At 67.4% G+C, this 42,893-nt stretch carries 50 protein-coding genes, 1 tRNA gene and 2 pseudogenes; 32 read left to right on the top strand and 21 right to left on the bottom strand.

Annotation, left to right across the window (positions count from 1 at the left end; all coding sequences use genetic code 11):
- Positions 1-47: 47 nt before the first annotated feature.
- A pseudogene (locus A9X03_RS29595) lies at positions 48-224 on the bottom strand (hypothetical protein); the annotation flags it as partial.
- Positions 225-528: 304 nt separating this feature from the next.
- Positions 529-717, bottom strand: a complete 189-nt coding sequence (locus A9X03_RS28965; protein ID WP_068259251.1) for a hypothetical protein — start codon at positions 715-717, stop codon at positions 529-531.
- A gap of 89 nt (positions 718-806) precedes the next feature.
- Here A9X03_RS28965 and A9X03_RS00980 point away from each other — a divergent pair, with 89 nt between their 5' ends.
- Both A9X03_RS00980 and A9X03_RS28960 read left to right on the top strand, forming a co-directional pair.
- Positions 807-1,994: an aldose epimerase family protein gene (locus tag A9X03_RS00980; RefSeq protein ID WP_067756975.1), complete on the top strand. Its 1,188-nt coding sequence runs from the start codon at positions 807-809 to the stop codon at positions 1,992-1,994.
- A gap of 378 nt (positions 1,995-2,372) precedes the next feature.
- The gene (locus A9X03_RS28960) at positions 2,373-2,606 is read left to right on the top strand and encodes a hypothetical protein (protein WP_067756971.1); all 234 of its coding nucleotides are present in this window, start codon (positions 2,373-2,375) and stop codon (positions 2,604-2,606) included.
- Here the strand turns inward: A9X03_RS28960 and A9X03_RS00970 are convergent.
- Both A9X03_RS00970 and A9X03_RS00965 read right to left on the bottom strand, forming a co-directional pair.
- Positions 2,603-3,364, bottom strand: a complete 762-nt coding sequence (locus tag A9X03_RS00970; protein ID WP_067756967.1) for a C39 family peptidase — start codon at positions 3,362-3,364, stop codon at positions 2,603-2,605. The genes A9X03_RS28960 and A9X03_RS00970 overlap by 4 nt on opposite strands.
- A 92-nt stretch (positions 3,365-3,456) precedes the next feature.
- Positions 3,457-4,152, bottom strand: a complete 696-nt coding sequence (locus A9X03_RS00965; protein ID WP_156670164.1) for an N-acetylmuramoyl-L-alanine amidase — start codon at positions 4,150-4,152, stop codon at positions 3,457-3,459.
- A gap of 169 nt (positions 4,153-4,321) precedes the next feature.
- Here A9X03_RS00965 and A9X03_RS00960 point away from each other — a divergent pair, with 169 nt between their 5' ends.
- On the top strand, positions 4,322-4,792 hold the full coding sequence (locus A9X03_RS00960) for a CAP domain-containing protein (RefSeq protein ID WP_197499074.1): 471 nt from the start codon (positions 4,322-4,324) through the stop codon (positions 4,790-4,792).
- A gap of 162 nt (positions 4,793-4,954) precedes the next feature.
- Positions 4,955-6,538: a serine hydrolase gene (locus A9X03_RS00955; RefSeq protein WP_067756961.1), complete on the top strand. Its 1,584-nt coding sequence runs from the start codon at positions 4,955-4,957 to the stop codon at positions 6,536-6,538.
- Here A9X03_RS00955 and A9X03_RS00950 read toward each other — a convergent pair.
- Positions 6,535-7,323, bottom strand: coding sequence for a M15 family metallopeptidase (locus tag A9X03_RS00950; protein ID WP_369807433.1), 789 nt, complete (start codon positions 7,321-7,323; stop codon positions 6,535-6,537). The two genes, A9X03_RS00955 and A9X03_RS00950, sit on opposite strands and share 4 nt — an antisense overlap.
- 74 nt (positions 7,324-7,397) lie before the next feature.
- Here A9X03_RS00950 and A9X03_RS00945 point away from each other — a divergent pair, with 74 nt between their 5' ends.
- A complete protein-coding gene (locus tag A9X03_RS00945; RefSeq protein ID WP_067756958.1) occupies positions 7,398-7,718 on the top strand; it encodes a hypothetical protein in 321 nt (106 codons plus the stop codon).
- Positions 7,719-7,723: 5 nt separating this feature from the next.
- Here A9X03_RS00945 and A9X03_RS00940 read toward each other — a convergent pair whose 3' ends face one another.
- On the bottom strand, positions 7,724-8,617 hold the full coding sequence (locus A9X03_RS00940; RefSeq protein WP_068259248.1) for a universal stress protein: 894 nt from the start codon (positions 8,615-8,617) through the stop codon (positions 7,724-7,726).
- 223 nt (positions 8,618-8,840) lie between these two features.
- Here A9X03_RS00940 and A9X03_RS00935 point away from each other — a divergent pair, with 223 nt between their 5' ends.
- Positions 8,841-9,572, top strand: coding sequence for a class I SAM-dependent methyltransferase (locus A9X03_RS00935; protein ID WP_067756952.1), 732 nt, complete (start codon positions 8,841-8,843; stop codon positions 9,570-9,572).
- 14 nt (positions 9,573-9,586) lie between these two features.
- On the opposite strand, the gene A9X03_RS00930 is transcribed toward A9X03_RS00935, so the two are convergent.
- Positions 9,587-10,786 (bottom strand): glycosyltransferase, encoded by a 1,200-nt coding sequence (locus tag A9X03_RS00930; protein ID WP_067756949.1) that lies wholly within the window; start codon positions 10,784-10,786, stop codon positions 9,587-9,589.
- A 274-nt stretch (positions 10,787-11,060) separates the two neighbouring features.
- Here A9X03_RS00930 and A9X03_RS00925 point away from each other — a divergent pair, with 274 nt between their 5' ends.
- A complete protein-coding gene (locus A9X03_RS00925; RefSeq protein ID WP_156670163.1) occupies positions 11,061-11,396 on the top strand; it encodes a hypothetical protein in 336 nt (111 codons plus the stop codon).
- A gap of 10 nt (positions 11,397-11,406) precedes the next feature.
- On the opposite strand, the gene A9X03_RS00920 is transcribed toward A9X03_RS00925, so the two are convergent.
- From A9X03_RS00920 to A9X03_RS00910, 3 genes are all read right to left on the bottom strand, one after another.
- Complete coding sequence (locus A9X03_RS00920) at positions 11,407-11,757, bottom strand: DUF732 domain-containing protein (protein ID WP_067756946.1); 351 nt, start codon at positions 11,755-11,757, stop codon at positions 11,407-11,409.
- Between the two features lie 4 nt (positions 11,758-11,761).
- The gene (locus A9X03_RS00915) at positions 11,762-11,917 is read right to left on the bottom strand and encodes a hypothetical protein (protein ID WP_197499077.1); all 156 of its coding nucleotides are present in this window, start codon (positions 11,915-11,917) and stop codon (positions 11,762-11,764) included.
- Positions 11,918-12,077: 160 nt separating this feature from the next.
- Complete coding sequence (locus tag A9X03_RS00910; protein WP_082974396.1) at positions 12,078-13,856, bottom strand: NAD-binding protein; 1,779 nt, start codon at positions 13,854-13,856, stop codon at positions 12,078-12,080.
- A gap of 292 nt (positions 13,857-14,148) precedes the next feature.
- On the opposite strand from A9X03_RS00910, the gene glnA reads away from it, so the two are divergent.
- On the top strand, positions 14,149-15,585 hold the full coding sequence (gene glnA / locus A9X03_RS00905; RefSeq protein WP_067756944.1) for a type I glutamate--ammonia ligase: 1,437 nt from the start codon (positions 14,149-14,151) through the stop codon (positions 15,583-15,585).
- Positions 15,586-15,641: 56 nt separating this feature from the next.
- Positions 15,642-16,571: a DMT family transporter gene (locus A9X03_RS00900; RefSeq protein WP_067756943.1), complete on the top strand. Its 930-nt coding sequence runs from the start codon at positions 15,642-15,644 to the stop codon at positions 16,569-16,571.
- Here the strand turns inward: A9X03_RS00900 and A9X03_RS00895 are convergent.
- Positions 16,566-17,420: a phytanoyl-CoA dioxygenase family protein gene (locus tag A9X03_RS00895; RefSeq protein ID WP_067756940.1), complete on the bottom strand. Its 855-nt coding sequence runs from the start codon at positions 17,418-17,420 to the stop codon at positions 16,566-16,568. The two genes, A9X03_RS00900 and A9X03_RS00895, sit on opposite strands and share 6 nt — an antisense overlap.
- A gap of 49 nt (positions 17,421-17,469) precedes the next feature.
- Complete coding sequence (locus tag A9X03_RS00890; protein WP_068259245.1) at positions 17,470-18,927, bottom strand: phospholipase D-like domain-containing protein; 1,458 nt, start codon at positions 18,925-18,927, stop codon at positions 17,470-17,472.
- Positions 18,928-19,071: 144 nt separating this feature from the next.
- Between A9X03_RS00890 and A9X03_RS00885 the strand changes: the two genes are divergently transcribed.
- From A9X03_RS00885 to A9X03_RS00865, 5 genes are all read left to right on the top strand, one after another.
- Positions 19,072-19,455: a DUF732 domain-containing protein gene (locus A9X03_RS00885; RefSeq protein ID WP_082950194.1), complete on the top strand. Its 384-nt coding sequence runs from the start codon at positions 19,072-19,074 to the stop codon at positions 19,453-19,455.
- A 61-nt stretch (positions 19,456-19,516) separates the two neighbouring features.
- A complete protein-coding gene (locus A9X03_RS00880) occupies positions 19,517-19,936 on the top strand; it encodes a YkvA family protein (RefSeq protein ID WP_067756931.1) in 420 nt (139 codons plus the stop codon).
- Positions 19,937-19,959: 23 nt separating this feature from the next.
- Positions 19,960-20,190, top strand: a complete 231-nt coding sequence (locus tag A9X03_RS00875) for a hypothetical protein (protein ID WP_067756928.1) — start codon at positions 19,960-19,962, stop codon at positions 20,188-20,190.
- A gap of 56 nt (positions 20,191-20,246) precedes the next feature.
- On the top strand, positions 20,247-20,642 hold the full coding sequence (locus tag A9X03_RS00870; RefSeq protein WP_067756925.1) for a DUF4267 domain-containing protein: 396 nt from the start codon (positions 20,247-20,249) through the stop codon (positions 20,640-20,642).
- 58 nt (positions 20,643-20,700) lie between these two features.
- Positions 20,701-21,528, top strand: a complete 828-nt coding sequence (locus A9X03_RS00865; RefSeq protein WP_067756922.1) for an LLM class F420-dependent oxidoreductase — start codon at positions 20,701-20,703, stop codon at positions 21,526-21,528.
- Between the two features lie 2 nt (positions 21,529-21,530).
- On the opposite strand, the gene A9X03_RS00860 is transcribed toward A9X03_RS00865, so the two are convergent.
- Complete coding sequence (locus A9X03_RS00860; RefSeq protein ID WP_197499076.1) at positions 21,531-22,973, bottom strand: YdiU family protein; 1,443 nt, start codon at positions 22,971-22,973, stop codon at positions 21,531-21,533.
- A gap of 38 nt (positions 22,974-23,011) precedes the next feature.
- Positions 23,012-23,581: a hemerythrin domain-containing protein gene (locus A9X03_RS00855; protein ID WP_067756915.1), complete on the bottom strand. Its 570-nt coding sequence runs from the start codon at positions 23,579-23,581 to the stop codon at positions 23,012-23,014.
- A gap of 320 nt (positions 23,582-23,901) precedes the next feature.
- On the opposite strand from A9X03_RS00855, the pseudogene A9X03_RS00850 reads away from it, so the two are divergent.
- From A9X03_RS00850 to A9X03_RS00840, 3 genes and pseudogenes are all read left to right on the top strand, one after another.
- Positions 23,902-24,863, top strand: a pseudogene (locus A9X03_RS00850) (ferritin-like domain-containing protein).
- 151 nt (positions 24,864-25,014) lie between these two features.
- Entirely contained in the window at positions 25,015-25,938 is a 924-nt protein-coding gene (locus A9X03_RS00845; RefSeq protein WP_067756909.1) for a CoA ester lyase, read from the top strand.
- Positions 25,939-25,957: 19 nt separating this feature from the next.
- Entirely contained in the window at positions 25,958-26,653 is a 696-nt protein-coding gene (locus A9X03_RS00840; protein WP_068259242.1) for a DsbA family protein, read from the top strand.
- Between the two features lie 7 nt (positions 26,654-26,660).
- On the opposite strand, the gene A9X03_RS00835 is transcribed toward A9X03_RS00840, so the two are convergent.
- On the bottom strand, positions 26,661-27,935 hold the full coding sequence (locus A9X03_RS00835; RefSeq protein ID WP_068259238.1) for an HNH endonuclease signature motif containing protein: 1,275 nt from the start codon (positions 27,933-27,935) through the stop codon (positions 26,661-26,663).
- Positions 27,936-27,987: 52 nt separating this feature from the next.
- Between A9X03_RS00835 and A9X03_RS00830 the strand changes: the two genes are divergently transcribed.
- From A9X03_RS00830 to A9X03_RS00820, 3 genes are read left to right on the top strand one after another with little or no spacing between them, the layout of a single operon-like run.
- Positions 27,988-28,344 (top strand): DUF488 domain-containing protein, encoded by a 357-nt coding sequence (locus A9X03_RS00830; RefSeq protein ID WP_068259261.1) that lies wholly within the window; start codon positions 27,988-27,990, stop codon positions 28,342-28,344.
- A 20-nt stretch (positions 28,345-28,364) separates the two neighbouring features.
- Positions 28,365-29,240, top strand: a complete 876-nt coding sequence (locus A9X03_RS00825; protein WP_068259236.1) for an LLM class F420-dependent oxidoreductase — start codon at positions 28,365-28,367, stop codon at positions 29,238-29,240.
- Positions 29,237-29,854, top strand: coding sequence for a GNAT family N-acetyltransferase (locus A9X03_RS00820; protein WP_082969789.1), 618 nt, complete (start codon positions 29,237-29,239; stop codon positions 29,852-29,854). Before A9X03_RS00825 ends, A9X03_RS00820 begins: the two co-directional genes overlap by 4 nt.
- A 1-nt stretch (position 29,855) precedes the next feature.
- Here the strand turns inward: A9X03_RS00820 and crcB (A9X03_RS00815) are convergent, their stop codons facing one another.
- Together crcB (A9X03_RS00815) and crcB (A9X03_RS00810) are read right to left on the bottom strand one after the other, a co-directional pair.
- Positions 29,856-30,239, bottom strand: coding sequence for a fluoride efflux transporter CrcB (gene crcB / locus A9X03_RS00815; RefSeq protein ID WP_067756893.1), 384 nt, complete (start codon positions 30,237-30,239; stop codon positions 29,856-29,858).
- On the bottom strand, positions 30,236-30,631 hold the full coding sequence (crcB, locus tag A9X03_RS00810; RefSeq protein WP_068015389.1) for a fluoride efflux transporter CrcB: 396 nt from the start codon (positions 30,629-30,631) through the stop codon (positions 30,236-30,238). The genes crcB (A9X03_RS00815) and crcB (A9X03_RS00810) overlap by 4 nt, the downstream gene beginning before the upstream one ends.
- A 103-nt stretch (positions 30,632-30,734) precedes the next feature.
- Between crcB (A9X03_RS00810) and pgm the strand changes: the two genes are divergently transcribed.
- The 3 genes from pgm to A9X03_RS00795 all read left to right on the top strand — a co-directional run bounded on the left by pgm (position 30,735) and on the right by A9X03_RS00795 (position 33,712).
- Positions 30,735-32,363, top strand: coding sequence for a phosphoglucomutase (alpha-D-glucose-1,6-bisphosphate-dependent) (gene pgm, locus A9X03_RS00805; protein ID WP_067756887.1), 1,629 nt, complete (start codon positions 30,735-30,737; stop codon positions 32,361-32,363).
- Positions 32,364-32,434: 71 nt separating this feature from the next.
- Positions 32,435-33,586, top strand: coding sequence for an MFS transporter (locus A9X03_RS00800; protein ID WP_369830984.1), 1,152 nt, complete (start codon positions 32,435-32,437; stop codon positions 33,584-33,586).
- A 53-nt stretch (positions 33,587-33,639) separates the two neighbouring features.
- Positions 33,640-33,712, top strand: a tRNA-Ala gene (locus A9X03_RS00795).
- A gap of 83 nt (positions 33,713-33,795) precedes the next feature.
- Here A9X03_RS00795 and A9X03_RS00790 read toward each other — a convergent pair.
- The gene (locus tag A9X03_RS00790; protein ID WP_067756884.1) at positions 33,796-34,278 is read right to left on the bottom strand and encodes a MarR family winged helix-turn-helix transcriptional regulator; all 483 of its coding nucleotides are present in this window, start codon (positions 34,276-34,278) and stop codon (positions 33,796-33,798) included.
- A gap of 99 nt (positions 34,279-34,377) precedes the next feature.
- Here A9X03_RS00790 and A9X03_RS00785 point away from each other — a divergent pair, with 99 nt between their 5' ends.
- Positions 34,378-35,001, top strand: coding sequence for an NADPH-dependent F420 reductase (locus A9X03_RS00785; protein WP_068259230.1), 624 nt, complete (start codon positions 34,378-34,380; stop codon positions 34,999-35,001).
- Positions 35,002-35,084: 83 nt separating this feature from the next.
- Complete coding sequence (locus tag A9X03_RS00780; protein ID WP_068259227.1) at positions 35,085-35,984, top strand: TIGR03619 family F420-dependent LLM class oxidoreductase; 900 nt, start codon at positions 35,085-35,087, stop codon at positions 35,982-35,984.
- Positions 35,985-36,021: 37 nt separating this feature from the next.
- Here the strand turns inward: A9X03_RS00780 and A9X03_RS00775 are convergent, their stop codons facing one another.
- Positions 36,022-36,825 (bottom strand): DUF1906 domain-containing protein, encoded by an 804-nt coding sequence (locus A9X03_RS00775; protein ID WP_068259224.1) that lies wholly within the window; start codon positions 36,823-36,825, stop codon positions 36,022-36,024.
- 277 nt (positions 36,826-37,102) lie between these two features.
- On the opposite strand from A9X03_RS00775, the gene A9X03_RS00770 reads away from it, so the two are divergent.
- From A9X03_RS00770 to A9X03_RS00760, 3 genes are read left to right on the top strand one after another with little or no spacing between them, the layout of a single operon-like run.
- A complete protein-coding gene (locus tag A9X03_RS00770; protein ID WP_067756872.1) occupies positions 37,103-38,065 on the top strand; it encodes a metal-dependent hydrolase in 963 nt (320 codons plus the stop codon).
- Positions 38,065-38,253 (top strand): ferredoxin, encoded by a 189-nt coding sequence (locus A9X03_RS00765; RefSeq protein WP_068259257.1) that lies wholly within the window; start codon positions 38,065-38,067, stop codon positions 38,251-38,253. Before A9X03_RS00770 ends, A9X03_RS00765 begins: the two co-directional genes overlap by 1 nt.
- Positions 38,254-38,257: 4 nt before the next feature.
- Positions 38,258-39,481: an NAD(P)/FAD-dependent oxidoreductase gene (locus tag A9X03_RS00760; RefSeq protein ID WP_068259222.1), complete on the top strand. Its 1,224-nt coding sequence runs from the start codon at positions 38,258-38,260 to the stop codon at positions 39,479-39,481.
- Positions 39,482-39,567: 86 nt separating this feature from the next.
- On the opposite strand, the gene A9X03_RS00755 is transcribed toward A9X03_RS00760, so the two are convergent.
- Complete coding sequence (locus A9X03_RS00755; RefSeq protein ID WP_068259220.1) at positions 39,568-40,509, bottom strand: NADP-dependent oxidoreductase; 942 nt, start codon at positions 40,507-40,509, stop codon at positions 39,568-39,570.
- 138 nt (positions 40,510-40,647) lie between these two features.
- Between A9X03_RS00755 and A9X03_RS00750 the strand changes: the two genes are divergently transcribed.
- The gene (locus tag A9X03_RS00750) at positions 40,648-41,145 is read left to right on the top strand and encodes a MarR family winged helix-turn-helix transcriptional regulator (protein ID WP_067783968.1); all 498 of its coding nucleotides are present in this window, start codon (positions 40,648-40,650) and stop codon (positions 41,143-41,145) included.
- Between the two features lie 4 nt (positions 41,146-41,149).
- Here the strand turns inward: A9X03_RS00750 and A9X03_RS00745 are convergent, their stop codons facing one another.
- Positions 41,150-41,479: a hypothetical protein gene (locus A9X03_RS00745; protein ID WP_156746434.1), complete on the bottom strand. Its 330-nt coding sequence runs from the start codon at positions 41,477-41,479 to the stop codon at positions 41,150-41,152.
- A 225-nt stretch (positions 41,480-41,704) separates the two neighbouring features.
- Here A9X03_RS00745 and A9X03_RS00740 point away from each other — a divergent pair, with 225 nt between their 5' ends.
- The 3 genes from A9X03_RS00740 to A9X03_RS00730 form a co-directional block, all read left to right on the top strand.
- On the top strand, positions 41,705-41,899 hold the full coding sequence (locus A9X03_RS00740) for a long chain fatty acid-CoA synthetase Faa4p (RefSeq protein ID WP_068259254.1): 195 nt from the start codon (positions 41,705-41,707) through the stop codon (positions 41,897-41,899).
- Positions 41,900-41,984: 85 nt separating this feature from the next.
- Positions 41,985-42,230, top strand: a complete 246-nt coding sequence (locus tag A9X03_RS00735) for a hypothetical protein (RefSeq protein ID WP_067783972.1) — start codon at positions 41,985-41,987, stop codon at positions 42,228-42,230.
- Positions 42,231-42,244: 14 nt separating this feature from the next.
- On the top strand, positions 42,245-42,893 hold a 649-nt coding region (locus A9X03_RS00730; protein WP_067783973.1), incomplete at its 3' end, for an SDR family NAD(P)-dependent oxidoreductase.

The raw sequence follows: 42,893 nt of genomic DNA, 5'->3' as shown, positions 1-42,893 counted from the left end.
GTGATCAACGCGCGGCAACGAACGTATCTTCCCGGTCCGCGCTGCGATCAGATCACGAAATTCAGGTGCTCGACGACCTGGGCGGCCACGTCCTCGTCACCGCCGAGGTCGACGGATTGCGCCCGGGCGCGGCACATGGGCCGGCCGCCGGCCAGCCGGGTGAACTGCAGGCCGTCCAGCCGGATCGCCACCGTCGGCTCCTGGCCGCCGAAGTCGTCGAGCACCTGAATTTCGTGATCTGATCGCAGCGCGGACCGGGAAGATACGTTCGTTGCCGCGCGTTGATCACGGCGTACTATTGATTGTCCTGCCGAAAATCGGCGGGGATGCGAGGGGCTGAACGGTTTCGACTTCGCGCATCGAATCAAGGGAAGCGTGCCGGTGCAGGCAAGAGACCACCGTAAGCGTCGTTGCAACCAATTAAGCGCCGATTCACATCAGCGCGACTACGCTCTCGCTGCCTAAGCGACAGCTAGTCCGTCAGACCGGGAAAGCCCTCGACCCGGAGCCTGGCGTCAGCTAGAGGGATCAACCGATGAGTCCGGTGCGATCGGGGACCTCGATCGACTGAATGATGCCGCCGTAGGTCAGGATTCGCACGCGCATGCCGTGTCCGCTGGTGAGCGTATAGCGGCGCACGGGCGCCTCACCCACCTGACCGAACGGCTCGCTGGTTATCGACGGCGGCCCTGCGGGTTCGATTCCCGGCAGCTCCACCAAATGGATCGCCGCTTGGCGGTCCTTTCGTTTGACTGGACAGAACGCTTCGCCCGGTTACTCCGAATGGACGAAGGCGAGGGGCGCCCATGCGCGGTAAGCGACCGTTTCAGCTGATCTCCGTCCTCGCTGTCGCGGGCTTGGCCGCCTGTGTCAATACGACGACAAACACCGCCACGGACCGCGGCAACGCACCCGCAGGGCCGCCGTCGATAACCAGCGAGCCGTTCGGTCAGGTGGGTGAGGCGCCCGTGCGCCGCTATACGCTCACCAGCGGACACGGCATGCGCGTGCGAATCCTGACCTACGGCGGCATCATTCAGTCGATCGAGGTCCCCGATCGCACCGGACTCATCGGCAATGTGGTGTTGGGTTTTCCGACCCTGGACGGTTACCTGAACAACACCGGATCCGCCAAGACCTATTTCGGCGCGCTCGTCGGCCGCTACGGCAACCGGATCGCCAAGGCGGCATTCTCGTTGAACGGCAACGAGTATCACCTGCCGATCAACAACAACGGCAACAGCCTGCACGGTGGCACCGCGGGCTTCGATACCAAGGTGTGGCAGGCAAGCCGGCGCGACGGCGGCGACAGCGTTGGCCTGGAACTCCAATATGTCAGTCCCGCAGGCGAAATGGGGTACCCCGGGACGCTGACGGTCACCGTCACCTACACCCTGAACCGGCAGAACGAACTACGCATCGACTACCACGCGACCACCGATGCGCCGACCGTGATCAACCTGACCAATCACAGCTACTTCAACCTGGCGGGCGAGGACACGCGCGACGTGTACGACCAGAAGGTCACCATCCATGCCGACAACTACACGCCGACCGACGCCACACAGATCCCGACGGGCCAGATCGTCCCGGTGAAGGGCACGCCGTTCGATTTCACCTCACCGACCGCGATCGGAGCGCGTATCACCGCGAACGACCCACAGCTGCTGATGGCGCACGGCTACGACCACAACTGGGTGATCAACCGGGGCGACAAAGCAGGCCTGGTGGAAGCGGCCAGGGCGGAGGATGCGCAGACAGGGCGCACGCTGACCGTCTCCACGACCGAGCCCGGGGTGCAGTTCTACACCTCCAACTTCCTTGACGGTGCGTTCACCGGCACCAGCGGGCATATCTACCGGCAGGGTGCGGGATTCACGATGGAGACCCAGCACTTCCCTGATTCGCCGAACCACCCGAACTTTCCGACGACCACGCTCAACCCCGGCCAGACCTACGATTCGACGACTGTTTTCGCCTTCGGCACGCAATGAGCCGTGGGGCCGGCGCCCGTATCTGCGGTGAGACTGGCTCGATTCTCGAACACCTCCACAGAGAATGTCCTGCTCACGGCGGTAATTTGCGTTGCGCCAGGGGTGAGCGGCTTTAATCGTGATGAACTCTCGCAGCTATAACGAGGAGCTTTTCATGACCTATCGCCGCCTTGCCTTGGTACTGGGCGCGGTGGCGGCGGCGGCCGCCGTCATTCCCGTCGCGGCCCACGGTGCGCCGCCGACGAAGTGCCTGACCAACACCCAGACGGGCAAGCAGGTCTACGTGCCTTGCGATCTGCTCAACGCCGGCGCCAATTTCCCGCCGGGGCAGCGCTGCCCACCGCCCATCGAGCAGTACCCGAAGGATGTGGCGGACTGGTGCGGCGAAGGTCCCGGCCTGGCGAGTACCACGCCCACGACTCCCACGAGTCCGACGACTCCGACAACGCCTACGACTCCGACAACGCCCACGACGACGAGCTCCGGGCGGCCCACGAGTTCCACCAGCCCGACGAGCCGCGCGACCCCGACCACGACCGCGACGGCTCCCATCACCGCGCCGAACGCCATGAAAACGGCGGGCCCGGGCGATACACAGTGACGAATCCCTAGCCGGGCGGCGCGGTCACGACGATCGATTCCTGTCCGATCTTCCAGGCCGTCATGAACGTGCCGATGCTGACCTTGGTGTTGGCGTGATCGGCGTAGGGGTCGTTGAGGTGGACGACATCCTTGACGGTGTCGATGCCGGTGACCACCAGCAAATGATCGGCCGACGTGCGCTGGTCGTTGGAGTTCAAGATGGTTCCGGAGTTGACCCACGCGATGACCTTGCGGTTCGCGCCCAGGTACTGCTCCAGCGACGACAGGCCCACCTCTTCGGGGTGCTTGTCATAGGTCATGTGCGACTTGATGCCGTAGTGCTCGAGCAGCACCACCGTGTCGGCCATGTCGATGCCACCGTTCGGGCCGTCGTGAGCCGGGTCGCCGGTGGGGGCGTAAATGGGGCCGTCGCGGATCGACGAGGGCGTGTGCTGTGCCAGCTTGATGATCTGTTGCTCGGTCGGGGAGTGCCCGGTGACCTCCCCAACCACGTCCGCCACCGAAGCCAGCCCGCAGTTGTCCTCATACGACTGCTGCTGCCAGAACTCGGCGGCGGCGTCCGGGTCGCCGTACACGCCGCTGGCAATCGCTCGGGTGCTGGGCGGGCTGGCCTGCGTCCGGCCGCCGTCGACGGTAGCTGAGGTAGCGGTTGCGCGTATCGACGGTGACGCCCCACTGCACGCCGATAGGGTCGATATGCTGGCCATACCGATGCAGGCGGCCGCCAGGGCCGCGGGCGCCGCGGCCACGATCCGAGAGTCGAACATGTTGCCTCGCAAAGGCCGGTCGAACTACCGATTGGTCAGCAACGTAGCATCCCTAGCAAACCCGCGCAGCGCAATTGAAGCGCCGACGAACCTCAGTTCCCCGCTTCGATCGCCGCGACTCTTGCCGCCGCGTCGGGTCCGCAGAACCGCTGCAGGTCCACCCCGCCCGCGGCCAGCAGATCGTCGATGCGGTGTTTCAGGTCGCCCGAAGTCAGGTGCGCATACAGGTTGGCGCCCGGGCACGACGTCGACGCCAGGTCCCGATGGCCCGCCAATGTGGTGGTCGCGACGCGAAACGTCTGGGCGGCCCACGCGAATGCCCGAGCCGCTCCCAGGAGCTGCGCCTCGGGGACCGCCTCTTGATCGAAGTCGCCCTCGCAGAGGACGAGGAAATGGCCCGTCGTGTCGTAATCCGTCGCCGTGTCGCCCGCGAGCTCGGTGCTCCGCAATTCGTAGATGTTGCCGTTGCGGTCGACGCCGACGTGGTAGGCGATGTCGATCCATCCGTGCTGATCCTGGTGGTAGCGCTGGTCCTGGCGCAGGTGGTTGGGGGCGTTGCGGTTGTCACCGAGGGCCACGGCCTCGTGGTGCAGGGTCATCCGGGTGATGGTGTGACGCCTGCCCCCGGGGCGGGCCGGCCGGGCGCCCCAGGCGTCCCGGCACAGCAACAGGGCCGAACTCCCAGCGGTCAGGCGGACGTCTGCCGTCGACGTCGGACCCGTCGGTGTGGTCTTCGAGCGCGGCCCGACCACGGCCGCCGCCCCGAGGCCGCCGGCCAGTCCCAGCATCTGGCGGCGGCTGACAACGGCCGGCCGGCTTGACGCGGGCTCACACACGCCTCACCACGATACGGGGGTCGACGTCGCGAAACGGACCGATCGCGGGGACCTCCCATGGTCACGAGACGGTAACGCTTGCTTCCCGCGGCCCGAAAGACACGGTGTGGCAAGAGGCAACATGACGAGGAAAGTCAAGGTTGTCGCAGTGTTCTCGCTCGGCGCCTTGGTCGCAACGGCTCCCGGGACCGTTGACATCGCCGCCCGCGCAGACGCATCAGGGTGGGCGTTGTACAGCGGCGTGAACCGGCTTCGCCAATCCTGCGGGCCGATCGGCCAGGACCCACGCCTGACCGATGCGGCGCAGCGGCACGCCAACGACATGCTTACCAACGGGGTCAACGGCCACATCGGCTCGGACGGCTCTTCACCGCAGACGCGCATCACGGATGCGGGCTACCGCACCCCCTACAGCGGTGAGGTCGTCTTCTGGGGTACCGGGTCCGCCGCGAACATCAACCAAGCGCTCGACCTGTGGATGCAAAGCCCGCCGCACCGGGCGATCATTTTGAACTGCGCTTACACCGCGGCCGGCTTCGCCACCGCCTCGGACGGCAACAAGATGACGGTCGTCGGCGACTTCGCCGCCTGAAATGCGCGCCGCGCTGCGCGTCAATGCCTGAGAGTTGTTGGTTACAAGGCGAATTCGTGGCGACAAACCGCGTAATAACCATCCAGGCAAATCCGGATGGCTCGGCGAGAAACCGCACTAGGCTTTGGCCGTAGGAGGAGAAGCAGGTCGGGAGGCGTGCCGATGGGACGGGCCAGCACGGTTGGCAACAGCTCGCTCGACCGCTGGCGCCTACGTCGGCGGACGGCCATCGCCGTTGCGGGCGTCGCGCTCGTGGTCGTGGCGGCGTGCGGGCGTGGTCAAGCCTCGCACCCGGCGGCCGGCGATTCCTGGCAGCTCACGCACGCCCCGACCGCGAAGCCGCCCGGTTCCCCGGCCGCACAGCCCCCCGGTTCCCCGGCCGCAAAGCCGCCCGGACCGGAGTTCGCACCCCTTTCCAAACTGATCAACGACGCTATTGCGGCCAACAGGCTGCCCGGCGCGGTGGTCCTGATCGGCCACGGCGGCGCCGTTGCGTTCGATCAGGCTTTCGGATCGCGCAAGCTCGCGGGCGAGCCGGGGTTGGATGGGTCGCCCGCACCGGCCGAGCCGATGACCGAGGACACGATCTTCGATCTGGCGTCGTTGACCAAGAGCCTCGCGACGGCGACCGCGGTGATGCAACTCTACGAACAAGGCAAGGTTCAGTTCGACGATCCCGTGCAGCGCTATCTGCCGGAGTTCAACCCGGCCAACGACCCACGGCGCGCAAACGTGACGGTTCGAATGTTGCTGACGCACACGTCGGGTGAGACGGGCGACGTCGAACTCAAGGATCCATGGGGACTGGCCACACCCGACAAGACCGAAGGCGTTCATCGTGCGCTCACGACGCCGCTCGAGTCGAGCCCCGGCGGGTCTTTCCGCTACTCCGATATCAATTTCATCCTGCTTGGCGCGCTCGTCGAGAAAGTCACGGGCGAGGCGGAAGACGTCTACGTCCAGGAACACGTATTCGCGCCGCTTGGCCTGCGGGACACCCGCTATCTCCCGTTGGACAAGGCATGCGGTCCACACGCGGTCAGGGGAGCCGCGGTCGGGTGGGCCGCCGCGTCGACGGCAGGCGAGGGGCAGCCGTGTCCCGCGGGCAGCTGGGACACGGACATCCTGCCGCGCATCGCACCCACGGCGCGGGACGAAGAAGGCCGGGCCGATCCGGCCAAGAATCCCGACCTCGACCGTCTGCTGCGCGGCACCGTGCAGGACACGACCGCCCGCCGCATGGGCGGGGTGGCCGGGCACGCCGGCGTCTTTTCCACGGCGCACGATGTCGGCGTCTACGCGCAGGCGCTGCTCGATCGGCTTGCGGGCCGGCCGAGCGAATTCCCGCTCCAACAACAGACTTTGGAGTTGATGACGACCCCGCAGCAGCCGGGACACACCGACCAACAGGTCAAGGCGGCGGACGACGCCGCGCGGGCGGCAGCCGCGAAGAGGTCGAAGACCGCGCATCCGCTGCTTGCCGCCCGCTATCCGGCGATCGCGGGACAGAATCTGCTCGGTCTCGGCTGGGATATCGATACGCCGCTGTCCATGCCCCGCGGAGCGGTTTTTCCCGTCGGGAGTTTCGGACACACGGGCTTCACCGGAACCTCGGTGTGGCTCGACCCGGCCTCGGACACCTACGTCGTTCTGCTCACCAACTCGATTCATACGCGCGGCAGCCCACCGATCTCGGACATCAGGGGTGAGGTGGCAACCGCCGCGGCCCAGGCCCTGGGCCTCTAGGGCCGCTCGAAGTGTTGGTAGTCAAGGGGCGCCGCCCATTCGCCGCCCCAGCGCCAGCCATGATCTGTGAAGGCGCGCACCGCCGGATCGCCAGGGTGTAAGAGTCCCGGGTCGGTGCGGCTGCGGTCCAGGTAAGCCGCCGCGTTCTGCGGTTCGAAATACCCGCTGGCGTACAGGCACGGATTGACGAGCGTATTGATATCGATCGCCCGGCCGTAGGCGTGTGGCGACCATTCGTTGGTTCCGGGGATGAGGCGGCAATTGAACGCCGACGTGTTGTCGTCCTCCATCGACAACTCGTCATTGGCGTCCTGGTAGTGGTCGACGGTGCGGATCTTCTCGATGGGATAGCCCAGACGGAAAAGCTGCTCGAAGATCACGACGACCTCCGGCGCCAAGTCCTGATGCACGATCAGCTGGCCGCGGTGCGTCTGGCCGTCGAAACCGACGTAGTCGACGTCGACCCGTCGCAGCTGTTCCGGCTCGACGGGGCAACCCGGCCGCCACGTCGCACCGAGTTCGGCCGCGGTGACCGTTTCCACGGTCGCAGCGGCGGCGGCCGGCGGCGGGTTGGCCGGCGGCGTGGCCGCCGCCGATGACGATGACAGGGCGGCCGCAGACGGAGACGGTGCGGCCGCGCGCGGCGGCGCCGCGGCCGTGCATTGCACCAGCACCAGACCCGCCGCGAGCATTCCGGCCGCGGCGGCAAACCGGCGCCCGAAGCGCGTCAACCCCGATGCAGTGTTCACCGCCTGCTTCTTCCGACCCTCCGAGCCCGCCGTCACCTTACGCCGAGTGTGCGCCACGGTGCGTGCAAGATTTCTGTGTTCGGTTGAACGGCGCGAGGTTATATTCGAGCATGCGCTTCATCCGTGTGGCTGCGGCGGTCGGCATGGCCATCGCCGTATCGCTCGTCGCGCCGGTCGTATTGGTAGTGGCGTCTGCTCACGCTGACAATGGCATCGAGGGCTACGCACGTTGCGTCGGAGGCGGCGTGCAACCCCCGCCGCCCGGGGTGCGTCCGGAGAACTGGTTTCCCAGCGTTCACGTGATCGAGACGGATGTGGATGGGGCCGTGCCGCCGGCCCAAATCGTCGAGAGATTAGTGGATATGGGAGTCAACCGGCCCGACGCGGTGCGGCAGGTGCAGTGTTTTCTGGCCTACGAACCGCGTGGGTGACGAGCTCAGGGCTGACGCGCAACGATGACAGGGATCTTCGCCCTGTTGACCACCGCCGACCCAACCGAGCCGAGCAACATGCCGGCGAATCCGCCACGGCCGTGGCTGCCGACCACGATCAGTTGCGCCAGTTCGGAAGCCTCGATCAGCCAGTGGGCCGGGTCACCGATTTCGATTCTGCGACGAATCGCCACGTTGGGATAGCGTTCGTGCCAACCCGCTAGCCGTTCGGCGAGCGCCTCCTCCTCCTCGGACAGCTGGGCGTCCCACTTGGAATCTTGAAAAGCGTTGTTGGAGTTGAACACTCGCGGATCGGCCCAGGCATGGAAAGCGATCAAGGCGACGCCTCGTCGCGACGCTTCTTCGAACGCGATCGCGGTCGCGGCTTCCGACGCCGATGATCCGTCGATGCCCACGAGCACGGGTGCCCGGTCGACATTGCTGAGCGGCGGTTCCCCGTCGTGGATCACCGCGACCGGGCAGTGCGCGTTGTAGACCAATCCCGAACTCACCGAGCCAAGGACGCTGAGAACCACCACGCCGCGATACCCCCGATAGCCGACGACGACCATCTCCACCTCTCTGGAGAGGGCGACGAGCGTGGCGATGGCGGTCGAATAGATCACCTCGCCGTGGACTTGAATGGGACCGAGTTCACCGGCGCTCTCCTCGGCGACCCGCATTGCCGACGTGATCACTTCGCGCGCCCGGTGCTGCTGCCAGTGCCCCACCGGCGCGCCTGACTGGAGCCACCCCGGCATCGGATCGTCGACGACATGGACCAGGGCCAGTGGCACGTTGCGCAACGCGGCAGTCAGAGCCGCCCACCGCACGGCACCCAGTGCCGCCGCCGAGCCGTCGACGCCTACCAAGATCGCGTTAGGTGGGGGTTGCCACATTCCAGCTCGTTTCTGATCGGCCGCGTGCCCACAGGCAGGATCATCCAGCACCGCCTGATTTGTCAGGGCCGAAGCGATGCAAGGACTAAGGACCAAGGGCATCGATTGAAGCGACCATTGCACTCTGACCTACGCGGCGGTCGCCGCGACACCGTCGGGTCAGCAAGTTGGCCGGAGTACATCCGGCCATGCCGCTCGAGGCCGCCTGGGGAAAGATGGGCACATGACCGATGCCGCCTGGAGCCTCTATGCCGAGGAAGTCGACAACGTCGACGGCTGGTTCTTCGAGGCCGATGTCAAGCTCTTCACCAAGCTGCTCGCGTCGCAGACGGCGGAAAACATCAAGGGGGACATGCTCGAGATCGGCGCATACCAGGGCAAGTCCGCCATCCTGATGGGTTACGGTCTGCGCGACGATGAAGAACTGGTGATCTGCGACTTGTTCGAGGCCGTAATGGATCACGCGGACATGTCGCTGACCCCACGCCAGCAGTATTCGGGCCTGGAGCAGCAGCAGTTCCTCGCCAATTGGGATCGGTTTCACGTTCGCCGGCCGACGCTCGAAGTCTGCGAGTCATCGGAGCTCGACCTCGGAGAACGGGCACTGCGCTTCGTCCACATCGACGGCTGTCACAGCTACCGGTGCGTCGCGAACGACATCGCCCTCGCCGTGACCCACACGGCAAACCGGGGCGTGATCGCGATAGACGACTATCGAGGTGTCGAGACTCCCGGCGTCGCCGCGGCGGTCTGGCAGGCGGTTGGCAACGGCTGTTTGTTCCCGTTCGCGGCGACCTACATGAAGATCTACGCCTGCACGTCGGCCGCTGATCAGGGTTTCTGGTCGGAGCGAGTCCGAGATTGTGCCGACATCTGTGCCTTCCCCGATTTCGGGTTGCCGTCGTATCGCAGCGTTTCGGAGAGCCAGATCGAACCCTCGGCCGCCACTTCCTGACGGGCGCGCGTGGATCAGTCCGCGTCCCGCGGCGTTCGTTGATCGGCCAACGGGCCACGAGCGGCCGCATCTTCCAGCGCTTGGGCGGCAATGGCGGCGCTTTGAGCGGGCGCGGTCATCTGCGCGGCGACCTCGCGGGTCCGAGTGACGTAGGGCGGGGTGAGGATGGACCGCAGATCCGCGACGAGAGACTCCAGGGTGGTGTCGGGGAAGCGCCGGCCAATTCCGACTCCGAGTTGACTGACCGCACTCGCCCACATCGGCTGATCGACCGATACGGCGAGGGCCAGCGTGGGGACTCCGGCCCGGATGCCGGCGAACGTCGTGCCGGGCCCCCCGTGGTGAACGACGGCCCGACAAGCGGGAAACACCGCCGCGTGGTTCACCGCGCTCACCACTTTGACGTCGGCGGAATCCGTTTGCGCGGTCAAGTCACTCACGCCGCTGCAAATCAACGCCCGCTCGCCGAGTTGCGCGCAAGCGTCGGTGATCATCGCGATGACGTCAGTGGGAGACGCGACTCGTGCGCTGCTGCCGAAGCCGAAGTAGATCGGTGGCGTCCCAGCCTCAATCCACGACGAGACATCGTCGTCGACTTCCGTCGGCAACTCGAGGGTCAGCCCGCCGACGAACGGCCGTCGGGCGCCGCATCCGGCCCACTCGGCTGCCAACCCCGGGAAGAAGAGTTCGTCGTAGGCCTGGATCTCGAGCGCTCGCCGCGTCGAGGGCCTCGTCGCCGGGAGGCCCAGCGCCCGGCGTAGGGCGTCTTCAGCCTCTTTGGTGATGGACGAACCCGCGTGGTCCGGCGGGATCGGGTAGATGTGCACCGCCGCGTGTGGAATGTCGTAGTGTTCGGCGACATTCGCGGCGAGCCCCTGTTCGCCTGCGTCCGTCAACAGCAGGTCGGCGCCGTCGGCCAGGGATGTGAGCGCCGTGCCCAACTGTGGCCAGAGTTGCTTTATATCGCTGAGAATTTCCCACGCCATGAGGACTGGTGGCGGCGTCGTCCCGTATTTGCGGACGATCTCCGCATTCTGCTGCACTTGGTCGCGGCCGTGCGCGACTGCGGTGAGGCCTGCCGACTCGATGAACCCAATGTAGTTGGGCGGAACCGCCATAAGCACGCGATGGCCTCTCCGCTGAAGCTCCCGGCCGACGGCGGCGCAAGGCTCGATATCTCCGCGTGTTCCCAAGGTCGCCAACACAAATCTCATCGCCAGAACCTCACTCGAGGTGATCGGTGTGCAGCGGGCGGCCCGCAAGAATTGGGATGATCATTCGAAGTGTCCGATCGTCCGTGCGACCCCGTCGTCGTCCGGAACTCTCGGCCGCCGGCCCCGGCCAAGGCTATCCGAGCGAAGGTGCATGTTGACTCCTCTGGGGCTCTTCCCGCCGCCAACAGCCTCCCAGGTCCTAACATTGATGGGCGAAGGTCATCACTCATCGACCCTGCGGGTCATCAAGGCGCCGAATCGAGGAGAAGTATCCGTGCATCAGTCGCATTCACCCCTGTCGGCCACGCGAACGCTGCTCCTTGGCCTCTCGGTTGTCGTTGCTTCGGCGCTCCTGCCGGGCGCGCTTGCCACCGCCCGCGCCGACGCGATCGGATTCCCGCCGGACTGGCCTTACTACGAGATGCAGACCGAACAGACGATGTGCAGAGCCATGGCTGACGGCTGGTCGCGCGCCCAGATAGTCGGGGCGATGCAACAGGCGAACAACCAGGGCGTGACCGGGCTGAATCCGGATCAGGCCGCCAAGCGCGCCAACATGTGGGTCGATCTGGGCCGGATCAAGTATTGCCCGGGCGCTAGCGCACCTTAATCGCCGACGGTCACGAGTTGCTGTTGGTCCAGCGATCGAACGGTGCTTCCATGTCGGGACAAAACGTCCCGACGGCCGCGCCCATGATCTGGCCCGCCTGCACCGCGGCATAGCCGTTGCTTGCCACGGCGGGGTAGATGGCGTCGAAGTCGGTGCCGCCCCGCGCCTGCTGGCATACGGAGTCTCCGATGCCGACCATTCGCCCCGGGTCGTCGTAGGGAACGTGCAAGACGTTCAGCGTGTGCAGGTAGGCCGCGACCGAGATGGGATCGGGGTCCGCGTGGGCCGCCGGCGTCAGCGCTGCCAGCGCGCCCAACGACGCGGCGACCAGCGCCGATCTCGTGAGGGTCCGGCGGATCATGTCGCTAGCAGAGGGCGGCGGAAAACCACCCGCCGGCCACCAGGGCTATCACGAGCGCGGCGGTGGCGTGCCCCGTCGACGCCGCGACGACGACGCCGGTGATCGCCGCGATGAGGGCCATCACCACGACCAGGGCCAGCAGTATCCGATGTGAATGCACGGCTCCGTTCGCGCGCGGTGCAACGACTACGTACTTGCCCGATCTGTGGGGTGCGGCCATAGGAGCTCCCGTCGCGTTGTGACCTCGGATACAAAGAAAGCACAAATGTGCTGTGCATCACAACCGGACGCGATGAAGTGGCGCGGCTTTTGGCCGTTCGTTAACCGTCCGGGTCGAGCGCCCACCGTGGCGCACGCGCATCTGGCCGGCGCGTCGACCGTGCGGCCGCCAAAGCCACGGCGCGCTCGCCGTTGATCGTGGTCATTGGCGGAGGCTGGCCCTTGCGCAGCGTCGCGATCAGTTCCCGGTAGGGGCCGATGAGATAGACGGTGTCACCGGCTTTCAGGCGGGCGTCGCGGCGCGGGCGCAACCTGACCGGACCTTCCGGCCGTGTGATCGCGATGACGCGCGTCTGCGTGGACAGATCGATCATCCGCAGCCCGTCGAGTTCGCTGCCCGCCGCCACCAGCATTCCGCCGACCATGAAGGAGCGCTGGCCGACCCAGAACGTGCCGAGCACCTGCAAGCCCATCGCTGCGCCGATGAACCACGGCGCCGCGAGGTCGACTATCGACCGCACGTTCTCGAAACCGAACCGCCGATGCACGGCGGTGCCCAGCGCGCGGCCCTGAACTCGCATGACGATGGGCACCCTCGTGTCGGAACCCAGCATTTCGAGCAGCACGATTCCCGTCTCGATGTTGTTCATGTCGTCCTGTGTCACCAGCGCGACCCCGCGGGCGCGATCGACGCGCGCCGATTCCAGGGTCTGGCGCATCGTCGGATCCCCGAAGATCACCGGCACGTCGAGGTCGGCCACGGTCGGCAGGAAGCGGTTGCCCTCGTCCGGCTCGATGACCAGCACGTCGTAGCCGGCCGCGGCCAGATCGCTGACGACCCGGAACCCGATGGAACCCAGCCCGACGACGACGACGTGGTCGCGCATGTGGCGTGCGCGCCGCAGTCCGGCCGATTGCACGAAGCGGCGCGACAGGAGGAGGTCGGCAAGGAACGCGACGAGGATGGCGGTGACGCTCGCGCCGCCGAACATCAACAAGACCGCGAATAGCCGCAGGGCGGTGGATTGTTGGGCGAAGGTGAAGTCGCCATAGCCCACCGTCGTGATCGTCTCGGAGGCGAAGTAGAGGGCGTCGATCCACGACATTCGGGGGTTGTGATAGGCGAAGTGCACCACCGCCGTCGAGCCAAGGGTGAGACACAGCGCGAACGCCAGCGAGGGGAAGAGCATGGGGTTCACTTCGTCCCGGATGGCGCGCACCGCGTCGATGACCCGCCGCACCGGGGAGTGGCGAGCGCGCGTCGCGGCCGGGGGAGGCAACGTGATTCCGCGGGCGTCCAATTCGTCCTTCACGCCGATCATCGACGTCCAGTCGCCGGCGTAGACCCGCAGATCTCGTCCGGGGCATGGCACCACCTCGCCGGGTGCGGGTGAATTCTTGCCGTGCACCACCGCGACCGGTGCCAGGTCGGCGTAGATCTCCCGGAGCGTCGCGTTGTAGGGCGCCTCGGATCCCCAGACGACGAATTCGATACCGGCCGTGTCGAACTGGTGCGCGTTGCGGGACAGGACGGCCTCGACGATCGACGGCGCCGCGAGGTCGGCGACGTCCAAGATCGCGCCGGGTCCGTTGACGGCGACCACTGCTTCGCGCAGCACGTCGTTGGCCAGCCGGGCCACCACCCGCACGTTTGGACTGAACTCCCTTGCCAGCAAGGCGATTTCGAGGTTGACGGCGTCGTTGGGGCCCGCGCACACGACGGCACGCGCCCGATGCACGCCGGCCCCGAGGAGGTCGGCGGCGGTGTTGATCTTGATGATTCGCGCGCCCGCGCCCCTCAATTCCTCGGCGATCGTCTTCGACAGCGCGTCGTCACCGCTGACGATGATCTCGCGGTGAAACTGAAACAGCTCGCCCATTGCGCGGGGCTACGTTCGATTCTTACGCGCGTCGATCGCCACGGCTGGTCGCCGGATGACCGCCGGTTGTGTTGCGTGGCATGACTACTCCTACTTCTGCTGCGGCTGGATGGTCCATATGACTATCGGCCAAGGCGCTGGGAAGTGCCACCGGAACCCGGCGGCCGTGCGGTCAATCGCCTGTCTTTCTGTGACGCAACAGGTTCGACTCGCGGTGGTGACGCGGGCGAAATAGTCAGGGCGTAGAAAGCGCTCGCACGCCACTGCCGACGATCAAGCTAAGGAGCGTTGCGTGTCCGAGAAGACGCCCGACGATATTTTCAAGCTCGCCAGGGACGAGAACATCGAGTACGTCGACGTCCGCTTCTGTGACTTGCCGGGCACCATGCAGCACTTCACGATTCCGATCTACGCCTTCGATGAAGGCGTCTTCGAGGAAGGCCTGGCCTTCGACGGTTCCTCGATCCGCGGGTTTCAGTCGATCCACGAGTCCGACATGGTCCTGCTGCCCGACCCCGAGACCGCAACGATCGACCCGTTCCGCGCCCGCAAAACGCTGAACGTGAACTTCTTCGTGCACGACCCGTTCACCCTCGAGGTGTACTCGCGCGATCCGCGCAACATCGCCCGCAAGGCCGAGAACTATCTGATCAGTTCCGGCATCGCGGACACCGCCTACTTCGGGCCGGAGGCCGAGTTCTACATCTTCGACTCGGTCAGCTTCGACTCGAGCACCAACGAATCGTTCTACAAGGTCGATGCGGCGTCCGGGTGGTGGAACACCGGAGAGGACGCCGAGGCGGATGGCAGCCCGAACCTCGGCTACAAGGTCCGTCCCAAGGGCGGGTATTTCCCGGTCGCGCCGACCGATCACTATGTCGATCTGCGCGACGAGATCCTCACCCACCTGACCAACGCCGGTTACTCCCTGGAGAAGGGCCACCACGAAGTCGGCAGTGGCGGCCAGGCCGAGATCAACTACAAGTTCAACACGTTGCTGCATGCGGCCGACGACCACCAGATGTACAAGTACATCGTCAAGCAGACCGCGTGGCAGGCCGGGAAGACCGTCACCTTCATGCCCAAGCCGTTGTTCGGCGACAACGGTTCCGGGATGCACTGTCACCAGTCGCTGTGGAAGGACGGCGTGCCGCTGATGTATGACGCGACGGGATACGCCGGCCTGTCCGACATGGCCCGCCACTACATCGGCGGCTTGCTGTACCACGCCCCGTCGTTGCTGGCCTTCACGAACCCGACCGTGAATTCCTACAAGCGCCTGGTTCCCGGCTTCGAGGCGCCGATCAATCTGGTCTACAGCCAGCGCAATCGGTCGGCGTGCGTGCGCATCCCGATCACCGGCAACAATCCGAAGACCAAGCGGCTGGAATTCCGGTGCCCCGACTCGTCGGGCAACCCCTACCTGTCCTTCGCGGCCCAGTTGATGGCCGGGCTGGACGGCATCAAGAACAAGATCGAGCCGCCTCCGCCGGTCGACAAGGACCTCTACGAGCTCCCGCCGGAGGAGGCCGCGGAAATCCCGCAGGCACCCACGCAGCTGTCGGCGGTGATCGACCGTCTGGAGGAAGACAGCGAATACCTGACCGAGGGCGGGGTCTTCACCCCCGACGTCATCGCGACGTGGATCAACTACAAGCGCACCTACGAGATCGCGCCGTTCAACCTCCGGCCCACCCCATACGAATTCGCCCTCTACTACGACGTATGAGGTAGTTCGCTCCCGGCGCAGTTAGCCGCGCCGACGCCCCGGGTACCCGTGCGGGCATGGGGTGGGTGCAATCGCATGCGGTCGCAATCTTTTCGGCGTTGCTGTCTGCGTTCTGGGCGGCCGTCGGCATCGTCGTTCGACAGCGCGCCGCCCAGGAGGTTCCCGCTGATCAGGGCATGTCCGGGACGATGGTGACGACCATGGTCCGGCGACCGTTGTGGTGGGCGGGCCTGGTCGCCGCCGTTGCGGGCTACGTGTTCCAGGCCGTCGCGCTGGCCCACGGGTCGCTGCTGCTGGTCCAGCCGCTGCTGGTTTCCTCGCTGCTGTTCGCGCTGCCGTTGGGCGCCCGGCTGTGCGACCAGCGCATCAGCGCGGTCCAGTGGGGTTGGGCGACGCTGCTGACCGGCGCGCTGGCGGCCTTCGTGCTCGTCGGTCAGCCCCGGGAGGGTGACAGCCGTCCGGCGGTACCGGCGTGGACGTTGACGCTGCTGGTGACGGTGCCGTTGCTGGTCGTCTGCGTGATGGCGGCCGGCCGCGCGATCGGCCGTGCGCGGGCGATGCTGCTTGCGGTCGCCGTGGCGGTCCTGCTCGGCATGATCGCCGTGTTGACGAAGATCTGCACGCACCGTTTCGCCGTCGGCGGTTGGCATGGGCTGCTGACGGTCCCCGCCCCATACATATTGGTCGGCCTGGCCGTGGCGGTGACGGTGGTGCAGAACTCCGCGTTCCACGCCGGTGCGTTGCAGGCGTCGGTGCCGATCATGTTGGTGGGGGAGCCCGTGGTCGCGGTCCTGCTCGGTGTGGCGGTGCTGGGTGAACACCTGACGGTCGGCGGCTCGACGGCGCTGGCGCTGTTGGTCGCGGTCTCGGCGATGGCGGCCTCCGCTGTCGCGCTGAGCCGCAGCCAGGCGATCGAGGTCGAGAGCCGCCCGGCCCAAGAGCCGTCCCTGGCGGGTGTCAGCGGCAAACGGAACTGGGAGTTATGAGTCGCTGTCCAACAGCCGCAGCGGGTGCAGCCCGTCGACCGCGCCCACGAACGGCGGATGAATGCTGTAGCCCAGCATGCGGCGAATGTCGTCGGAGACCGCCCGCGCGGTCTCGCGCGATATCGACAGCGTGAAGGCTTCCATCGGCCGCAGCCAGGGTTGGCAGTACTGGGCGGTGACGGCGAGACGGTCGCGGTCGGTGCTGTTGGCGCCCCCGCCGTGCCAGAGCGTGCCCACGAAGAAGACGCACGAGCCGGCGGGCATCACGACGGGCAGGGCCCGATCGTCCGGCCCGGGCCGGCGCTTGCCCCAGCGATGGCTGCCGGGATAGAGGACGGTGGCGCCGTTGTCGGCGGTGAAGTCGTCGATGGCCCAGATCGTCGCCGCCGCCAGGGGTTCGCGGGGCCGCGGAATCGGGTAGAACCCGTCATCGTGGTGGGCCAGCTGCGCGGCCTCTCCCGGCTGAATGTTGATGGCCTGCAAGGCCGAAAGCAGGTAGTTGGGCATCAGCAGCCGATCGAGCACCGCGAGCACCCGCGGATGATCGACGATCCCGTCGCACATCCGGGTTCTGCTGAGCAGGCTGTAAATGCGCTGGGTGCGCCGGCCCTCGAAGGAATTGCGGCCCGTGTGCCCGAGCCAGGGTTGAGTGACCTCGCGGATCTCGTCGCATTGCTCGGGAGTCAGCAGATCGTGCCAGATCACGTAGCCGTCGCGGTCGATAGCCGCCATGTCGGCGTCGACGACCTTGCTGTCGACCGAACTCCCGCCGGTCGGTGTCCGCCTGTACCGCTGCGCCAGATCGCCCCTGAGGTCTTCCAGCGTCGTGACGGAGTCGTCGATGTTCATTGGCACTCGCCCTTCGTCCCGGTCCAGATTAAGCCGGGTAGGCCTCAACTCAACCCCTCAACCCGGTGATGAATCGCTGCACGCTTCGGGTCAACGATCGCGGGACGTGGTCGGGATCCATGAGCTCGTTCTCCGCCAGCGGGCCCGCTTCGTCGGCCACGGTGCCCTCCGTGAACGGCCGCAACGTCTTGCCGTCTCCGCGAAGGGCCTCGATGGCCGCGAGGACCGACCCGCGTTCGTGCGTCGCGCCGTCGAACTCACCGACGGTGACTCCCAGGTGTTCGGCCACCAATTGGCTTCGCATCGCTGTGATTTGGGCGCGCACGCGATCGCCTTCGGGGCTCGCCGGCTCCGCCTCGACGGCCAGGTCGCATTCGCTGTCGAAACCCATCGATCGGTTGTTGAGGTTCGATGACCCGATGCGCAGGAGCCGGTCGTCCACCACCACCACCTTCGAGTGGACATAGATCGGCGCCCCGCCATCGGTCACCGGCCAGTAGATGCCAAGCCGCCGATGCTCGTCCGCGGCCCACAGCACCTGGATGAGCCGGTGACGTGCCGAATCCATCGTCCCCCGCTCGAGGGGGTTGTTCCCCCGGCGGGCAATGACGATGACGATCTCCGGCCCGTCGTCTTCCTTCAGCCGCGCGGCCAGCGCGTCGATGATGCGCCGGGACGCCAGATATTGGTTTTCGAGATAGATCGAATCCCGTGCCGCCGCTATGGCCGCCAGGTTGAGCGCCTCGACCTGCCGGGTCTCGGGGCGCCGGCCGAGTTCCGGCAGGGTCAGAGCGATTCCCACGTCAACGCCGCGCAGCGCCGGCTTGAGTTTGCTGGGCCACGCGGTGTGCTTGGCGGTGACCGGTTGCAACGACTGCTCGGTCGCCGTCCGCCACCGTTGAAGGGCTTGCTCGCCGAGTGCCCGTGCGGCCGCGCCATCGACCGCCGCGGCGACGTCGTGCCGCGGCCCATAGCTGCGTCCCAACGTCCGACGAACAGGACCGTCATGGTCGTGTGCGCGGGTGTCCCATCGGTCGATGGTGAGGTCGATCCCGCCGCAGAACGCCACGGAGTCGTCGACGGCCACGATCTTCTGGTGATGGACGGAGCCGGTGGGGTGGGCCCCGTCGATCGCGAAGTGGATTCGCCTGCTGCTGATCTGGTTCACCAGCGCCACCGGAGTCAGCCCGAACCAGATGCCGTCGAAGGCCGGCAGCAGACGCAGATTGGACTTCAATAGGTAGATCTCGAGTTCGGGCCGCTTCCAGAGCATCCAATAGAGAAAGGCGCCCAGCTGATTCGGGCCGGGAAGGGTCTTGACCCCCCGTTCGAACGTCATCCTGGCGTCGAAATCCCAACCGATCAGCACGATCCGGTGCCGGGCCCGCAACATCGCCGTCTTGACATGCCGGAAATAATCGGCCGCGTCGATGATGTGACCGAACCGGTCGGCACGCTCCAGACGCCAGCACGTTCGCCCAAGGATCAACAGTCGATCGTCGCCCACGGCGCCCTCAACCAGGTTGACGGTTCGGCGCGGGCATAAGCCTTGTGTACCACACCCGGGCCCTGGGAAAATGTTTGCTTAACGGGGTCGGCAACGGGTCGACAGGACAACGCCGAACATCTGTAGAAGGCTGAGACGGTGCGGATGCTTCTGGCGCTGGCGAGCTTCGCCGCCGTCATCGGCGCGGCCACGCCCGCGCGGGCCGATCCGGCTGGCAATCCCGATGCGAGCTTCTTGGCGGCGCTCGATCAGGCCGGCGTTCCCTACAAGGACGGCGCCGTCGCCATTCGGGTGGGCAAGAAGGCCTGCGCACTGATGGACCAGGGTCACTCCAAAGCCGCTGTCATCCAAAGCGTGTCCTCGGAGAACGCCGGGTTCACGGTGGCGGAGGCGACCAGCTTCACGACCAGCGCGGTGAACGCCTACTGCCCCCAGCACATTGGGGAACCGGACACGGTGGCACCGCCGCCTCCGACCAACACCGGAATGTTCCCCTGGATTCCGTTTCCGCCGCCCGGTGCGGCGTAGCAAGGCCAGGCGTTCGCAGCCCGGCTGGCACGCGGCAGCCTGTCCCGCCAAGATGGACTAGATGTGGCCCGACTGGTGGATGATCGCGCTGGGCATCCTGAGCGCGTTCGTGGTGATCTGGCTGATCCTCGCCGTCACCTTCTGGCTGCTGAGGCCCAAGGCCAGATTGCAAGACCTGGTGCGGCTGTTGCCCGACGTACTTCGGCTGCTGAAACGCCTCGCAGCCGATCAAGAACTGCCGCGGCGGATCCGCGTCGTGTTGGTCGCGTTGATCGCGTTCGTCGTCTCACCGATCGACCTGATACCTGATGCCATTCCGGTGATCGGATTCGCCGACGACGTGGTCATCGTCGGCCTGGTGCTGCGCTGGATCAGCCGCATCGCGGGACCCGATGCGCTGGCCAGGCACTGGCCCGGCACACCCGACGGCCTCGCCACCCTGTGCTGGCTGTGCGGCCTACCCGATCCCGCGCTGGAGTGACCGTGGATCTGCTTCGGCGCACCATGCGATACCAGGTCCGGGTCGGCGCGCTCATCGAACTGGCCCTGTGGATGGCGATCCCATACCTGTGTATCGGGTTCGCGTGGACCGTTTTTCACCCCGACGAGGCTGGACAGATTCAGGCGCGGGTGGAGGCGGTGTTCCCTACGGGAGCCGACGCCGTGGCCTTCGGCTTGACCACGGCATTGTGGCCCGCCTCCATCCAAATCGCCCACGCCTGCCCGGCTCCGTGACCGCCGTTGGGGTAAACCCGTGCGCGGAGGAGCGGTTTGCTCCTAGGCTGCCGGGCATGTCAATCGACCGAGCGGCACTTCTGGCGGGCAGTATCCGACTCACCTCCGGCGTCTGGTTCCTCGTCGACCCCTTGAGCGCGAACCGATTCTGGGGGGATCCGGAGGAACCGACGCCGACGGCGCGACTGTTGTTGCGGTCCATGGGATATCGCGACGCGTTGATCGGTGGGCTGCTCGCCGCGGCGGCGTTGCGCGGCAAGAACACCCGCGGCTGGTTCCTGGCGTCGGGCGGTGCCGACGCGGCGGACCTGCTCGGCGGCATGAGCGTCCACCAAGAGCTGAGACCGTCGCAACGAATCATCGGCCTGGGTGGCGCCGTCGTCGGCATCGGCGTGGGGCTGTGGGGCGCGACGCGCCGGACCACGCGGGGGAGCGAGGAACCGGCGCAGTGAGGCCCGGATCGCGGCCAGGTGGTCGCCGGAACAAGGTAGATGCGGTTGACTGGACGCCATGGGTTTAGGCGTACTGACATTCGTAACCGATGAGGGGATCGGCCCGGGGGAGCTGGGGCAGGCGCTGGAACAGCGTGGATTCGAGTCGCTGTTCCTCGCCGAGCACACCCACATTCCGGCGGGCGACGTCACGCCCTATCCGGCAGGCGGTCCTATCCCGCCGAAGTACTACCGCACCCTGGATCCGTTCGTCGCGTTGACCGCGGCGGCTGCCGCCACCGAGCGGCTGGTCCTGGGCACCGGGATCGCGCTGGTTCCCCAGCGCGATCCGATTCACTTGGCCAAAGAGGTGGCGTCGCTGGATCTGGTGTCGCGGGGCCGCTTCCGGTTCGGAGTGGGTGTGGGCTGGCTGCGCGAGGAAATCGCCAACCACGGGGTCGACCCGTCGGTTCGCGGACGGGTGGTCGACGAGCGGCTGGACGCGATGATCGAGATCTGGACGCACGAAAAGGCGGAATTCCACGGCAAATTCGTCGACTTCGGGCCCCTCTACAGTTGGCCCAAGCCGGCGCAGAAGCCCTATCCGCCGCTGTACTTCGGCGGCGGGCCCGCGGGCTTCAAACGCATCGCCCGGCTGCATGCCGGCTGGCTGTCGATGACACCGTCGGCTGACGTCTTGGCGCCCCAGTTGGAGCAGCTGCGCGGCGTGGCCGGTCCGGACGTTCCGGTGATCAGCTTCCATGGCGGCGCGCCGACGGCCGAAGAGCTCGAGGGCTACCGCGCTCTCGGGTTGCAGCACCTGCTGGTGGAACTGCCCACCGAGCCGCGCGACGAGACGCTGCGGCGCCTCGACGAGCTGCAGGCCGAGTCCGCCAAGTTGTCGTAAGGCTAAGTGCCGCAGAACGTTTGGTACTTGCCGAAGTCCTCCGGGGCCGGGCTGGCGAAGCGCTCCAGGCCCGGCCGTTCGCCATAGGGCGACGTCACCGCGGCGAGGAGTTGCTCGAGTGGGCCCAGATCACCCGCGGTCGCCGCGGTCAGAGCTTCCTCCACCAGGTGGTTGCGCGGAATGTAGACCGGGTTGACGCGGTCCATGACATCGGCGTCGGGGCCCAGCGCCTGCCAGCGCGAAAGCCACGCGTCGAAGCCGGCGAGGTCGACGAACACGCCCCGCGCGGGCTCTGCGTCGCCGCGCGCCGCCCGACCGAGCAGGCGGAAGAACGAGGTGTAGTCGACGTGGCTGTCCTTGAGCAGGGCGAGCAACTCGTCGACCAGGGCGGCCGAGGCGCCGTCCTCGGCGTCGGGCACACCGAGTTTGGCGCGCATCCCGGATGACCACACGGCGTCGTACTCGCGCTGGAAGACGCCGAACGACGTCTCCGCGAGCGCGACCGCCTGCTCGAGATCCTCGGAGAGCAGCGGAAGCAGCGTCTCGGCGAACCGGGCGAGGTTCCAGCCGGCGACGACGGGCTGGTTGGCGTAGGCGTAACGGCCCCAAAAGTCGATGGAGCTGAAGACCGTGTCGGGATCATAGGCCTCCATGAAGGCGCACGGCCCGTAGTCGATCGTCTCGCCGGAGATCGTCATGTTGTCGGTGTTCATCACCCCGTGGACGAACCCGATCAGCATCCACCGCGCGACGAGCGCCGCCTGAACGGCGACCACCCCCTCGAACAACGCGAGATAGGGCCGGTCGGCGCTCGCGGCGCTGGGATGGTGGCGGGCGATCGCGTGGTCGGCGAGGCGCCGCAGCAGGTCGATGTCGCCGGTGGAGGCGGCGAACTGGAAGCTGCCCACGCGCAGGTGGCTGCTGGCCACGCGGGTCAGCACCGCCCCGGGGAGTTCGGCCTCGCGCAGGACCGGACGGCCGGTGCCGACGACGGCCAACGATCGCGTGGTCGGCACCCCGAGCGCATGCATCGCCTCGCTGACGATGTACTCGCGCAGCATGGGCCCCACGGCCGCCAGGCCGTCGCCGCCGCGCGCGAACGGTGTCGGCCCGGAGCCCTTCAGGTGGATGTCGCGCAGGCGTCCGTCGCCGTCGGCGAGCTCGCCGAGCAGCAGGGCGCGACCATCACCGAGGCGGGGGACGAAGCCCCCGAACTGATGCCCGGCGTAGGCCTGGGCCACTGGAACGGCGTCGCTGGGGAGCAGGTCGCCCACCAGGAAGCGCAACCCGTCCGGGCTTCGCAGCCAGTCGGCGTCCAGGCTTAGTTCCTCCGCGAGCCGCTCGTTGAGGGCGAGCAACCGCGGCTCGGCCGGCGGCTCCGCCTGCCACCGGACGGCCATCTCCGGCAATGCGCGGAAGAACCGGTCCTGCAGGGCGACCGTCATATCCGGGGCGACACTCACCTCAACGAGCCTACGGCGAATTACGAGCCGAGGGCCTGGCCGATGAGGTCGCGGGCGCGGTCGAGCATCGACGCGAACGGTCCGAGGGCGAAGTTCATCTTCGCCGACTCCACGCCGGGGTGCGGGTGCGTCGGCGCGATGGCCTGAGCCGCGCGCACCGCCACCCCCATCCGCTTGAGGTCGGTTTCGTCAACTTCCTTCTGCAGCACGGGGAACTCCTCGCTTTCCTCGTGCTGCGCGTGGTCCAGCACGGCCTCGCGAAGTTTTTTCAACTCGTCGATGAACTGCTGGGAGGTGACGTCGAGGTCTTCGATGCTCGAAAGCAACTCCTTGGCCTGGTGTTCCTCCGTGAGTCGAGCGTCGACGATCGCGTCGCCGGCGTCGGACTCCCGGCGCACGCGCGGGTGCACGACCATTTCCTCGGCTGTCTCGTGCACGGCCAGCAGTTGACGCAGCGTCGCGAACGGCTTTTCCCGTGCCTGGGGATCGGATGCGTGCAGCACCTCGTCGAACAGGTCCTCGATGAGGTTGTGCTGCGCCTTCAGGAATGCGACGACTTCCTCGGGCGACTGGACAATCATGTCGGCCATCGCCGATACCTCCAGTGTTTCTGCGAATTCGGTTGCGCACTGTGGGCTGTGTGCGCCTTCGCCACGCATACCCGCTGCGTAGGGGGCTAAACGGGCCCTGTGTGCCCCGCCAGCAGGTCGGCCGCCGTCTCTCCAAAGATCTGAGTAGGCAACAACTTTCGTTTGCCGGCCGGGCCGACCACGACGATACGTGGCCGGGCGCGAAAGCGATCTGCGTCACACGCCGGATTGGATGTTATCTGCCGAGGGTCGAACGGGTAGCCGCTAGAAAGGCGCTTTCGTGCCGATCCACACAATCAACGCAGGAGGCGAATTTTTCGATGACTTCATCGGACAAGACGACGGTGCTGGCGCAGTTGCGTGCGCTTCACCAGCTGACCAACACCGAGATCCAGGTCGCGGAAACCCGCATCGCGCAGGCACGTACCGAGGCCGTTCAGCGTGAGCTCACGCAGAACGCGTCCAACGCCCGCGAGCGGTCCGAGCGATCGAGAAGGCGATCCGTGGGCTCGGCGGTGTCCCCGACATCGTCGGGCCGTTCCTGGGCCGGGCCGCGGCCGCGGTCAAGGCGCTGACCGAGCAGGCCCAGCCGTTCGACGAGGCGCTCCTGGGCGACCTCGCGCTGGAAGATCAGTTGCTGGACCGGTCCCGCTACCTGAAGGCCCTGGCCGTCGCGGCCGAGCTTCCCGAGGTCGAGAGCCTGGCAACGCGGCTGATCACGGCGCATTCGGCGACCGTGGACTGGCTGACCACCGTGCTGGCCGAAGACGCCCTCGGCGGCCCGGCCGCGCTGCGCCGCACGCCGCTGCAGGCCGCGGCCGGAACCGCGGTGAAGTTGGTCAACCTGCCGGTCGAATGGTCGGTCCGGGGCGTCGACAGGGCCGCGGACGCGCTGCGCTCGGCCCGGCCGACGTTCAACGAGCTGGTGAGCCGGGGTGCGCACGCCGGTGACGTGGCAACCCGCGCGCTCGCCGCGTCGCGCAACGCCGCGCTCGAGGCGGCCGAGAAGGTCACCCGCAGCGAAGGTGCCCGGCAGACGGCCGACGCCCTGCATGCGGCACGCGCCGCTGTGGGGGTCCTCGACGCCGACGAGCTGCCCATCGCCAACTACGACGAGCTGAACGTCAGCGAGGCCGTCGCCGAGGTGAAGGAGCTTGCGAATCCGAGCGACGTGCGGGCCATCATCGCCTACGAAGAGGCGAACAAGAATCGCCAGCGGGTCGTGTCGGCCGCCCAGACGCGTGTCGCCGCGATCGCGCAGGAGGTTGTCGGCATCAACTAGCCGAGCATTCAAAGCCAGGCCGCCCGGGCGAGGGGTTCCTCCGCCCGGGCGGCCCAGCCATTTCTGTGCCCGGGGGGCATACCCGACCGCCCGTTGGGGGACATCGCTACGGTTAAGGCACCAGTCCGATATCGATAACCCCGAGAGACGAATGTACGACCAGGTCAACAGCAGCGCGACGGAGCCCGACGACGTCATTGGCTACCGCATCGATCCCGTTTTGGCCCGGAGCTGGCTCTTGGTCAACGGCGCGCACGCTGACCGGTTCCAATCCGCGGCGCACTCCCGGGCCGACATCGTCGTGCTCGACATCGAGGACGCCGTCGCCCCCAAAGACAAGCACGCCGCCCGCGACAACGTGGTGAGCTGGCTGGGCGCCGGCAACACCGATTGGGTCCGCGTCAACGGTTTCGGCACCCCGTGGTGGGCGGACGACCTCGCCGCGCTGTCCGGCACACCGGTGGGCGGGGTGATGCTGGCGATGGTCGAATCGGTGGACCACGTCACCGAGACGGCGCAACGGCTGCCCAACGTGCCGATCGTGGCGCTGGTGGAAACGGCCCGCGGCCTGGAGCGCATCACCGAGATCGCCGCGGCTAAGGGCACCTTCCGGCTCGCCTTCGGCATCGGCGACTTCCGCCGCGACACCGGCTTCGGAGAAGACCCCAGCACGCTGGCCTACGCCCGGTCCCGGTTCACCATCGCCGCCAAGGCGGCGAGTCTGCCCAGCGCCATCGACGGGCCCACGATCGGCTCGAATGCCCTGAAGTTGATCGAGGCCACCGCCGTCTCCGTGGAATTCGGGATGACGGGCAAGATCTGCCTCACCCCGGACCAATGCGGCGTGGTGAACGAGGGTCTGTCGCCATCACAGGACGAAATTTCATGGGCGAAAGAGTTTTTCGCCGAGTTCGAACGCGACGGGGGAGAGATCCGCAACGGGTCCGACCTGCCGCGGATTGCCAGGGCCACGAAGATCCTCGAGCTGGCCCGCGCCTACGACATAGAATCGTCGGACTTCGACGACGAAGAACGGGATCATTCCCCCGCGCCGTCGGACACCTATCACTACTGAGCGACAAAGCGGGCCCGAGATGAGCGCTGTGGTGGATTTTCATTTCGATCCGATGTGCCCGTTCGCCTATCAGACCTCGCTGTGGATCCGCGACGTTCGCGAGCAACTCGGCATCACCGTCGACTGGCGATTTTTCAGCCTCGAGGAGATCAACCGGTCCGAGGGCCAGAAGCACCCCTGGGAGCGGGAGTGGTCCTGGGGGTGGTCGTTGATGCGGATCGGCGCGCTGCTGCGCCGAAAGGACATGGCGCTGCTCGACCGGTGGTACGCCGCCATCGGACGCGAACTGCACACGCTGGGCGGCAAACCGCACGACCCCGCGGTTGCGCGCCGCCTGCTGCGCGAGATCGGCGCCGAACCTTCGCTCCTCGATGCGGCGCTCGACGACCCGACCACCCACGACGAGATCCACCACGACCACCACCGGGTCGTCGACGCGGGCGGCTATGGGGTGCCGACACTGTTTTTGTCGGGGCAGTGCCTGTTCGGTCCGGTACTGGTGGACCCGCCGACCGGGCCCGAGGCCCTGACGCTGTGGAACGTCGTCACCGGGATGGCCGAATTGCCCCACGTGTACGAGTTGCAGCGGCCCAAGACACCGGCCGACGCCGAGTTGATCGGCCGCGCGCTGCGCCCCTACCTGGACGGACGCGACTGGGTCAGCATCAACCGCGGCGAGGTCGTCGACGTGGAGCGCCTCACCGGCCAATCCTGAACAGTGCCTAGGCCGCATGGCGCGCGATGGAGACCCCGATGCGGAATTCCACCTCGCTGACCGTGATCACGGGCGCTCGCGGCGGGGCCGTCGATCGGTAGCTCTTTCCGGTGGGGGTGGTGAATTGCGCGGTGTGAGTGTGGTTTTCGTCGACGGCGGCGCTCACCCGCCACCCCGCACCCTCCTTGGCGTAGTTGCAGCCCTCGCACAAGCCCAGGCCGTTGTGAGCGGTGGTCGGGCCGCCGCCCGCCCACGGTTGCGCGTGGTCGCTGTGCCTGATGGGCGCGTCGCAGTAGGGCGTGCGGCAACGTTGGTCGCGCATCGCGATGAACGCGGCCAGCGCGCGCGGAAAGATCCGTGCCCGTGACTCCATGGCCACCAGCGCCCCGCCCCGGGGGTGCGCGTAGAGCCTGCGCAGCGTCGTGCGCGAGCGCGGGTCGGTGACCGCGCTGCCGACCATCGCGCGCGCCACTGCTGCGGGGATGGGGCCGTAACCGGAGAGGTCGGCCGACGCATTGGCGCCGCCAAGCAGCGTGTCGTCGGAGAGCACCAGGTTGACGGCGACGGGGGTGGGGACCGCCGCGCTGCGGCCGGTGACCCGTTCCACCAAGGTGTCGGCCATCAGCTGCCCGCGTGAGCGGCCGTCGCCGCGGGTGTCCGCCTCGCGGCGGAGCGCCGCGTACACCGAAACGCCCTGGGCCACCGGCAATAACGCGGTGAGATACGTCATCGTGTCGGGCGCGGGCCGGATGGTCACCGTGCGCTCCCGCTCTGCCCTGGCCGCCCGGTCGACGACGGCATGCGGGTCAAGGCGATAGGCGATCGCCTTGGCGGCCGCGGCCACCCGCGCGTCGCCCATGCCGTCCAGGTTCGCCTGCTCGGCGCACAGTTCCGCGTCCAACGCGCGGCGATCCTCGACGTCCAGGCAGGCGCTCTCGCGCACGATCAGCGTCGCCCGCCATTCCGACAGCAGTCCGCGCTCCAGCGCCGCCAACGTGTGCGGCATCTCGTGCACGAGGGCTTTGGCGAAGCCCAGATGCCGGCAGCCCCGCGCCGGGGAATCGCGGCGCGCCAGCGCGACCTCGGTGGCCACGCCCCGGCCGCGCCGCGCCGCGGATAAACCTGCGGCCGCCTCGGCAGCTCGACGCGCCGAGTCCAGCGCGGCCGTCGCGCGGGCCTGCCCGGCGGCGGCCGCCGACTTGGCCGCCTCCAGCTCCGCGATGCGCTCGATCAGCGCCGATTCGTCGGCCGACGGGTCGATGACCGCCAATTCTTCGAACATACGTGCGATGCTAACCGGAACCACCGACAAGCCCGCCGCTACGCTGGCGGGTGTGAGCGGCCAGAGCCGGATCAGGGTGGCGCGGGTCTACGACGACGTCGGCCCCGACGACGGCCAGCGCGTGCTCATCGACCGCATGTGGCCGCGAGGAGTGCGCAAGGGCGACCCGAGGGTGGGGATCTGGTCCAAGGACGTCGCGCCGTCCAAGGACCTCCGCGAGTGGTATCGCCACCGGTCAGAACACTTCGACGAATTCGCCGAGCGCTACGAGGCGGAACTCGACGACAACCCGGCGCTCGACGAGCTGTGCGAGCTGGCCCGGCGCGGCGTCGTCACCCTGGTCACCGCGACCCGCGACCCCGACATCAGCCATGCCGCCGTCCTCGCGGAGCTGCTGAAAAGCCACTGAGCGCGTGAGACGATCGTGCGATGCGGCTGGGATTGCACGCCCTGGGGATCGGCGCCGGCGCCGATCGCGCCGTGATCGATGCCGTCGCGTCGACCGCGGACGACTGCGGCTTCGCCACGCTGTGGGCCGGGGAGCACGTCGTCATGGTCGACCGACCGGCCTCCCGCTATCCCTACTCCGACGACGGCGTCATCGCCGTTCCCGCACAAGCGGATTGGCTTGACCCGATGATCGCACTGAGCTTCGCCGCGGCGGCGTCGTCCCGGATCGGGCTGGCGACGGGCGTGCTCCTGTTGCCCGAGCACAATCCGGTGGTGGTGGCCAAGCAGGCCGCCAGCCTGGACCGGCTCGGCGGCGGGCGGCTGACCCTGGGGATCGGCGTCGGCTGGTCGCGGGAGGAGTTCGCCGCGCTTTCGGTGCCGTTCGCCCGTCGGGCCGAGCGCACCGCCGAATACGTTGCCGCGATGCGCGCGGTGTGGCGCGACGACATCGCCTCGTTCGACGGCGATTTCGTCAGCTTCGACTCGATTCGGGTCAACCCCAAACCGGTGCGCGACCGCCACATCCCGATAGTGGTTGGCGGCAATAGTGATTCGGCGCTGCGGCGGGCGGCGACGTGGGCTGACGGTTGGTACGGCTTCAACCTCGACGGCGTCGAAGCCGTGCACGAGCGGCTCGCCGAATTGGAGCGGCTATGCGCCGAGGCGGGGCGTGATCGTGGGCAGTTGCGGCTCTCGGTGGCGTTGCGCGATCCGGGCGTCGGTGATGTCGGCGCCCTCGCCGATCTGGGCATCGACGAATTGGTTCTGGTCGCGGCGCCGCCCGAGCGGCCCGCTGCGGCCGCCGAATGGGTTTCGGCCCTGGCCGAACGGTGGATGGCAGGGGCGCCCGCGTGAGCGAGGACGACCCGATACTGCCGCGGGAGTTGACCGAGATCCCCGATGAGGTCCGCGCCGTCCCGCCCCCGCCCATACCGGCGTTGCCCGAGCCGTACGGGTTGCGTCTGGCCGATCCGGACGCCGACGCGGAGATGGTCGCCGAGTGGATGAATCGGCCGCACCTGGCCGAAGCGTGGGAGTCCGCCTGGCCGGCGACCCGCTGGCACCGCTACCTGAGGGCGCAACTCGAAGGCGGGTTCTCCCGGCCCTTCATCGCCACGCTGTACGCGATGCCTCGTGCCTACATCGAATTGTACCGGGCGGCAAAGGATTCCATTGCTGACCGCTATGACTACGATCCCCACGATCTGGGCCTGCACGTCGCGGTCGCCGATCTGGACTACATCAAGCGGGGCCACGTCAGTTACCTGCTGCCCTACCTGGTGGGCAGCATCCTGGGCCTCGATCCGCAATGCCGGCGCATCATGTTCGATCCGGATCACCGCAACGTCCTGGCGCGCACGTTCTGCGAACGGGGCGGCTGCGTCTTCCTCGGTGAGCACGACATGTCGAACCGGCGGATGGCGCTTTACGCGCTGCCCCGCACGCCCGACGACGTGCCCGGCGGCTGACTCAGAGCTGCTCGGCGATGCGCTGCGCCAAGAACGCGGCCGCCTCGCCGAGCGCGACGCTGACGACGATGTTGGCGATTGCCGCGCGCACCTGGCGCTCCTCGCCGAGCCGTTGAGTTTCCAGCATCCAGGTGGAAAAAGTGGTGTAGGCGCCTACGAACGCGGTGCCGGCCAGCAGGGCCGCTTCCTTGCTCAGCACCAGGCCCCCGAGAAAGCCCAAGAGCGCTGCGCCGCTGACGTTTACGGCCAACGTGCCGAACGGAAAGGACCGGGCCACCCGGCGGCCCACCGCGCGGTCGACGACGAAGCGCAGCACCGAGCCGACGCCGCCGATCAGCGCGACACCGACCCACACCGCGACCGTCGTGACCGCGCCGGCCGTCATCCGCGGACCCGGACCCGGCGCACCAATTTGGTGGCCAGGTGTACGGCCAGCAGTCCCAACACGACGCTGGTGGCGGTGTAGCCGGCGGCCAATGCCCAGTGGCCGTGCTCGACCATCCTGAGCGTCTCGACCTGCATCGTCGAGAACGTCGTGAGCCCACCGCACAACCCGGTGCCGAGCAGGGGACGCCGATAACTCGACAACGGCAACCGTTCGAGCAACCGGGTGGTGAAGTACCCGACCAGGAAGGCGCCGACGATGTTCACCGTGAAGGTCGGCCACGGCCACCTCGCCGGGTCGCCCGCGGCGAGGACGCCCAGGGCGGCGCGGGCCAGCGAGCCCAGCGCCCCGCCGGCGAAGACCGCGGCCAGTTCGCGATAGTCGTGCGCCACGTGATCCCTTTCCCCTGTGCAGGATTTACGGGTGGGTGAATCCGGGACGTCAGAAAAGTACCTGACAGGTCGGCGACGTGCGCCGCGGGCAGAATTGGTAACCATGGCCCACCCTCGCGCCGGTCAGCCGGCCCAGCCCGAAGACCTCGTCGACCTGCCGCACCTGGTGACGGCCTACTACTCGGTTCAGCCCGACCCCGACGACGTCGCACAGCAGGTGGTCTTCGGCACGTCGGGCCATCGCGGCTCCGCGCTCAACGGGGCGTTCAATGAGGCCCACATCGTCGCGATCACCCAGGCCATCGTCGAGTACCGCGCCGCACATGGCACCACGGGCCCGCTGTTCATCGGCCGGGACACGCATGGCCTTTCCGAGCCGGCATGGGTCTCGGCGCTGGAGGTGCTGGCCGCCAACGACGTCGTCGCCATGGTGGACTCCCGGGACCGCTACACGCCGACACCGGCGGTCAGCCACGCGATCCTCAACTACAACCGCGGCCGCACCGACGCGCTGGCCGACGGCATCGTCGTGACGCCGTCGCACAACCCGCCTCCCGACGGCGGCTTCAAGTACAACCCGCCCAACGGCGGGCCCGCGGACACCGACGCTACGAACGCAATCGCCAAGCGCGCCAACGAAATTCTCCGCGACGGCGCCCGGGTGAAGCGAGTGCCGTTCGCGCGAGCGCTGGATGCCGTCCAGCGTTATGACTATCTCGGCACCTACGTCGACGACCTGCCGAACGTGGTCGACATCGACGCGATCCGCGCGGCGGGGGTGCGGATCGGTGCGGACCCGCTCGGCGGGGCGAGCGTGGACTACTGGGGCGAGATCGCGCAGCGGCATGGGTTGGACCTGACCGTGGTCAACCCGCTCGTCGACGCGACATGGCGGTTCATGACGCTCGACCACGACGGCAAGATCCGGATGGACTGCAGCTCGCCGGACGCGATGGCCTCGTTGATTGCCAACCGCGATAGCTATCAGATCGCCACCGGCAACGACGCGGACTCCGACCGGCATGGCATCGTCACGCCCGACGGCGGGCTGCTCAACCCCAACCACTATCTGGCGGTCGCCATCGATTACCTGTACACCAACCGGCCGTCGTGGCCGGACGGCATCGCCGTCGGCAAGACCGCCGTCAGCTCGTCCATCATCGACCGGGTGGTCGCCGGCATCGGCCGCAAGCTCCTCGAGGTCCCGGTCGGCTTCAAGTGGTTCGTCGACGGCCTGATCGGCGGCACCATCGGGTTCGGCGGCGAGGAATCCGCGGGCGCGTCGTTCCTGCGGCGCGACGGCTCGGTGTGGACCACCGACAAGGACGGCATCATCCTGGCGCTGCTGGCCTCCGAGATCCTGGCCGTCACCGGATTGACCCCGTCGCAGCGCTATCAGGAGCTGACCGCCGAGTACGGGACGCCGTTCTACGCCAGAGTCGACGCGCCTGCCGATCGCGACCAGAAAGCGCGGCTTTCCAAGCTCTCACCCGAGCAGGTGACCGCCACCGAATTGGCCGGCGAGCCGATCACCGCGAAACTCACCACCGCGCCCGGCAACGGCGCGCCGTTGGGCGGATTAAAGGTGACGACCGCCAACGCGTGGTTTGCTGCGCGGCCGTCGGGCACCGAAGACGTCTACAAGATTTATGCCGAGTCTTTCAACGGACCCGAGCATTTGGTGGAGGTGCAGGAAACCGCGCGCGAGGTAGTTAATAAAGTCATTGGGTGACTTGTTCCCTCCGACTTGCCCGCCCGGGGGGACGCGGCTCTTCTGCTGCGCGGCTTCCGCGCGAAGTCTGGATCCTCAGCTGGGCCAACATCATGGTGGCACTGGGCTACGGCGTCATTTCGCCGGCAATGCCCGCCTTCGCCCGCACCTTCGGGGTCAGCATCGAGGCGGTGACTTTCTTGGTCACCGTCTTCTCGTTGACCCGACTGTGTTTCGCACCGATAAGCGGACTGTTGGCGCAACGGTTGGGTGAACGGCGGATCTACATCGGCGGTTTGCTGATCGTGGGGTTGGCCACGGCCGCGTGCGCGTTCTCGCAGGCGTACTGGCAACTCCTGTTTTTTCGCGCCCTCAGCGGCTTGGGTTCGACGCTGTTTTACGTCGCGGCCTTGGGGTTGATGATCCACATCAGCCCGCCCGACGCCCGCGGGCGAATCGCGGGCATTTTTACCAGTTCGTTCATGATCGGCGCGGTCGGTGGGCCGGCGGTCGGCGCCCTGGCGGCGGGCTGGGGGCTGACGGCTCCCTTCATCGTCTACGGTGCCGCAATGCTGGTGGTGGCCGTGGTGCTGTTCTATGGCTTGCGTAATTCGACGCTGGCCGCGCCTTTGCCGCCGACACGATCGACGGTGACGATCCGAGAAGCGTTGGGGTTCCGCGCGTATCGGTCGGCGCTGTTGTCCAATTTTGCGATGGGCTGGTCGGCGTTTGGGCTGCGCGTCGCGCTGGTCCCGCTGTTCATTTCCGACGTCATGGGCCGCAGCGTCGGGGTCATCGGCGTGGTGCTGGCGGCGTTCGCGGCCGGCAATGCGGTGGCCGTCATTCCCAGTGGCTACTTGTCCGACCGGATGGGGCGGCGCACGTTGTTGATTGTCGGTCTGGCGGCGTCCGGTGCGGCCACCGCCGGGCTGGGCGTCGTGACGTCGCTGCCCGCGTTCATGGTCGTGGGGTTTGTGTCCGGCGTGACGACGGGGATCTTCATGTCTCCTATGCAGGCCGCCGTCGCCGACATCCTCGGCAGGGAGGCTCGCGCGGGCACGCCGGTGGCCGCGGTGCAGATGGCGTCGGATCTGGGCGCGATCGTCGGCTCGATAGCGGTCGGCTGGGTCGCCGAGCGGCTGAGCTACGGCTGGGCGTTCGCGATCAGTGGGGTTGTTCTGTTGGTCGCCGCCGTCGCCTGGGTGCCGGCGCCCGAGACGCGGACGGCGCTCGAGCCCGCCTGACCGGCAGCTTTGAAGGTCGGTAGCCAGTGGTGTAGCTTCGATTGGCACGACTTGGGGCTATGGCGCAGCTGGTAGCGCACCACACTGGCAGTGTGGGGGTCAGGGGTTCGAGTCCCCTTAGCTCCACCGGATATTCACGGGTCCGCGATTCGTCGCGGGAGGTTCGACCACCGCGTTACGTGCCCGGTATCACCTCAGGGCTGACGAGGCTATGCGGGCTCGTCGTCGGCCGCGGAGTCTTCGTCTTTGGCCAAGTGGCGCAGGACCCGTTCGTTCAGGGCGGCGAGCATCTCGAGCTCGGCCGGGGTAAGCAGGTCGATGAAGTTCCGGCGGACGTCCTCCACGTGCCCGGGCGCCGCCTTCTCGATGGCGGCGCGGCCGGCAGGCAGCAGGCAGACCATGGTGCTGCGGGCGTCGTCGGGGTTGGGCTCGCGACAGATCAGCCCGTCCTTCTGCATGCGCCGCACCTGATGTGAGACACGGCTCTTCTCCCAACCCAGTGCATTGCACAGGTCGCGGGCGGGCATGCGGTCCCCGTCGTGGCCGGAAAGCACCGCCAGGATCTCGTAGTCGGCCCCGGACAGTCCCGATTTCTGCAGGCCCCGGTTCAGGTGCACGTCGAGCTGATGGTGCGCGTGCTGGAAGGCCCGCCAGGCGCGGTCTTCCCTAGGGTTCAGCCAGTTCGGTTCCATTGGCCCCCATGCTACCGGTAAGTGGTTGACGTGTCATCAAAATCCCCATAAGGTGGACGCATCAACCATTCCGACCACTAGTTCAGGACAGGACATCTCATGAGCAGCATCAGCATCATCGGGACCGGGAACATGGCTCGTACCATTGGCGCGCTGGCCGTAGCGGGCGGCAACGCCGTCGAGATCATCGGCCGCGATCAGTCCAAGGCCGCCGACCTGGCCAAGAGCCTCGGCGGCAGCGCGACGACGGGGGATTTCGGCGCCGTCCCGGCCGGGGACATCGTCATCGTGTCCGTGTTGTACGCCGATGTCGTTCCGGTCGTCGCCCAGTACGGAGACGGCCTTGCGGGCAAGGTCATCGTCGACATCAGCAACCCCTTCAATGCCGCGGCCGACGGGCTGGCCATCCCCGATGGCACCTCGATCGCGCAGGAAGTCGCCAAGACGGCCCCGGCCGGCGCCAGCGTGGTGAAGGCCTTCAACACCATCTTTGGCGCTGTCCTGGCGCAGGGCCGGCCGCTCGACGTCTTCATCGCCGGCGACGACGCGCGGGCCAAGGCGGCCGTGGCGGAGTTCATCAAAAGCCTCGAGCTGCGCCCGCTCGACGTCGGCGGCTTGAACATGGCGCACTGGCTGGAAGGAACGGGCCTGGTCGTGATGGGCCTCGCCCGCCACGGGGTGGGGAATTTCGACTTCGCCCTCGGCGCCACCGTTGCCGGCTGAGCCGCCCGGCCCAGGAGTGAACGAGCAAAGGGCGCCCGCGCCCCCAAAGTAATGGTTGATTTATCACCGAAGGGATTCGAGCGATGAAGCTTGGCTTCGCACTTCCCATCGTCGGGCCCGCCGTCCGCGGCGCCGCTGGTCTCGGCGCGTTCTGCCGCGGGCTCGAGGACCTCGGCTACGACACACTGTGGGTCGGCGATCGCCTGGTCACGCCGGTCGACATGCACAGCACCTATCCGGGCAAAGAGCAGCCGTACCCGCCGCAGATGACCCGCTACCTCGACCCGGTGCTGCTCTGGACGGTCGCCGCGACCGCGACCAACAGGGTGCGGCTCAACGCCAGCACGCTCAGCACGTTCTACTACGAGCCGGTGCACCTGGCCCGTCTGCTGACCACGCTCGACGTGCTCAGCGACGGCCGCCTGGACGTTGGCGTGGGAATCGGATGGATGAAGGACGAACACGACATCGCCCGCGGCGCGGACTGGAGCCGGCGCGGGAGGATGCTCGATGACCTGCTGGCGTTCCTGCACGAGTGGTGGACGACCAACCCGGTTTCTTGGGAGAGCGAGTTCTTCTCCCTGCCGCCGGTTCATGCCGACCTGCGCCCGGTCCAGGCCGGCGGTCCGCCCATCTGGATCGGCGGTGCCAGCGAGGCGGCGATGCGCCGGGTCGGCCGCGGCGGCACCGGCTGGCTCGGGGTCGAGGGGCTGCAGGACGAGGTCACCGACCACTTGTGGTCGATTGCGCGCCGGGCGGCAAAGGACGCCGGCCGCGATCCGGACGCGCTGAAGACGGCCATGCGGATCAACCTCGACCCGGGCACGTCAGTTGACTCCGTCACCGACAAGCTCGACCGCCTCGCCCAGTCCGGTGCCGACGAGGCGATCGTGGATGCCTTCGCATTATTCCCCACCCTTGACCAGATGCTGGACTTCGCCGGCCAGGTGATCGCCCGGTGGCGTGAGTGTGGGAAAGAGTGACGGCGGTGATAATGGGCGGATCAAGCGGGATGCGGCCTCACCGGTGCAGGTTCCACTGGCCGCAATCCGCGGCGAGGACGTCGTTGACGTCGACCTGGAGGCCCCCGACTTCCGGACCTGGATTCGACGGCGTACTCACCACGCGTTGATAGAGGACGGCGGCAGGGTCGACCTGGCCCCGGGACCAGGCCTTGGTTTGCCAGGCCCAGCGGTGGCCGGGGGTGCGCGAATTGCCGATGACGCCGTCGGCCGCGGCCCACTGGCACACATCGATACCGCCGTAGACGCCGGTGCGCTGCACTCCCAATACCGAATTGATTCCGCGAAACCACTTGAGCGCCAAATTGTTCCAGGTGTCGTGGTTTATGTCTTCGTCGACGCTGAAGAAGATCGGCGCACTCTGAGCGCCACCCGCCGCGGTATGCAAATCCCACGCGGTGCGAGCATCGGCAACGCCGCCCTCGAACCCGCGCCTGAAGTCCGACGGTGCCGTCCCGCCCGGCTTGCCGTATTGGTAATTGCTGACGATCATCAGCCCGGCGGCGGTCAGCTGCTCGGCGTAGGGCCGTGTGATCGGCTTGGCGCCCATGGTCGAGCCGGGACGCGATAGCGAAACGTAGTTGATGACGCCGGAGTAGCCGGCGGCCCGAATGTGGTCCGCCGGGATTTGGCGCATGGCGAAGTCGATCAGTCTGGGAGGGACGGCCGCTGCGGCAGGGCGGGCCACACTCGTCGATGCCGCATACAGCGCCGGTAGTACCGCCAGGGGAATGGCGTAGCGCAATAAATCGCGCCGGGGAATGGGGCGCGACGGCCGCACATTCGCCGACAAATCCTGCATCGCGTGATGTTAAATTTGTGACTTTTGTCAACATAAGTGGCGCGTACTAGTCGATATCCAATCGGTTTCTGCGCTTCACCGTGTCGAGTCAATGTCGGAAGCGCCGGCGACGAGCGACCCCGTCCTATCTGCGCCGATTACGCGCCGCTCGGGGACATCCGTGCCTCGGTAGGCAACTCTCAGAAACCTCGTACCGCCGGTACGCATAACCGGCGGCAGGCGTGGGTACGCGGCCGAGTGAACGGCCGTTCGCAGACAATCCGGGAGGGAGCTTTCGATGCCCGAGGTCCAACTTCACCACGACGGCCATCCCATGTACCGCCGGATGGTTCGGTTCGACTGGTCGGAGACGCCACTGCACTGGGTGCCCGACGACCCGTTCTCGACACACATGATCAATGTCTTGCACCTCCTGCTGCCCGAGGGCGAGCGCCACTTCATCAAGGCCGTTCTCGAAGCGTCGTCGCTGGTCGACGATCCGGAGTTGGAGGCGGCGATCAAACCGTTCATCCAGCAGGAGTCCTGGCATGCGTGGGCCCACCAGGTGGTGCTCGACCACCTCGCCGAGCAGGGGATCGACACCAAGCCGTATACCGATCGGCTCGGGAGGCTGTTGTCGATGACGCTGGGCGACCCGCCCAAGTGGTTTCCGCCGGCCATGAAGCGGTGGTGGCTCTATCGGCGCCTGGCCGACGTAGCCGCGCTTGAGCACTACACGGCGATGTTGGGCCAGTGGGTGCTGACTAACCGAGGTCTGGACTACGCGAAGGCCGACCCCATGATGCTCGACCTGTTGCGCTGGCACGGGGCCGAGGAGGTCGAGCACCGCGCGCTGGTGTACGACGTCTTCCAGCACGTCAGCGGCAACTACTGGATCAGGGCGTTCTCGATGTTCTTCACCACGCCGCTGTTCATCGCCTGGTGGGTCGCGGGAGCGCGCTACCTGATGGCCCAAGACCCGACCATCGACCAAAAGTGGCGTTGGCGGGATTGGCTATCGGCCGCTCGCGAGTACAAGCTTCCGGGCCCGTGGAAGCTGATGGTGACGACGCCGGTCCGGTATCTGCGGCCCAGCCACCACCCGAACGACGAAGGGTCCACACAGATGGCGATCGACTACCTGGCGTACTCGCCGGTGGCGAAGGCCGCCAAGGAGCGGGCGCGATCCCAAGGGAAGTCGCCGGATCAAACCCAAGGGATCGAGACTTCCGGCAACGGAGCACGAAAGGCGAAGGTGTGATGAAGGTTTCGGTAGATCTTGATACCTGCGACGGCAACGGCGTGTGCATGAGCATCTGCCACGAGGTGTTCGACGTGCGCGAGGACGGTCTGCACCTACTGCAGGAGGAGGCACCAGAGGCGCTGCGCCAGCAGTTGATTGGCGCCCAGGTGTCGTGTCCCACCCAAGCGATCACGGTGAAGGACTGAAGCGATGCCGGGTCGCCAGCAGAGAAACCTGAAAGAGGTCGTCGTCGTCGGTGCCGGCGTGGCGGGCACCCGCGCGGCAGAGACGCTGCGGCAGGAGGGCTTTGACGGCGCACTCACCATCGTCGGCGCCGAGCGGCACGCCCCGTACCATCGCCCGCCGCTGTCGAAGAAGTTCCTCACCGGCACGGTGCACCGGGCCGGCGTCGACTTGGCGCCGCAATTCGACACCGAAGCGCGCGTCTTGCGTGGCGCATCGGCTCTCAAGCTGGACATGTCCTCGCGCACCATCCACGTGCGCGATGCCGACCAGGAGTTCGGCTTGCCGTTCGACGGGCTGGTGATCGCCAGCGGCGCGGTGCCACGCGAATGGCCGGGCGGCCCGGTTCCCGACGGGGTGCTGATGCTGCGAACGGTCGAGGACTGCCTGGCCATCCGGGATCGGCTGGGTTCGCGACCGCGGGTGGTGGTCGTCGGCGGCGGGTTCATCGGCGCCGAGGTCGCCGCGAGTTGCCGGTCAATGGGGTTGGACGTGGTGCTGGTCGAAAAGGCGGCCAGCCCATTGCTTTCCGCGTTGGGCACGGAGCTGGCGTCGCGCTGGGCCGACCTGCATCGCCAACATGGCGTGGATCTGCGGGTGGGCGTGGGCGTCGACGAATTCGTGGGCAACGGCCGGGTAGAAGGTGTTCGCCTCACCGACGGCTCGCGGGTTCCGGCCGATCTCGTCATCGTCGGACTCGGGGTCACCCCGGCCACCGAATGGCTGGACGGCTCCGGCTTGCGTGTCGACGACGGCGTGATCTGCGACGCCTGCGGTGTCGCGGAGGGCGGCACCGCGGACGTCCCGGTTGTCGCGGCCGGCGACGTCGCGCGCTGGTGGCACCCGCTGTACGAGCGGCATCTGCGTACCGAGCACTGGGACGACGCGGGCCGTCAGGGTGCGGCCGCCGCCCGGGCCCTGATGGCGGGGCCGCGGGGCGCGGAGCCCTACGACGAGGTGCCGTACTTCTGGTCGGATCAATACGACGTCAAGCTGCAGATGCTGGGCGTGCCAACCGACTACGACTCCGTCGAGATCGTCGAAGGCGATCCGGGCGCCTGGGAGTTCGTCGCGGCGTACGGGCGCGGTGGTCGTACCATCGCCGCGCTCGGGACGATGCCGGGCCGGGTGTCCGCCTACCGCGAAGCCATCGAGACGCGAGCCGCGTTTCCACCGAGCCGGGCGGCATAGCAAGACGGACGATAGCGCCCAGACTCAGGGCGTGTCCCGCCGGCGGATTGCCGGCGGGACACGCCTTCAACTGAATCGACCGAATCTCATCGGCCGGGAATCAGAATCGTCTTCCCGGGCAGCCGATTGGCGTCGGAGTCATCGTGCACGGCGGCAGCGTCGGTCAGCGGTCGGCGGTCGGCGACGTCGATCACCAGGTTTCCGGCGTCGACCTGGTTGACGAGTTCGGCCAGCTGCGCGGCGTCGCTGCGGACGAACACCCGCTGCGCGCGCACCCGCCTAGCCGCGTCCTCCTCGCCGGACGTCATGGTGCCCAGGTAAAACCCGCCGTCGGCGACCAGGCCGACCAGGGCCGCGGTCTGCTCCGGTGCGGTGCTGACCAGGTTCAGCACCACGTCGAACGGCTGCCCGGCGACGTGCGGCGGGGTGTTCGCGTAGTCGATGTAGTCGATGATCCGGTCGGCCCCGTGGTGGCGCAGCCGGGAAGCGCTGCGCGCGGACGCGGTCGCGGTGACGACGGCTCCGACCTGCTTGGCGAGCTGGACCGCGTAGCCGCCGACCGCTCCGCCCGCGCCGTTGATCAAAATGGACTGCCCGGACCTGAGTTCGGCGATCTCGGACAACGCCTGCCATGCCGTCAGTCCGACCGTCGGCAGCGCCGCGGCATCGGCGAGCGGCACCGACTTTGGCGCTGCGGTCAGCACCGCGGCCGGGGCGAGCGCGTACTCTGCGGCGGCGCCGGGGGCGTCCAAAGGCAGCAACCCGACGACGGCGTCACCAACGTTCCACCCCGTCACCCCGTCACCGAGCTCGGCGACGGTTCCGGCGACGTCGATGCCCGGCGTGTGGGGGAAGGAGATCGCGTATACCTCGGACAGGTAGCCGCCCCGGATCCCGGCGTCGACCGGGTTGAACGAGGTTGCGGCCACCTTCACCAGCACTTCGCCGGGGCCGGGCACCGGCCGCCGAACCTCTTCGTACTGCAGAACGTCACTGCCGCCGTAACGGTGGTACTGCACAGCCTTCATGGTCTTCTCCGTTTCACCTAGGTGCTTCGATCTCGAAGCAGTTGCACTACGCATAACTTGCTTCGAGATCGAAGCGATTCCGGAGTTCCGGGTGACGATCACCACATTGCTTCGAGCTCGAAGCATTACGATCAAGGCATGGCACAAGCCCTCAAGCCTCAGCAGATGCGCGCCTACTTCGCCCTGATGGAGGCGGTCAGCCTGCTGCAGTACGCCGTGCAGCGACAGCTACGGGCCGAGGGCGACCTCAGCTACGTGCAATTCGAGATTTTGGCGAAGCTTGCCGACGCCCAGCGCCGGTTGACCATGACCGAACTGGCCGACGGCGTGGTCTACAGCCGCAGCGGCCTCACCCATCAGGCGGGTCTGCTGGAGCAGGCGGGCCTCATCGCCCGCGAAGCCAGCGTCGACGACCAGCGAGCCACGGTCGTCGGCATCACCGAAGCGGGCCACGCGCGGCTTGCCAAAGTGCTGCCGGGCCACATCGAGGTTGTCCGCGACCTGCTGTTCGATGCGCTTTCCGGCGAGGACGTGCGGGCGCTCGGCGACATCATGGGTCGCGCCCGCGATCACATGCGGGCCCGACCCGCGCGCTCGGCCGCTTCGCGCACACGCCGCGCCACGGCAGCGCAATGAGGTGTCAACCCACTTTCGTCCACGGCGTGCAGCCGTGCGTGATGAACTTCGCCACCGCGGGAGCCGAGAGATTCGCCGTGACCGGGGTCGTTTGAATCCCGCTGTCGGAGTTGATCAGTCTCCCGTCGCGGGTCCACGTGGTGAAGACACAGGCCGCCCGGTAGTCACCCGGTTCGGCGTGGGCGACGTAGGTGCCGTAGGGGAGTTGGGCGGGCACCGCGTAGGAGCCGGGTCCGTATCCGCCATCCGCGCGCGCCACCGGGGCGGCAGGACAGCCGATGGCCAACGCGGACAGCAAACTCGCCGCGAACGCGGGCGCGTGGACCAGTCGCATGAACACAAACATTAAGTCCCGGCGACGACTTGGTGGAGAGTGCGCATCAGGTGCATGCCAGTTTCACTGGCCGATTAGGTTTTCGTCTGAATGCGCATTACTCTTGCCCGCGGTTCTGATTGCGACTCTCCGAAAGCAGCCATGCCCATTCAGCCCACCCTGCTGCGCCGACAATCGCTGCGCAGCACCCGCTCGTCGCGGGTCGTGCCTCGCGTGAAATGCCCCATGGTCGGCCAGTGCTTCGATATCGAGATCATTCGCGATGCCGACGGATGGATGATCCGCGTTCCCGAGATCGGCAGGGTCACCCGCACCGTCCGCCGGGACATGGTGGAGCCGGCCGCACGCGAATGCATCGCCACCTGGACCGGCATCCCCATCGGGTATGTCGCCGTGTATGTCGTGAGCGAGAACGTCTGACACCCACGCCTTCGGGCCCGCTTAGTGGCCAAGGTGTGTCTCGCGCGTGACCTCGGCGCGACGATGACGCGAAACGCTCATCATCATGACGATGCTGGCGGCCGTCGCGGCCCTGGCCATGGCAATGGGCGTCGGCTATTACTTCGGCCGGCGCGCGGAACCGGCGCGGCCAAGCTGGAAGAGGCGCACGAGCCGGGTAGCCCTCGGGCGCCTCGCGATCAGCCTGCTCGTCTTGTTGACCGCTCGCCGCGCCATGACCATGTGGGGACCGAGGTTCGTTGCCCCGCTGGGGCTGCTGCGCGGTAGCGTTGCGCGGATCCGTTCTTACTGACCGCGAGGACAGACATGTCAGCACTGCAGGGCAAGGTCGCCTTGGTGACCGGGGCGTCGTCGGGCCTCGGCGCTGAGACGGCCCGGCTGTTCTCCCGCCAGGGCGCAACGGTTTTCGGCATCGGCCGGGACACTGGCCGGTTGGCCGAGGTGTTCGCAGACGTCCAAGGTGGTTGTTACGCATCGGTGGACGTCGCTTCCGCGCAGGCCTGCCGCGACGCGGTGGAGCAGTGCGTGCGCGAGCTGGGCGGGCTCGACGTGCTGGTCAACGTCGCCGGCCGACACCAGATGCGGCGCACCGAGTCGATGACCGACGACGACTGGGCGGAGGACCTCGCGGTCAACCTGAACGGTCCGTTCTACCTGTGCCGGGCCGCGTTGCCGCACCTACTGGAGCGCGGCGGCAACATCGTCAACGTCGGCTCCATCGCCGGCGTCGAGGGCCAGGCGTACTCGGCCGGCTATTGCGCCGCCAAGCACGGGCTGGTCGGCCTCACCCGCGCCCTGGCGGTGGAGTACACCGCGGATCGCTTGCGCGTCAACGCGATATGCCCGGGCGGCATGCTCACCCCGCAGCTCGAACACTTCAGGGCGCCGGAGAACCCGAACTACGACCTGATCATGCGCACCGCTTCCCCGCGCGGCATGATGCAGCCCGTCGACG

It is taken from the genome of Mycobacterium sp. E1715 (genome assembly GCF_001667625.1).
In the GTDB taxonomy this organism is placed as follows: domain Bacteria; phylum Actinomycetota; class Actinomycetes; order Mycobacteriales; family Mycobacteriaceae; genus Mycobacterium.
Note: the sequence above shows the minus strand (reverse complement) of the source record. Positions and strands in the feature narration are given on the sequence as shown.

Excerpts from the sequence above, each read along its gene's own strand:
- A9X03_RS00980 (WP_067756975.1), top strand. The coding sequence starts at position 807 with ATGCGCGGTAAGCGACCGTTTCAGCTGATCTCCGTCCTCGCTGTCGCG.
- A9X03_RS00970 (WP_067756967.1), bottom strand. The coding sequence starts at position 3,364 with ATGTTCGACTCTCGGATCGTGGCCGCGGCGCCCGCGGCCCTGGCGGCC.
- A9X03_RS00965 (WP_156670164.1), bottom strand. The coding sequence starts at position 4,152 with ATGCTGGGACTGGCCGGCGGCCTCGGGGCGGCGGCCGTGGTCGGGCCG.
- A9X03_RS00960 (WP_197499074.1), top strand. The coding sequence starts at position 4,322 with ATGACGAGGAAAGTCAAGGTTGTCGCAGTGTTCTCGCTCGGCGCCTTG.
- A9X03_RS00955 (WP_067756961.1), top strand. The coding sequence starts at position 4,955 with ATGGGACGGGCCAGCACGGTTGGCAACAGCTCGCTCGACCGCTGGCGC.
- A9X03_RS00945 (WP_067756958.1), top strand. The coding sequence starts at position 7,398 with ATGCGCTTCATCCGTGTGGCTGCGGCGGTCGGCATGGCCATCGCCGTA.
- A9X03_RS00940 (WP_068259248.1), bottom strand. The coding sequence starts at position 8,617 with ATGTGGCAACCCCCACCTAACGCGATCTTGGTAGGCGTCGACGGCTCG.
- A9X03_RS00935 (WP_067756952.1), top strand. The coding sequence starts at position 8,841 with ATGACCGATGCCGCCTGGAGCCTCTATGCCGAGGAAGTCGACAACGTC.
- A9X03_RS00930 (WP_067756949.1), bottom strand. The coding sequence starts at position 10,786 with ATGAGATTTGTGTTGGCGACCTTGGGAACACGCGGAGATATCGAGCCT.
- A9X03_RS00920 (WP_067756946.1), bottom strand. The coding sequence starts at position 11,757 with ATGATCCGCCGGACCCTCACGAGATCGGCGCTGGTCGCCGCGTCGTTG.
- A9X03_RS00910 (WP_082974396.1), bottom strand. The coding sequence starts at position 13,856 with ATGGGCGAGCTGTTTCAGTTTCACCGCGAGATCATCGTCAGCGGTGAC.
- A9X03_RS00900 (WP_067756943.1), top strand. The coding sequence starts at position 15,642 with ATGGGGTGGGTGCAATCGCATGCGGTCGCAATCTTTTCGGCGTTGCTG.
- A9X03_RS00895 (WP_067756940.1), bottom strand. The coding sequence starts at position 17,420 with ATGAACATCGACGACTCCGTCACGACGCTGGAAGACCTCAGGGGCGAT.
- A9X03_RS00885 (WP_082950194.1), top strand. The coding sequence starts at position 19,072 with ATGCTTCTGGCGCTGGCGAGCTTCGCCGCCGTCATCGGCGCGGCCACG.
- A9X03_RS00880 (WP_067756931.1), top strand. The coding sequence starts at position 19,517 with ATGTGGCCCGACTGGTGGATGATCGCGCTGGGCATCCTGAGCGCGTTC.
- A9X03_RS00875 (WP_067756928.1), top strand. The coding sequence starts at position 19,960 with ATGCGATACCAGGTCCGGGTCGGCGCGCTCATCGAACTGGCCCTGTGG.
- A9X03_RS00870 (WP_067756925.1), top strand. The coding sequence starts at position 20,247 with ATGTCAATCGACCGAGCGGCACTTCTGGCGGGCAGTATCCGACTCACC.
- A9X03_RS00865 (WP_067756922.1), top strand. The coding sequence starts at position 20,701 with ATGGGTTTAGGCGTACTGACATTCGTAACCGATGAGGGGATCGGCCCG.
- A9X03_RS00860 (WP_197499076.1), bottom strand. The coding sequence starts at position 22,973 with ATGACGGTCGCCCTGCAGGACCGGTTCTTCCGCGCATTGCCGGAGATG.
- A9X03_RS00855 (WP_067756915.1), bottom strand. The coding sequence starts at position 23,581 with ATGGCCGACATGATTGTCCAGTCGCCCGAGGAAGTCGTCGCATTCCTG.
- A9X03_RS00845 (WP_067756909.1), top strand. The coding sequence starts at position 25,015 with ATGTACGACCAGGTCAACAGCAGCGCGACGGAGCCCGACGACGTCATT.
- A9X03_RS00840 (WP_068259242.1), top strand. The coding sequence starts at position 25,958 with ATGAGCGCTGTGGTGGATTTTCATTTCGATCCGATGTGCCCGTTCGCC.
- A9X03_RS00835 (WP_068259238.1), bottom strand. The coding sequence starts at position 27,935 with ATGTTCGAAGAATTGGCGGTCATCGACCCGTCGGCCGACGAATCGGCG.
- A9X03_RS00825 (WP_068259236.1), top strand. The coding sequence starts at position 28,365 with ATGCGGCTGGGATTGCACGCCCTGGGGATCGGCGCCGGCGCCGATCGC.
- crcB (WP_067756893.1), bottom strand. The coding sequence starts at position 30,239 with ATGACGGCCGGCGCGGTCACGACGGTCGCGGTGTGGGTCGGTGTCGCG.
- pgm (WP_067756887.1), top strand. The coding sequence starts at position 30,735 with ATGGCCCACCCTCGCGCCGGTCAGCCGGCCCAGCCCGAAGACCTCGTC.
- A9X03_RS00790 (WP_067756884.1), bottom strand. The coding sequence starts at position 34,278 with ATGGAACCGAACTGGCTGAACCCTAGGGAAGACCGCGCCTGGCGGGCC.
- A9X03_RS00785 (WP_068259230.1), top strand. The coding sequence starts at position 34,378 with ATGAGCAGCATCAGCATCATCGGGACCGGGAACATGGCTCGTACCATT.
- A9X03_RS00780 (WP_068259227.1), top strand. The coding sequence starts at position 35,085 with ATGAAGCTTGGCTTCGCACTTCCCATCGTCGGGCCCGCCGTCCGCGGC.
- A9X03_RS00775 (WP_068259224.1), bottom strand. The coding sequence starts at position 36,825 with ATGCAGGATTTGTCGGCGAATGTGCGGCCGTCGCGCCCCATTCCCCGG.
- A9X03_RS00770 (WP_067756872.1), top strand. The coding sequence starts at position 37,103 with ATGCCCGAGGTCCAACTTCACCACGACGGCCATCCCATGTACCGCCGG.
- A9X03_RS00765 (WP_068259257.1), top strand. The coding sequence starts at position 38,065 with ATGAAGGTTTCGGTAGATCTTGATACCTGCGACGGCAACGGCGTGTGC.
- A9X03_RS00760 (WP_068259222.1), top strand. The coding sequence starts at position 38,258 with ATGCCGGGTCGCCAGCAGAGAAACCTGAAAGAGGTCGTCGTCGTCGGT.
- A9X03_RS00755 (WP_068259220.1), bottom strand. The coding sequence starts at position 40,509 with ATGAAGGCTGTGCAGTACCACCGTTACGGCGGCAGTGACGTTCTGCAG.
- A9X03_RS00750 (WP_067783968.1), top strand. The coding sequence starts at position 40,648 with ATGGCACAAGCCCTCAAGCCTCAGCAGATGCGCGCCTACTTCGCCCTG.
- A9X03_RS00745 (WP_156746434.1), bottom strand. The coding sequence starts at position 41,479 with ATGCGACTGGTCCACGCGCCCGCGTTCGCGGCGAGTTTGCTGTCCGCG.
- A9X03_RS00740 (WP_068259254.1), top strand. The coding sequence starts at position 41,705 with ATGGTCGGCCAGTGCTTCGATATCGAGATCATTCGCGATGCCGACGGA.
- A9X03_RS00735 (WP_067783972.1), top strand. The coding sequence starts at position 41,985 with ATGACGATGCTGGCGGCCGTCGCGGCCCTGGCCATGGCAATGGGCGTC.